This window comes from Massilia sp. Root133 (assembly GCF_001426525.1).
In the GTDB taxonomy this organism is placed as follows: domain Bacteria; phylum Pseudomonadota; class Gammaproteobacteria; order Burkholderiales; family Burkholderiaceae_D; genus Telluria; species Telluria orientalis.
Genome location: NZ_LMEW01000036.1, coordinates 279,314 through 333,352, shown reverse-complemented (window position 1 = coordinate 333,352; position 54,039 = coordinate 279,314). Strand labels below are relative to the sequence as shown.

Here is a 54,039-nt window from a genome sequence, read left to right as displayed (position 1 = left end):
TCCAAGTATTGCTGAACTACAGAGAGCTTGAACCGCTCATCGTACTTCGTCATGAAAAAACCCCAAAAGTTGGTGTCCAACTTTTGGGGTTCAGTTCACGACGGGAGCCTTTTTTCTTGGGCGGCGTGTATGATATTTACAGGCTGTGCTTTCCCACGGGGAGGGACGACGATGGCCTTGAACTCGATCCGCAAGCTGCGGCGCGGCATGGTGCTGTTCGCGCTGATCCTGCCATTGCTCTACATCCTGTCGGCCGGGACCGCGATCGTCATGGACCGCCGCTCCACGCTGGCGCAGGCCGGATCGGACATGCGCAACATCGCCGCCACGCTCGACGAACATGCGCTGCGCACCTTCGGCGAGGCCGACACCCGCCTGCGCTGGGCGCTCGGCGAGATCGAACGGCGCGGCCTCGTGCTCGCCCCGGCGGACGAGCGCGACCTCCACGACATCCTGGCCGCCGCGATGGACGGGGCGCCGCAGGCCGCCAGCCTGAACCTGATCGGTGCGGACGGCTGGCTGCGCGCCAGCAGCACCACGTATCCGCTGCAGCCCATCGACAGCCGCGACCGCGAATACTACATCTACCTATCCTCGCACCCCGCCCGCGGCATGCATGTCGCCCGCTCGATCCGCTCCCGCACGAGCGGCAAATGGACGATCCCCGTCGCGCGCCGGGTCGACCATCCGGACGGCACGCTGAAGATGATCGGCGGCTTCGGCGTCGACATGGCCTATTTCGACCGCTTCTACCGGACCCTGCGGCTGGGCGACAGCAGCCGCCTCATGCTGCTGCGGCGCGACGGCTGGGTGATCATGGAGACACCGCTCGGGGCCGACGTCATGGACCGCAACGTGGCCACGACGGGCCTGTTCCGCAAACTGGCCGAGGCACCGTCCGGCGTGTACGAAACGGAACGCAGCATGATCGACGGCCGGCCGCGCCTGATCGGCTATGCGAGCCTGCCCGAATCGGATATCGTCGCCGTGGCGAGCGTCGCCCGCGCCGAGGTGCTGCGCCCGTGGGTCGTGCGCAGTTGTGAAGTGGCCGCCATCGGCGCCGTGTCCACCCTGTTGCTGCTGGGATTGCTGCGCTTCCTGTGGCTGCGCCTGGCCGACCTCGAGGAAACACAACACAACCTCACCCGCCGCAACGCCCAGCTGGACGCGGCGCATCGCCGGTTCCAGGAACTGGTCGACGGCATCGACGGCGTCGTCTGGGAAGCGGAACTGCCGGCGTTCCACTTCACCTACGTCAGCGGCAACGCCGAAGCCATCTCGGGCTACAAGGCCGGCGAGTGGATCCGCGACCCCGCGTTCTGGCGCGACCGCCTCTGCACGACGCCGGACGGCAAGACCGTCGAGCCCGTGCTGGACATGGACGGGCCGGGCCTGCTCAAGCCGGTCGAGCATCACCTCATGACGCCGGATGGCAGGGAGATCTGGCTGCTCAGCAACGTCATGCTGGCCGGGTCGGGGACGGGACACCTGCAGGTGCGCGGCGTCACGGTCGACGTCACGCGCCAGAAACAGTCGGAGCTGCAACTATTCCAGGCGGTCCACGTCGACCCGCTGACCCGGCTGCCGAACCGGCGTGCCTTCGTCGACCACGTCAACCACGCGCTGGCGCTGGCGGAGCGCAACGGGACGATGGTCGCGCTCGTCCTGATCGACCTCGACAACTTCAAGACGCTCAACGACACGCTCGGCCACGGGCGCGGCGACCAGGTGCTCGTGCGGATCGGCGAGCGGCTGCGCGACTGCATCGGCCCGACCGATGTTCTGGCGCGGATGGGCGGCGACGAATTCGCCATCGCCGTCGAGGGCGGCCACCGGCTGGCGCTGCGGGCGGAGCACCTCGCCGAACGCATCCACGCGGCCTGCGCCGACAAGGTCGCGTTCGACGACCGCGAGCTGTATCTCACCCTCAGCATGGGCATCGCGCTGTATCCCCAGGACGGGCTGGATTGCCAGGCCCTCGTGCGCAGCGCCGATACCGCGCTGTACCGCGCCAAGGCCTCCGGCCGCAACGGCTGGCAATTCTTCGACAGCTCGATGGCGCGCCAGGTCGAGCACCGGATGGACCTGGAAACGGGCCTGCGCCATGCGATCGAAGGCGGCGAGTTCCAGCTGTTCTACCAGCCGCAGCGCTCGCTGGCGGACGGCCGCATCGTCGGTGCCGAAGCCCTCGTGCGCTGGGACCGCCCCGGCCGGGGCATGGTGCCCACGCAGGAGTTCATCAACGTCGCCGAGGAAAGCGGCTTCATCGTCGCGCTCGGCAACTGGGTGCTGCGCGCGGCCTGCTGCCAGGCGGCCGACTGGGGCCGGACCGGCCTGCCGCTGCGCATCGCCGTCAACGTGTCCGTCGTTCAGCTGCGCCAGGCCGATTTCGTCGACCAGGTGCGGTCTGCGCTGGTCCTGTCCGGCCTGCCGCCGCACCGGCTGGAACTGGAGATCACGGAAGGCGCGTTCGTCGCCGACACCCTCGACGCGATCGGTAAGCTGCACCTGATCAAGACCATGGGCGTGGAACTGGCGGTCGACGATTTCGGCACGGGCTACTCGTCGCTGTCCTACTTGAAGCAGCTGCCCGTCGACCGCCTCAAGGTCGACCAGAGCTTCGTGCGCGACCTGCCCCGGAACGCGGGCGACCGCGCGATCGTGCGCGCGATCCTGGCGATGGCCGCCAACCTGAACCTGCAAGTCATCGCCGAAGGCGTCGAGTCGGAAGAGCAGCTCGAGTTCCTGCGCGCCGAGGGCTGCCACGAGATCCAGGGCTTCGTCGTGTCGCCGCCCCTCAGCGCGGCCAGCTTCGCCGAACGGTTCCTCGCCATCGACCATGTCTGAGGTCGGGTCCTGTACCATACGTCCTTCCGCCACTTCCCTCTGCCTTCGCCCTTGGACAGCATCCCTCTTTTCGGCTGGCGCCGCGACCTGCCCCGCTGGCGTCATCTCGTCACGCCCTCATGGTTGACGACGCTCGCAGGCGGTAGAGCCCGGGTGTTCGAAGCGGGATGCGACGCACAGGATACCTACGCGGCCGGCCATATCCCCGGCGCCGGCTACCTCGACACGACGTGGTTCGAACACGGACCGCTATGGAACAAGGTCCCCGACGCGGCACTCCAGCGGGTACTGCTCGCCCACGGCATCCGCCACGATGTCACCGTCATCCTGTACGGCCGCAACGTCCTCGCGGCCGCGCGCGTCGCGCACCTGCTGCTGTACGCGGGCGTCGCCGACGTCCGCCTTCTCGACGGCGGGTTCGCGGCCTGGCAGCGGGCGGGCCTGCCGCTCGAATCCGGGCCGCCGCGTCCCGGTCCCGCGGCGGACGATTTCGGCGCGCCCTTCCCCGCGCGGCCGGACTACCTGTTCGACATGGACCAGGTGCGCGGCCTGCTGCGGCATGGACAGGGCACGCTGGTCAGCATCCGCACGTGGAACGAGTACATCGGCAAGACCTCGGGCTACAGCTACATCGAAGCGCGCGGCGACATCGCCGGCGCGCTGTGGGGCCGGGCCGGCGAGGACGGCGACGTGAACAGCATGGCCGCGTTCCACCACGCCGACGGGCGCATGAAACCCGCGGCGGACATCCTGCGCATGTGGGCGGCGGGCGGCATCCATGCGGGCCCGCCGGCGGTGTTCTATTGCGGCACCGGCTGGCGCGCGTCGCTGGCGTTCTTCTACGCGTGGCTGATGGGGTGGGAGCGCATTGGGGTGTACGACGGCGGCTGGTGCGAATGGAGCCAGGCGCCGGACAACCCGGTGGTATGCCGCGCGGAGCGGCAGGACGTCAAACTCCGGCGCCATTGTCGATAACGCGGAAATCGCATACACTCCGAAAAGTTATCGATAACTAAGATTCGGACAATGACCAACACGATCTCCCGCCGCCTGCTCGCCATCGACGAAGGCCGCCAACAACTGTCGCTCGTCGACACGGCCACCGACACCTTCCACTGGACCCTGGACCTGTCCCCCTACCCGCTCGCGCGCGACCTGCAGCGGATCGACGCGGCCCGCGCGCTGGTCGGCTTCGACCGCGGTTTCTTCGAGCTGGACATCGAATCGGGCCGCGTCCTGCACGCCTGCGCGCGCTGGACCGACGTCACGGCCGTGCACCGCCGGCCCGACGGCCACACGCTCGTGACGGGCTGGAACCTGGACGGCACGGGTGGCGTCAACGTGCTGACGCTGGACCGCGACTGGAACGTCGTCGCCAGCGCGCGCCGCGACGGCGACTACGTCCGCCTGATGCGCCCGACGCCAGACGGCACATACCTGCTGTGCACCAACGACCACATCCTGGAAACGGCGCCGGACCTGACGGAACGCCGCCGCTTTGGCGTGTCCGAATTCGAGCATGCCTGGAAGGCCGAACGGAACGGGGACGGCACCACCCTCGTTTCAGGCGGCTATGGCGCCGTGATGGTGCTGTTCGACGCGGCCGGGAACGTGCAGCAGCGCTGTGGCGCCGCGGCCGACCTGCCCGCGGAGGTGGCGCCGTTCTTCTACGCGAGCTTCCAGCAGCTGGACAACGGCCACCTGCTCGTCGCGAACTGGCAGGGACACGGTCCGGACAACGGGCACAAGGGACGGCAGTTGCTGGAGTTCGACGCGCAGCGCCGGCTGGCCGGCACGTGGTCGGCCCCGCAGCGGATCTCGTCGCTGCAGGGCATCCTGGTGCTGGACTAGTCGGCCACCGTATCGGCCTGCGTGGCGGATGGTGCGCCGCGCGCGCCGATCCGCTTCACGAGCAGCTGGTCGATGCGGTAGTGGTCCACGTCGAGCACTTCGAAGCGCATGCCTTCGTATTCGACGCTGTCGGTCGGCTTGGGCACCTTGCGCAGCATGTACATCATGAAGCCGGCCGCCGTCTCGTAGTGCTCCTCCTCGGGCAGCGCGTCCAGCTCGAGCACGCGCTTCATGTCCGCCACCGGCGTGCTGCCGTCGATCAGCCAGGAACCGTCCTCGCGCTGCAAGGCCTGCTGGTCGGCCTCCAGCGGTGCGCCCCATTTGCCCATGACGGTCACCATGATGTCGCTGAGCGTGACGACGCCGACGACGAGCGCGTACTCGTTGATCACGACGGCGAACGTCTCCTTGGTGGCGCGGAAGCGGTCGAGCAGTTCGGACAGCGTCAGCGAATCGGGAATGATCAGGACCTTGCGGATGCTCGATTCGTTCAGCTGGAAACGGGACTGCCGGTTGAACAGCTGCACGAGGATGTCGCGCGTGTCCACGTAGCCGATCACGCGGTCGATCACGCCGTCGCACACCGGGAATTTCGACAGCGCGTGCGTGGCGATCTTCTGGCGGATGCTGTCCTCGGCTTCGTTCAGCGTGAAGAACACGACGTTCTCCCGCGTCGTCATCGTCGACGTGACGGCGCGCGATTCCAGTTCGAACACGTTCTCGATGAAGTGCTGCTCCTGCTTCTGCAGCACGCCGGCCTGCGCGCCCGCTTCCACGACGGCCGAGATTTCGTCGAAGGTGATGCGGTCCTCGCGCGTCGTGTCGACGCCGAATACGCGGAACAGCATGTTCGCCACCTTGTTCAGCGCCCAGGACAGCGGCTTGAACACGCGGATGACGACCATGACCGGCCGCACGACGGCCATCGCCGTGCTCTCCGGCGCGATCATCGCAAGGCGCTTGGGCATCAGGTCGGCGAACAGCACGAACAGCGTCGTGACAAACACAAACGACAGCGCGAACGCGACATTGTCGCGGCCCGGCCCGTCGTAGAAGAGCGTCAGCCATTCCAGGAAAAACGGCCGCAGCGCGCCCTCCCCGAGGATACCGCCCAGGATGGCGATCGCATTCAGGCCGATCTGCGAGGCGGCGAAGAAGTCGGCCGACTGCGCCTGCAGCGCGATCACCTTGTGTGCGCGCTCGTCGCCCGCCTCGGCCAGCAGTTTCAGCTTGATCTTGCGTGCGCCCGCCAGCGCGATTTCGCTCAGGGACAGGAAGCCGGCGGCCAGCACGAGGACGGCCAGCAAGGCCAGATGTTCGAACAGATTCATGGGACACCCGGAATAATGATGTCACTTTAACATATGCCCCAACCCTGCCGAAATTGATATACCGGATGACACATTTAATAATTGTCGAACGCTCCGGCGCTTTGCATAATCTGCTATTACGTCCACATCTCACACTGGAAATCCCGATGCAAAAGCCTCGCCTTGCCCTGATTCCCCTGTTGTTCGCCGCATCCTTGTCTCATGCCGCCACCGATCCGCTCGCGCCGACCGCGCGCTGGAGCGCCTACACCGCCGGCCATGCGGCCACGCCGCCGATGGGCTGGAGCAGCTGGAACGCGTTCGGCACCGACATCGACGAGGCGAAGGTCCTGGGCGCGGCCCAGCGCCTCGTGGACAGCGGCCTGGCCGCCAAGGGCTACCGCTACGTCAACATCGACGACGGCTGGGCGCTGCGCCGCAACCAGCCGGACGGCCACTTGATCCCGCGCCCGGACCGGTTCCCGTCCACCGTCGACGGCGGGTTCCGTCCGTTCACCGACAAGATCCACGCGATGGGCCTGAAGGCCGGCATCTACTCGGACCTGGGCCGCAATACGTGCTCGCAGGCGTACGGCGGCGACGACCCGAACCTGCCGAAGGGCAGCGTGCTCGAACGCGAAGTGGGCCTGTACGGCCACATCGACCAGGACATCGGCCTGTTCTTCCGCGACTGGGGCTTCGACTTCATCAAGGTCGACGGCTGCGGCCTGCGCGCGTACGGCGCGGACAGCCCGAAAGTCAAGACGGGCAACTACCGCGCGCTGAAGCCCGTGCTGGACCTGGAATCGGTCGCCCGCTCGGACATCCCGGCCGTGCAGGCGGAATTCACGCAGATCAACGAGGCGCTGAAGCGCAGCAATCCGGACGGCGACTACCTGCTGTCGCTGTGCGTGTGGGGCTCGGCCGACGTGCGCGCCTGGGGCAAGAACTTCGGCAACCTCTCGCGCACGAGCGACGACATCCGCCCGAATTGGCCGCGCCTGCTCAGTAACTACGACAGCGCCGCGCGGCGCGAACTGTACGGCCATCCGGGCAGCTGGAACGATCCCGACATGCTGTACATCGGCGCCGGCGATTTCGACGCGAACCACCTGACCGAGGCGAAATCGCACTTCGCGCTGTGGGCCATGCTGAATTCGCCGCTGATGACGGGCGCCGACCTGCGCACGACACCGCAGGCGCTGATGGACATCTTCGGCAACGCCGACATCATCGCGCTGAACCAGGACCCGGCCGGCAACCAGGCAGTGCTCGCGTACGACGCGGACGACGTGCAAATCCTCGTCAAGACGCTCGCGTCGGGCGACAAGGCCGTCGCCATCTTCAACCGCGGCCTCGCGGCCATCGACGCCGACCTGACGGCCGAGCACCTCAAGCTGCGCAAGGACGGCAAGATCACGCTGACCGACCTGTGGTCGAAAGAAACTTCGTCGTTCACGAACGAGACCAAAGTGAAAGTGGCGCCGCGCGAGACGCGCATCTTCCGCGTCCAGGGCGCACGCGCGCTGGCGGACGGCCTGTACCTGTCGGAGCAGCCGGGCAGCGTGAATCCGGCCGTCGACGGCGTGACCAAGCCCACGGCCGATCCGACCGTGTTCCGCTCGTCGTTCGGCTGGAGCGGCACCAAGGGCGGCGGCGAACGCCCGATGTACGCCGGCTTCGGCGGCGCGCGCGCGGACAGCACGCCGTACGGCCAGTGGCTGCAGATCGGGGGCAAGCGCTACGACGCCGGCATCGGCATCCTGGCCAATTCGCGCCTGGAAGTGCGCAACCACGATTACCGCCGCCTGGAGACGAAGGTCGGCGTCGACGATTCCGCGCAGGACCGCAAGAACGGCGTGACGTTCCTGGTCTACGGCGACGGCAAGCTGCTGGCGAAGAGCCGTGCGCTGCGCTGGGGCCAGCCGGCGCAGGCGCTGAGCGTGGACGTCGGCGGCGTCAAGCTGATCGAACTCGTGGCGAAGAGCACGGGCGGCGCCAACGAGCAGCTGCCGGTTACCTGGGGTGACGCGGCGCTGACGTCAGCGCGCTGATGTTCGAGGACTGGCGGCGTGCCGCCAGTTCCTGTTCCAGCTTGACGTCGCGGCCGTAGATGTCCGCGGCGAAGCGCGCACTGCCCTCGCCGTCGGCGATGGCGGTCGCGTAGAACAGCACCACGGGAATCGAACGAGCCAGGTCGACGTGCTTCGTCGGCCCCGGCTGCAGCGCTTCCTGGATCGCATCCGCCGTCCACTGGCGCTGCCCGCCGAGCACGTACTGCGCCAGCGCGGCCGGATGCTCGACGCGGATGCAGCCGTGCGACAGGTCGCGCCGGCTGCGTTCGAACAGTTCGCGCGCCGATGTCGAGTGCAGATAGATGTCCATCGGGTTCGGCATCGCGAACTTGATCGGTCCCAGCGAATTCTTCGCACCCGGGCGCTGGCGCACGCGCGCCCGCCCTGCCTTCAGGTCCGCCACGCTCGCGTCGGGCGGCACCGTCTCCATGTCATGCTGCTTCAGGTACGCCCGATTGCGCGCGAGCTTCGGCAGGATCTCTTTTTCCAGGATGCTGCGCGGGACATTCCAGTACGGGTTGAATTCGAGGTAGCGCATCTGCCCGACGAACAGCGGCGTTTCCGTCTTGACGGCGGAGCCGACGACGACGCGCATCTCCAGCGGCGCCTCCGAGCTGCCGTTCTGCAGCGCCCACAGCCGGTAGGCCGGCAGGTCGACGACGATCAGCGGGCCGGGACCGAAATCCGGCAGCCAGCGCAAACGCTCCAGCGTCAGTTCGAGCTGGCGCACGCGCTGCGCGGGCGGCACGTTGAGCGCATTGACCGTCCCGCGGCCCAGCACACCGTCTTCCTCCAGCCCATGGCGCGCCTGGAAGTGGCGCACGCCCTCTTCCAGCTTGTCGCCGTAGATGCCCTCGGCCGGCCGCACCGCATCCGCCGGCAGGTCGCCCAGCAGCACGAGGCGCTCGAACAGCGCCTGTGTATCCGCGTACGCCCCGCCCGGCTTGACCTTCGCCTGCGGCACCGGCAGCGCCGGATACGGCTGCTGCGCCAGCTCGCGGTAGTGCGCCAGCGCCGCCTTGACCTGCGCGTACAGCGGCAGCTGCGGCTCGGCCGCCTGCACCGCGTCGCGCAGCTTGCCGGCCGCGAGTCCCGTGCGCAGGCGCTCGACCGGATCGTAGCGCTTGAGGCGCGCGTCCGACTTGCCGGTGTGGTACTCGGAACGCACGCGGCCCACGCGCAGGTCGGCCAGGTAATGCAGCATCGCCGTCGTCAGCGCGACGTCGAACCGGGCCGGATCGGCATGGCCGGATCGCAGCTGCTGCTGCAGGTCGTCGGCGCCGTAATCCTGCGGATCGAGGCCCTGTACGGGAGCCTGGCGCAGCACCCACAGCGCGGCGGCGGCGGTCTGCGGATTCCACGCGGGCGCGTACTTGCGCGGCGCGTAGAACCGGTCGAGCCAGCCGCGTTCGTCGTAGGGGCCGGGCAGTGGCGCGGCCTGCGCATGGATGGCCGCGGGGATGGACTGGGCGAAGGAGAAACGGGGAAAGAGGGCCGCGGCACAGAGCACGAGCGCGGTGGCGATTTTCTGGCTGGACTTCATGGATGCTTTCGGACTTCGGCAACGATACGTTACCGATGAGCATCATACCCGCAACGCGTGATATCAGCGTGTACGATTGGTGCGCGTGGCGAGCCAGCACAGGATGGCGCCGCCGCACACCATGGCCGCACCCTGCCAGAACGCGAGCGACAGCGGCGCGCGCAGCAGGAGGGCCGAGAGCGCCGCGGACAGCACGGGGATGAAGTACGACGCGCCGGCCAGGACCGTCACGTTCCCGTGCAGGATGCCGACGTTCCACGCGCCGTAGCCGAAGCCCATGGCGCCCGCGGCCAGCAGCAGGTAGACGACGGCCTCGAGACTGAAATCCATGGGGCCGCCGCCCTCCAGCAGGTACTTGCCCCACAAGGTCGCGGCCACGAGGATGAAGAACAGCGTGACGCCATTCTTTCCTTCCGCGATGCGCGCCGTCACCGTGCAGTACGCGGCCCAGATCACGGCGCCGGCGAACGCCAGCCCATAGCTGAGGGGGTTGGCGCGCACGTTGCGCAGCATGCCGGGCAGGTCGACGCCTTGCGCGCCGCCCAGCACCCAGCAAATGCCGACGATGGACAGCGCGAACCCCGGCACGATCAGGAAGTTTGTCTTCTGCCGGTTGAACAGGATGCTTGCCACGATCGTGAACGTGGGCCACAGGTAGTTGACCATCCCGACCTCGATGGCCTGGCGCGCTGTGTCCGCATAGCCGATCGACAGCGACAGGCACAGCTCATAGGTCACGAACAGCAGGCTGCCCCAGGCCAGGTAGCGGCGCGGCAGCCGCGCATGGCCCACCGACAGCAGCAGGAATACCGACGCCACGCTGTACATCAGCGCGGCCCCGCCCGTGGGGCCGAGGTGGACGCTGACCTGGCGGATCAGGCCCACGATGGCGCTCCACAGCAGCACCGCCGTCAGCCCGATCAGGGTCGCCTTGTTCCTGTCTTTCACAAGGCTTCCCTGACGTGCGGGATGCTTAGATCGTCGTAGACCGAATACACGGCGGCCAGCATGTTTTCCAGCTCGGGCGCGCGGTCCATGTGGCGCACGCTGAAGAAGATCGGCGACACCGCGTGCTTGTCCTCGATGCGCCGGTACACGACGTTCCGGTGATGCATGCCCTGCACGCTCTCCGGCACGACCGCGATGCCCTGCCCGGCCGCCACGAGGCCCATCGCGATCTGCAGTTCGCGCACTTCCGTCACGTGGTCCGGCGTCAGGTTCGCTTCGCGGAAGGCGGCCAGCACCTGGTCGGCGAAGCTGGGCCGCGGCGCCTTCGGATACACGAGCAGCGCTTCATGGATCAGGTCCGTCAGGCGCAGCTTGCCCTCTTTCTCCGCGAGGCGGTGGCCGGGGAACAGCGCCACCACCATCGGCTCCTCGCGCAGCAGGATGCGGCGGATGCTCGTGTCCTCGCTCTTCAGGCGCCCGAAGCCCACGTCGATGCGCCCTTCCTTCAATGCCTTGAGCTGCTCCACCGTCGTCATCTCGTGCAGGGTCACCTCCACCTCCGGGTGGTTCTCGCGGTAGCGGCGGATGATGTCCGGCAGCAGGCCGTACAAGGTCGATGCGACGAAGCCGACAGACAGCGTCCGTTCCAGCTTGCCCACGCGCTGCGTCATCGTGCGCAGGTCGCGCACCTGGTCGAGCAGCGGCTTTGCATGCGCCAGGAAAAAGGCGCCGGCTTCCGTCAGACGCAGCGGCCTCACCCCTTTTTCGATCAGGGTCACGCCCAGGTCTTCCTCCAGTTGCTGGATCTGCCGGCTCAGCGGCGGTTGGGCGATGTGCAGGCGCTCGGCGGCGCGCGTGAAGTTGCGTTCTTCCGCGACCGCGACGAAGTAGCGCAGGTGTCTTAATTCCATACTCGATACCTATAGGGTATTGAAACCATACCAAAACGGTGTTGGACGCCCGTCATTTGCAGGAATATCGTGTCCTCACCTCAGCGAATTATACGCAAATAATATGATTCAATATATCGAAACCTTCCTGCTCGACGTGCCGACGATCCGGCCGCACAAGCTGTCCGTCGCGACGATGAACACGCAGACCCTGGTGCTCGTGCGCGTCCGCTGTGCCGACGGCGTGACCGGCTGGGGCGAGGCCACCACCATCGGCGGCCTGGCCTACGGCGAAGAGAGCCCGGACAGCATCAAGGCCAATATCGACACCCATATCGCCCCACTGCTGATCGGCATGGACGCCGCCCAGCCGGCAAAAGCGATGGCGAAGGTGCGCAAGGCCATCCAGGGCAACCGCTTCGCCAAGTGCGCGCTGGAGACGGCGCTGCTGGATGCGCATGCGCGCCGCCTGGGCGTGCCGCTGTCCGACCTGCTGGGCGGCCGCGTGCGCGACACGCTTCCGGTCGCGTGGACGCTGGCCAGCGGCGACACGGCCAAGGACATCGCGGAAGCGGAACACATGCTGGAGATCCGCCGCCACCGCATCTTCAAGCTGAAGATCGGCCTGCGCAGCGTGGACGCCGACGTCGCCCACGTGCTGGCGATCAAGCGCGCGCTGGGCGACCGCGCCAGCGTGCGCGTCGACGTCAACCAGGCCTGGAGCGAAGCGCAAGCCGTGCGCGGCATCGCGCAGCTGGAAGCCGGCGGCGTCGACCTGGTCGAGCAGCCCGTGAAAGCCCATCACACGGCGATGCTGGGCCGCCTCGCGCGCCGCTTCGACGTCGCGATCATGGCCGACGAGGCCCTGCACGGCCCGGTCGATGCGCTGGCGCTGGCCCGCGCCGACGCCGCCGACGTCTACGCCGTCAAGATCGCGCAATCCGGCGGCCTGTTCGCGGCGCTGGAAGTGGCGGCAGTCGCGCGGCTGGCCGGCATCGGCCTGTACGGCGGGACGATGCTCGAAGGCGGCATCGGCACCGCGGCCACGGCGCACGTCTGCGCCACGTTCGCCGACCTGGAGTGGGACACGGAATTGTTCGGCCCCCTGCTGCTGACCGAGGAAGTGCTGCGCGAACCGCTCGTGTACCGCGACTTCGAACTGCAAGTGCCGACCGGGCCCGGTCTCGGTGTCGACATCGATACCGACAAGCTGCGCAGCCTGCAACGCAAGTAAAGACACTGGAGACCACCATGCTGTTCCACGTCCGAATGAACGTCGACCTGCCCGCGACGATGCCACCCGCCGAAGCCGCGGCGCTCAAGCAGACCGAAAAGGACCTCGCCCAGCGCCTGCAGCGCGAGGGCAAATGGCGCCACCTGTGGCGCATCGCCGGGCAGTACGCCAACGTCAGCATCTTCGACGTCGACAGCGTCGACGAGCTGCACACGCTGCTGACGTCCCTGCCCCTGTTCCCCTACATGCACATCGACGTCATGCCGCTGTGCCGCCATCCCTCGTCCGTCCGCGACGGCGACATTTGACCCAACCTAAAAAAGGAGACCTGAAATGAACCACGCAGACATCGAACGACTGGCCCACAGCTGGGTCGTGGACGCCGCCGACCGCCCCGCCGACCCGCGCGTGCAGCAGGTGGTGCTGCGCCTGCTGGGCGACCTGTGCAAGGCGATCGAGGACCTCGACATCACGCCGACCGAATTCTGGCACGGCGTGGCCTACATGTCGGCCGCGGGCGCCGCCAATGAACTGGGCCTGCTGGCCGCGGGCCTGGGACTGGAACGCTTCCTCGACATCCGCGCCGACGAAGCGGAGCAGAAGGCCGGCCTGGAAGGCGGCACGCCGCGCACCATCGAAGGCCCGCTGTACGTGGCCGGCGCGCCGGAAAGCGTGGGCTTCGCCCGCCTGGACGACGGTACGGAAAGCGAAAAGGGCGAGGTCCTGTTCATGCAGGGCACCGTGTTCGACCAGCAGGGCAAGCCGCTGCCGGGCGCGAAGGTCGAGGTGTGGCACGCGAACCTGACGGGCAACTACTCGTTCTTCGACCAGACGCAGGCGCCGTTCAACCTGCGCCGCACGATCGTCACGGACGATCAGGGCCGCTACCAGTTCCGCAGCATCATCCCGGTCGGCTACGGCTGCCCGCCGGACGGCACGACGCAGCAGCTCCTGAACCTGCTGGGCCGCCACGGCCAGCGCCCCGCGCACATCCACTTCTTCGTCAGCGCCCCGGATCATCGCAAGCTGACCACGCAGATCAACATCGACGGCGACGAATACCTGTGGGACGACTTCGCGTTCGCGAGCCGCCCGGGCCTCGTGCCGCCCGTGAACCGGATCGACGACCCGGCGCAGCTGGACGCCAAACGTGTCGACAAGCCGTTCGCGTCGATCGACTTCGACTTCCACCTGTACCACGACACCGCCGCCGCGCCGACCACGCAGGTCGACCGTCCGCGCGCCGCCGCCTGAGGACACCGCCATGATCCCGATCGTTCCTGTCGACGCGTTCAAGCCCAAACGGCTGGACGACTACATGATCGAAGACGCGCAAACGGGCGACCACCGCCTGCACCGCAGCGCCTTCACCGACGAGGCCCTGTTCGAGCTCGAGATGAAGCACATCTTCGAGGGCAACTGGATCTACCTGGCGCACGAGAGCCAGGTCGCCAACGTCAACGATTACTACACGACGCACATCGGCCGCCAGCCGGTGTTCATCGCCCGCAACAAGAGCGGCGAGCTGAATGCGTTCATCAACGCGTGCAGCCACCGCGGCGCCCAGCTGTGCCGCCACAAGCGGGGCAACAAGGCGACGTACACCTGCCCGTTCCACGGCTGGACCTTCAACAATAGCGGCAAGCTGCTGAAGGTGAAGGATCCGGAATCGGCCGGCTATCCGGAATGCTTCAACAAGGAAGGCTCGCACGACCTCAAGAAACTGGCGCGCTTCGCCAACTACAAGGGCTTCCTGTTCGGCAGCCTGAATCCGGACGTCGAACCGCTGGAAGCCTTCCTCGGCGAGGCCGGCAAGATCATCGACATGATCGTCAACCAGTCGCCGGAAGGGCTGGAAGTGCTGCGCGGCTCGTCGACCTACACGTTCGAGGGCAACTGGAAACTGCAGGCCGAGAACGGCGCCGACGGCTATCACGTGACGGCCGTGCACTGGAACTACGCGGCCACCACGAACCACCGCAAACAGGAACAGGCCGCGGGCGAAGACAAGATCCGCGCCATGGACGCCGGCAACTGGGGCCGCCAGGGCGGCGGCTTCTACGCCTTCGAGCATGGCCACATGCTCCTGTGGTCGCAGTGGGCGAATCCGGAAGACCGCCCGAACTTCGCGCGCCACGCCGAGTACACGGAAAAATACGGCAAGGCGACCGCGGACTGGATGGTCGGACGCTCGCGCAACCTGTGCCTGTACCCGAACGTGTACCTGATGGACCAGTTCAGTTCCCAGATCCGCGTGCTGCGCCCGATCGCCGTCGACAAGACCGAGGTGACGATCTACTGCATCGCGCCGAAGGGCGAATCGGCCGAGGCGCGCGCGCACCGCATCCGCCAGTACGAGGACTTCTTCAACGTCAGCGGCATGGCGACGCCGGACGACCTGGAAGAATTCCGCGCCTGCCAGCAGGGCTACAACGGCGCCGCGATGCAGTGGAACGACATGTGCCGCGGCGCCAGGCACTGGATCCACGGCGCCGACGACGCGGCGCAGGACATCGGCCTCGCGCCCGTCATGAGCGGCGTGCGCACGGAGGACGAAGGCCTTTACACGATCCAGCACCGTTACTGGCTCGACGTGATGAAGAAGGCGTTCGAAGCAAAAGGAGAGGCGAAATGAGCGCATTCACCAAACCCGCGATCGAGGATATCCAATCCTTCCTCTACCGCGAAGCGCGCCTGCTCGACGACGAGCAATGGGACGACTGGCTGCAGTGTTACGACGCGAACGCGCGCTTCTGGATGCCGTCGTGGGACGACGACGGCACGCTGGTCCAGGACCCGGAGCGCGAGATCTCGCTGATCTTCTACCCGAGCCGCCAGGGGCTGGAGGACCGCGTCTTCCGCATCAAGACGGAACGCTCCAGCGCGACGATTCCCGATACGCGCACCAGCCACAACATCGCCAACGTGGAACTGGAACAGGTCGACGGCAGCCGCCACACGGTGCGCTTCAACTGGCACACGCTGAGCCACCGCTACCACACCAACTACAGCTATTTCGGCATGTCGCGCTACGTGATCGACTTTTCCGGTCCGGCGCCGAAGATCCTGGACAAGTACGTCGTGCTGAAGAACGACTACATCAGCCAGGTGATCGACATCTATCACATCTAAGCAGGAGACGGTCATGAGCCACACGATCGCACTGCAGTTCGAAGACGGCGTCACGCGCTTCATCAGCTGCAACCCCAACGAAAAACTGTCCGACGCGGCCTACCGCCAGAAGGTCAACATCCCCCTCGACTGCCGCGACGGCGCCTGCGGCACGTGCCGCGGGCTGTGCGAATCCGGCAGCTACGACATGCCGCCGGACAGCTACATCGAGGATGCCCTCGAAGAGAAGGATGCGGCGGCGGGCTACGTGCTGGCGTGCCAGATGCGTCCGACGTCGGACTGCGTCGTGCGCGTTCCGGCCACGTCGGCCGCGTGCAAGACGGGCGTCGGCGACTTCCCCGGCACCGTCACCGCCGTGGAACAGCTGTCGCCGTCGACGATCCGTTTCTCGATCGCGCCGGACCATCCCGACCAGCTGGACTTCCTGCCCGGCCAATACGTGAACGTGACGGTGCCGGGCACGGACCAGACGCGCTCGTATTCATTCGCTTCCGCGCCGGGCGCGGAACAAGCCAGCTTCGTGGTGCGCAACGTACCGAATGGCCTGATGAGCACCTGGCTGACCGGCCAGGCGCAATCGGGTCAGCCGATCTCGTTCTCCGGTCCGTACGGCAGCTTTTACTTGCGGCCCGTGCACCGTCCCGTGCTGATGCTGGCCGGCGGCACCGGCATCGCGCCGTTCCTGTCCATGCTCGATGTGCTGGCGGCCAAAGGGTTCCCGCATCCGGTACGTCTGGTCTACGCCGTGACCAACGACCACGACCTGGTCGGCCTGGCGCAGCTGGACCGCATCGCGGCCGCGCACCCGCAGTTCCAGTACGTGACCTGCGTCGCGGCGGCGTCCAGCACGCATCCGCGCAAGGGTTATGCCACGGCGCACGTGGAACCGGGCTGGATGCATGGCGGCGACGTCGACGTCTACCTGTGCGGCCCCGTGCCCATGGTCGACGCGGTGCGCGGCTGGCTGGACGGCATCGGCGTGAAACCGAACTCGTTCCACTTCGAGAAGTTCTCGGCCACGAGCACGGCGGGGGTGACGGCATGATGCATCCGGACCGTTTCAGGGACAAGGTCATGATCGTCACCGGCGCCGCCCAGGGCATCGGCCGCGGCGTGGCGCTGGCGGCGGCCGCGGAAGGCGCGCGGCTCGTGCTGGCCGACCGTTCGCCGCTCGTGCACGAGGTAGCCCGGGAGACCGGGACGCAACCCCTCGTCGTCGAGGCCGACCTCGAGACGTGGGCCGGCGCGGCCACGCTGGCGGCACGCGCGCTGGAGGCCTGCGGCCGCATCGACATCCTCGTCAACAACGTGGGCGGCACGATCTGGGCCAAGCCCTACCAGGAATACGATCCGGACCAAATGGAGGCCGAGATCCGCCGCTCGCTGTTCCCGACGCTGTGGTGCTGCCGCGCGGTGCTGCCGGCGATGATGGCCGCGCAGGCCGGCGCGATCGTCAACGTGTCGTCGGTGGCCACGCGCGGCATCTACCGCATCCCCTACTCGGCCGCGAAAGGCGGCATCAACGCGCTGACGGCCAGCCTCGCGATGGAGCACGCGCAGGACGGCATCCGCGTCAACGCCGTCGCCACCGGCGGCACGGAAGCCCCGCCGCGCAAGGTGCCGCGCAATCCGAAGGCGCTGAGCGAGCAGGAGCAAACGTGGTACCAGGGTATCGTCGACCAGACGATCGCGACGAGCCTGATGCACCGCTACGGCACCATCGACGAGCAGGTCGCCGCCATCCTGTTCCTCGCCTCGGGCGAAGCGTCGTACATCACGGGCACCGTCCTGCCCGTGGGCGGCGGCGACCAGGGGTAAGCGATGAGGTACGTTGACATTGACGACGTCCGCCTGCACGTGCGGACCGACGGCGATCCCGCGCGACCGTGCATCGTGCTGTCGAACTCCCTCGGCACGGACCTGGCGATGTGGGATCCGCAGGCCGCCGTCCTGGCCCGCGACTATTTCGTGCTGCGCTACGACACGCGCGGCCACGGCCTGTCCCGGCGCGGCACGATGCCTGTGACGCTCGAACGCCTCGGCCGCGACGTCGTCGGCCTGCTCGACGCGCTGGCGATTCCGCGCGCGCATTTCTGCGGCATCTCGATGGGCGGCATGACGGGCCAGTGGCTCGGCATCCACGCGCCGCGGCGGCTGGACAGGCTCGTGCTGGCCAACACCGCGGCGCGCATCGGCACGCACGAGGGCTGGACCGCGCGCGCCGCCCAGGTGCGGGCCGGCGGCATGGATGGCGTGGCCGACGGCGCCGCGGCGCGCTGGTTCACACCCGCCTTCCTTGCGCGCGAGCCGCACGTGGTCGCGCGCATGATCGCCCGCCTGCGCGAGCAGGATGCCGAAGGCTACGCGGCCTGCTGCGATGCGCTGGCGGACGCCGACCTGCGCAGCGCGATCGGCACCATCGCCGTTCCCACGTTGATCATCGCCGGCGCCGCGGACCCGGTCACCACCGTCGCCGACGCCGGCTGGATGCGCGACCGGATTCCCGGCGCGTGCCTCGTCGCGCTGGCGGCGTCCCACATCTCCAGCATCGAAGCGGCGCCGCAGTTCGCCGGCGCCCTCGTGTCCTTCCTCGCCGGCTGACCGGGGCAAGGCGGCAGCAACCCTGCCGCCTTGCCGCCATCAGAACGCGTGCCGCAACCCCGCCATCACCCCGCTCTGCGCCTTGCCCGGCGCCGTCGTGCCGCCGGCATCGAGCGCGATCGCGGCCGCGCCGTGGTTGTCCATGCGGCCGACGCCCGCATACACGGCGCTGCGCACCGACAGCGCATACGTCAGGCGCGCGACCGCCAGGTTCGTGTCATCGGGCGAGCCCTTGACGTTCTTGCGCGCCACCTGGGCATCCAGCGTCAGGCGCGGCGCGACCGGGATGCTCGCGCCGAGGTAGAACAGGTCGGATTCGGCGATGCCCGACGCGGCATCCGTCTTGCGGTCGATGACGCCGGCGCCGATCTTCGTCTTGCCCGCCATGATCCAGCCGTTGGCCGTGATGCGGCGGTCGTAGTGCGCGCTGTCCGTCAGCCCACCCGCCGCGCCCGTGTTCCCATACAGCTTGTCGTACGTGGCATTGATGCCGTAGGCCGTCGTGTCATAGCCCAGCAGGGCCGTGTATTGGCGGCAGGCGCGCGCATTGCCCGGCACCTCGCCCGCGCAGCCGGTGGCGGACGGGCCGCCGGCCGCCGACGCGTCGCGCCCGAAGCTCCACGTGGCGCCGACCGTCACCCCGTCGAACGTGCCGAGATAGCCGATCGCGTTGTCGCTGCGCGCGTTCGGTAGATATAAATCGATGCTGTTGATCGAGAAGAGGTTCGGTCCCAGCACGTCGCTCTTCATCGTGGCGAGATACGTCATGTTGAGGATGCGGCCCAGCTGCAACATGCCCCAGCGGCCGCGCAGGCCCACCCACGCCTGGCGTCCGAACAGGCGGCTGCCCTGCCCGAGCGCGCCGACGTCCGGATTGAAGCCGCTCTCCAGGTTGAACACGGCGGAGAGACCGCCGCCGAGGTCCTCGCTGCCGCGCAAGCCGATGCGCGACGGCAGGCTGCCCGTCAGCGACGGTTCGCGCGTTACGCCGTGGCCCGCCGCGTCCGCGTTGTTCATGTGCGCCAGCGCCACGTCGACGATGCCGTACACCGTCACCTGGCTTTGCGCCTGCGCGCCGCCCGCTCCCAGACCCGCCGCGAGGGCGATCGCTACTGCCTTTTTCATCATGTCTCCTGTTGGTTGTTGTTCGGGCGGAGGCAAGGCTCCGCCCTGGATGCTGCGCACCCATGAAAAACGTGTGTGAGGGAATCCGGTCAGGCTTCGGCGACGGCGCCGGTGTGCTGCGGCACGGCGGACGCCGAGCGCCCGTGGCGGATCAGTGCGACCGATACGGCGGCGATGACGGCCGGGATGGCGATCGCCTGGAAGTTCTGCTGCAGCGGCAGCGCCATGCCGACGAGCGTGCCGATGACGATCGGTGCGAGGATGGCGCCGCCGCGGCCCACGCCGGAGGCCCAGCCGATGCCGGTCGAACGGATCGCGGTCGGATAGAACTGGCCGGCATAGGCGTAGGTGACGATCTGCGTGCCGATCGTCGACGCCCCGGCGAGGCCGACGAGCACGAACAGCGCCGGCGTGGATACCGGATAACCCAGCAGCGTGATCGAGACGGCGGCCAGCGCATACATCGCCACCAGCACGTACTTGATGTGGAAGCGGTCGGCGAGCCAGCCGCCGCCGACGGCGCCGACGACGGCGCCGAAATTCAGCACGAGCACGAAGGTCAGCGCCGACCCGAGGCTGTAGCCCGCCCCGGCCATCAGCTTGGCGAGCCAGGAGCTCAGCGCGTACACCATGAACAGGCACATGAAGAAGGCGATCCAGAACATCGCGGTGGAGAATCCGCGGCCGTCCTGGAACAGCTGTCCGATCGGGGCGCCCTGGGCGCGGTCCGCGACGGGCAGGTCGAAGCGGTCGCCGGCTTGCGCGCGGTACGACGGCTCCATGCGCGCGAGCGTGCGCTGCAATTCGGCCAGGCGCTTGCGCTGCACGAGGAAAGTCATCGATTCCGGCAGGCTTTTCAGGATGAACGGAATCAGCAGGACCGGCACGCCGGCCGCGAGGAACACGGACTGCCAGCCGTGCTGCTCGATCAATCCCTTGCCCAGCAGCGCGGCCAGCATGCCGCCCACCGCGTAGCCGCTGAACATCAGCGTGACCATGGTCGCGCGGATGCGCCTGGGCGAATATTCCGTCATCTGGGCGACCACGTTCGGCATCACGCCGCCGATGCCGAGGCCCGCGAGGAAGCGCATCGCGCTGAACACGTACGGATCGCTGCTCATGCCCGCGGCGGCCGTGAACACGCTGAACAGCGCGAGGCAGATGACGATGGCGTGGCGCCGGCCGATGCGGTCGGCGATCGTGCCGAGGAAGATCGCGCCGAACATCATGCCGAACAGCGCGGAACTGACCATGAAGCCAGCATTCTGCGCCGTCACGCCCATCTGCTTCATGATCGAGGGCAGCGCGATGCCGGCCACGGCGAGATCGTAGCCGTCGCAGATGATGATGAGGGCGCACCACGCGAGGATGCCGGCGTGGAAGCGGTTGAACCTGGCCCCGTCGGCCAGTGCGTGGATGTCGATGTGCCGCATGCGATTGTCTCCTTATGGATGTGTTGTCGTGGGGTGATGCAGGATGCGGTGCGCCGCCATGCCGATGACGACGCCCCAGAACGCGGCGCCGAGGCCGAGGAAGGTCATGCCGGACGCGGTGGCGAGGAAGGCGATCACCGAGGCTTCGCGGTGGTCCTCGGCCGCCATCACGCCGGCGAGGTTCGAACCGATGGCGCCCAGCAGCGCCAGTCCCGCCAGGCAGACGATCAGTTCCTTCGGCAGCGCGGCGAACAGCATGACGATGGAACCGCCGCACAGGCCCGCGAGCAGGTAGAACACGCCGTTGGCGATGCCGGCCACGTAGCGGCGGCGCGGGTCCTCGTGCGCGTCGCGGCTCGTGCACATCGCGGCCGTGATGGCGGCGAGCGCGATCGTGATGCCGCCTGTGCACGCGATCGCCAGCGACACGAGGCTGCACGTGACGATCACCGGCCGCGCCGGCGTGGCGTAGCCGGACGTCTTCAGCACCGCGATGCCGGGCAGGTACTGGCCGGTGAGCGTCACCAGCACGAGCGGCAGCGCGAGGCTGAACGTGCTGGTCCAGCTCCACGCGGGCGCGATCACCGCAGGCACGACGAACCCGAAGCGGACGGCGGCAAGATGCGTCGCGCCGGACAGCCACGCGATGCCGGTGCCGGCGACGAGCAGCAGCACGACGCCGTAGCGCGGCACCGCGCGGCGGAACACGAGGTACGCGGCGATCATGCCGAACGCCAGCAGCGGCAGCGTGCCTGCCGTCCTGAACGCGTTCATCCCGAACGGCACGAGGATCCCGGCCATCATGCCGCTGGCGATCCCTGTCGGCACGTGGGCCATGATGCGTTCGAGTGAGCCGGACAGGCCGATGGCGAGCAGGATGGCGGCCGCGGCGAGATAGGCCCCGACGGCCTCGCCCAGCGGCAGCTGCGGAAACAGCGTGATGAGGAGCGCGCTGCCCGGTGCCGACCACGCCGTGATGACGGGTGCGCGCAGGCGCCAGCTCAGGACGATGCCGGCGATGCCCGCGCCGACGGAGATGCCCCACACCCACGATGCGAACATGGCGTCCGGCATGCGGCCCGCCTGCGCGGCCTGGTAGAAGATCGCCAGCGGTCCGGAAAACGAGACCAGCACGGCCAGGAAGCCCGCGGCCACGGCCGACAGCGATCCGTCGGACCAGCGCCGGCCGCGCACGGCGGCGCACTCCACCTGTCCTGTGCCCATGGTGTCTCCTTGTCTTATCGTTATCGGGACCAAGGGTAGAGAGATTGCACAGGCGCGTCCAAGACCGATTTGGTATCCATTCGATACCTGATGGGTATGGCGTGTGCGCGGTTTTGTGTCGCGTGTCCCCTACAATCTGATACTGTTTTCCTGGAGACCCCTGGCGAATAATCGACGATTTCTCGCCAAGGAATCTCCATGAAGCTCCTGCTGCTCATCCCCTTCCTGGGCCTGCTGTGGACGCCGTTCTACAACCAGCCCCTGCCCGCCCTGTTCGGCTTTCCGTTCTTTTACTGGTACCAGTTTCTGTGGGTGCCGCTGACGTCCTTCCTGATCTGGCTCGTCTACCGCCACGAGCAAAGGAAGGGAGAGCAGCGATGACATCCACGATCAACTGGACCGCGCTGTGGGTCTTCATCGGCTTCTTCGTCCTCGTCACGGTGATGGGCTTCATGGCCTCGCGCTGGCAGTCGGGCGGCGCGGGCAAGGGCGAGCACCTCGACGAATGGGGCCTGGGCGGCCGCAACTTCGGCACGTGGATCACGTGGTTCCTCGTCGGCGGCGATTTCTATACCGCCTACACCGTGATCGCCGTGCCGGCCCTCGTCTACGCGGTGGGCGCCTACGGCTTCTTCGCCCTGCCCTACACCATCCTCGTGTACCCGATCGTCTTCGTCATCATGCCGAAGCTGTGGGGCGCCGCGCAGGCCGCCGGCCACGTGACCGCGGCCGACGTGGTCTACGGCCGCTACGGCTCGCGTCCGCTGGAACTGGCGATCGCGCTGACGGGCGTCGTCGCCACGATGCCCTACATCGCGCTGCAGCTCGTGGGCATGGAGGTCGTGATCAGGGCGCTGGGCCTGACGGGCGAACTGCCGCTGGCGGCGGCGTTCATCGTGCTCGCCCTGTACACGTATGCCGCGGGCCTGCGCGCGCCGGCGCTGATCGCCTTCGTCAAGGACGTCATGATCTACATCGTCGTGCTGGTCGCGGTGGTGCTGGTGCCGGTGAAGCTGGGCGGCTATGCCGGCATCTTCTCGGCCGCCGGCGACGCGTTCGCGGCCAAGGGCGGCGCCACCGGCCTGGTCTTGCAGCCCGCCCAGATGCTGCCGTATGCGACCCTGGCGCTCGGCTCGGCGCTGGCCGCGTTCATGTACCCGCACACGCTGACCGGCATCTTCGCCGCGAAGAGCGCCGACACGATCCGCAAGAACGCCATCTTCCTGCCGGCCTACACGATCCTGCTGGGCCTCATCGCGCTGCTCGGCTACATGGCGCACGCCGCGCACCTCAAGGTGGCGAGCAACAACGACGTCGTCCCCGCCCTGTTCGGCGCCCTGTTCCCGGACTGGTTCAGCGGCTTCGCCTTCTCCGCCATCGCCATCGGCGCGCTGGTGCCGGCGGCCGTGATGTCGATCGGCGCCGCCAATCTCTTCACGCGCAATTTCTGGAAGCCGTACGTCAACCCGCACGTCAGCCCGGCCGGGGAGGCGAAGGTGGCGAAGATGGTGTCGCTCGTCGTCAAGGTCGGCGCGCTGGTCTGCATCGTGTTCCTGCCGACGAAGTTCGCATTGGACCTGCAGCTGCTGGGCGGCGTGTGGATCCTGCAGACCTTCCCCGCCGTCGTGTTCGGCCTGTTCTCGCGCCGCTTCGGCAGCACCGCCCTGCTGTGCGGCTGGGCCGTCGGCATCGTGGCCGGCACGTGGATCGCGTTCGGCGACGGCATCAAGCCGGTGCATACGCTGCACCTGGGCGACGCCGGCGTGACCCTGTACACCGGCTTGCTGGCGCTGGCCGTCAACGTCGCGGTGGCGCTCGTCGCGCAGGTGGTGGTGGGTGTGGCGCAGCGCGGCGTCGCCGGGAAGACCGCCGCGTAGTCGTCCCGCCGTGCGATCATCATGCCTGGCATCGCTACCGGAGGCATCATGAGCCATATCGTCTTGTTGGGCGACTCGATTTTCGATAACGCGTTGTACGTCGCGGAAGGCATGGAGGTCGTGTGCCATGTGCGGGCGGCGCTGGGCCGGCAAGGCGAGGTGTCCCTGCTGGCCCGCGACGGCAGCGTATTGAGCGACGTCGAGGCGCAGGTCGCACGGCTGGCGGAACTACCGGCACCACCGACCTGGCTCGTCGTGAGCTGCGGCGGCAACGATGTCCTGCCGCTCGTGGGCGCGATGCAGACGCCCGTGCGCTCGGTCCTCGATGCCGCCGAACTGCTGGCGTCCTGGCAGGCGGAGTTCCGCCGCGCCTACCGGCACATGCTCGACGTCGTGCTGTCGCAACGCGTGCCGGTGGCCGTGGCGACGGTCTACGATGCCGTCCCGAACCTCGCGCCGGGACTGCGCACGGCGCTTGCGCCGTTCAACGACGTGATCCTGCGCGAGGCCGCGGCCCGCGCGCTCCCGGTGCTCGACCTCCGGCTGACCTGCGCGGAAGCGGCCGACTATGCGTCCTCGTCGCCGATCGAGCCCTCCGCGCAGGGCGGCCGCAAGATCGCCGCCGCGATCGCCGCGCTGGTCGGCGCCCACGACCCTGCCGCGCGCCGGACGGTCGTTTATGGCGCCGCGGCGCCGGCAGCGTCACCGTAATGCGCCGCGGCCCAGGTGGCGAACTGCCGCAGTTCCTCGCGCAGGTCCGGCGGGGCCACGACTTGCAGCAGATGCGCCTGGGCCTGCAGCATCCACACCAGTTCGCGCGTATAGGTCACGGTGGCACGGAGTTCGTGGCCGCCTTCGGGCCGCGCGGCGATGCGCTGGTCGGCGCCGAGCGGGGTGTCGATGTAGTTGGCGATGAGTTGGTTGCCCGCCTTGCCGGGCCGGGAGCGCAGCACCAGGGCCACGGTCCCTGCCGGGAAGAACTCGAGCGCGCCGCCGGCGAGGACGTCCTGCAACACGGGCAGGCCGCGCGCCACCGGTTGGTTGACGCGGCGCGCGACGTGCCGGACCCGGTCCATCCGGAACGTGCGCGGTCCGTCGACCAGCCGCCCGTCCTCTTCCTTCGCCGCGACCAGCCAGAAGAACCGACCCTTCTTGACCATGCCGATCGGATGCAGGCGGTAGCTCGCCTCGCCCGCGCGACTGGCGGCGGCGTACCGCACATCGACCTGTTCGTCGCGCAACAAGGCTTCGTTGATCTCGCGCAGGTGCGCGCCGTCGAGCGGCGGCGGCGACATCGTCGGGCCTTCCGCGAGGATGCGGATCTTTTGCCGATAGCGCGCGTACTCGTCCCTGCCGGGCCAGTGGCCCACCCGCGCCGCGGATTGTTCATACGCCGCCAGGGTCCGCTGCGCCGAGGCCGGGACCAGCATGTGCAGTTCCTGTGCGAGCAGGTTCACGAGCAACGCATCTTCGCTCGAGGGCAGGCGCAGCATCAGGGGCCTCGCCGGTGTCCGGTGCGACCACAGCTTGCCTGACGCATTCGCCGGGTTCGGGTTGCCCACGATATCGATGCCGGCGTCGCGCCAGGCGTTGCCCTCCGCGGCGATCTCGGCCAGATCCCGCTCGACCGTGCGTACCACGCACTGGTAGCCTTCCTCGTTCAGCCGCCGCGCCAACGCGGACGCACCGATGCCCGGGCGGCCGCTGTCGGGCAACAGCGCGACCAGCGCAAGCCGGCGCCGCAACGTCTGTTCGACGCGCGCTTTCCCGCCGCCGCTCTCATCGGCATCTCGATCCATGTACGCCTCCCCGATCCGACGGAGCATAAGTCGAATGTTGCATTTAGTCAACGTGCGACTTATGCTGTCGCACCCCTGCCGCATCATGCGGTTTCGGTGCGCCGGACGCCTGATGGCAGTGGGCGGCGCGTTACGTGATCGATAAGGAATCAACGGATGCTACAAGTTCAGTTTGCTTCGAAAAAACGTCGCGCGAATCTCGCGCTGGTCCTCGCCTTGTGGCACGAACTCATGGCGGAGTGGCATCCGGAAGAGCCGGAGCCGCTGCGCGCCCGCATGCCGCGCCGGTCCGCGAACGCGACCCTCTCGGCCTACCTGAACAGCGCGGCGTGGCCGGACATCACGCGCGAGCAGGCCGAACGGGCCTGCGGGTTCGACATCATCCTGCGGCTCGCTTCCGGGTTGATCGATACGAGTCACAGCACGGATGACTTCTTCACGCGCGCAGACAACGGCAAGTGGTTCCGGCCGGTCGACATGCCAAGCACGACGCGGAAAAAGCTGATTCGCGGGGTCGAGCTGACGCCGGAAGCCATCGCCACCTGGTCCGGCGCGAGCGACGACGAGCGCCGGCAGGCACTGGGAGAGGCGCGCCGGTTGCTGGAGTCGGACCTGGAGTCGCAAGGCATCCCGGTGCAATTGCTGCCGCACGCCGGCACGCCCGGCGCCGCGCCGTCCGTGCCGGCGTCGACGAACCCGTCCGCGCAGAGCCGGACAGGCTGTCTCGAAGCGCTCGTCAAGGACATCCACGAGCAGCCATTCCAGCGCGTCTACCGCAAGCGCCCGTTCGGCGCGCCCGTCAAAGGGTGGGACGACCGCCTGCGCGCCTACTTCTGGCCGGCGCCCGCGCAGGGTTACCGGGAGACCGCCGCGGGCATGCGGGACATCGCGCAGACGGCGCGTGCGCTGGCCGAAGCGCTGGCCGAACGTGGCGCGTGGGACGCGGACGAGCAGGCGCGCGCGGTCGCGCTGGCGCACGCCGTCTTCACGTGGGGCGGCGTACCGCAGGACCCGAAGACCGTCACCGCGAGCACGGTCCAGGACGTCGTGCGGGCCGCGCTCGACAACGACGCCGATGCGCGCGCACACATGAACAGCGGCTGGACCAAGGTCGCCGCCTTCGTGACGGACCACGTCGACGGCCTCGGGACGGGACGTCCGCAAGCGATCTGGGACAGCCGCGTGGCCACGTCCATCGTCGACCGCCTCGACGGGCTGCTTCCCGCGGGCGTTGAGCCAGCCACGCTGTTCCCCGGCGTCGGCACCGTGCCGGGGCGCGGCGGCACCCGTCCGCGCACGCTGTCCCGGCGCTGGCCGTCGGGCTACAAGACCTGGGCCGGCCAGGTCGCGGGCAGCCAGGTGGTGCGCGACATCCGTGACATCCTGAACAACGGCGCTTATCCGAAGATGCCCCTGCCGGACGGCGGCGCCGGGGCATGGACCACGCGCGGCGTCGAGATGGTGCTGTTCATGGACGGTTATTGACAGCCATGCCCCGATTGATCGAACGCATCGACGCGATCGCACGCAAACAGGGGCGCGACGTCCTCTACCTCGAGTTCCATCCGCAAGCGCCGGGCGAACGCAAAGGCCATGACTACACACGGGATCCGGTCCGTGCCGGCCGGGCTCGACCGGCACGCGGTGCATTGGGACGAATGCCGACCATGACGCGCCCGGCTTCCGGGAACGCTGGTTCGAGGACTTCTGACCGTCCGCGCTGCTATCGGAAATGCACGAGCGGACACCGACTGTACCAGTTGCACCACGTATCGTTGCAACGGCTGCCACGAATCTGCCCGCGCGTTCCAGATTTCATCCTGTCGGTCACCCGACTGCTGTACTCTGGGTGACTTCACCATTCGAGCCCGGATACGTTGATCATGCGAAACCAGATGAACATGCCAGACAGCGCCACGGCGCTCATGAACTATGTCGACGGTGCCGGCTGGACCGAACATGCGGAGGTCGTCGTGCAGATCATGATGTCGAGCGTGCATCCGGACATCGAGTCATCCATCGCGACGGTCGCATGTCTTCCGAATCACCTGCGGACGAACGTCGCCCATTTTCTGACCGAGATCCTCACGGGCGCCGTCGACAACGAACAGCGGCACGCCATTTTTTCGTGGACGCAGTGCTGGGCGCTGGCGAGCCTCGACCAATAACCGCCGCCGCATCGCACGACCGGCTTTGCCGGCGGTTGACAGCCTACCTACTAGAAGGTAATCTCACTGTCATGAACAAATCGCTCTCCACTGCCGACGATATCCTGGCCTGCGCACGTTCCCTGATCGTCGCCGGCGGTTACAACGGATTCAGCTATGCAGACATTGCCGAGGTCGTGGGCATCCGCAAGCCGAGCATCCACCACCACTTCCCGAGCAAACTCGACCTGGTGAAAACCCTCGTCATCCGGTACCGGGAAGCCGCCGAAGAAGGCATCGCCAATCTCGAGCGCGCCGTGCCGGGACCGCTCGATCAACTGCGCGCCTACATCGGCTACTGGAAAACCTGTATCGGCGACGCGAGCGCGCCGTTTTGCGTATGCGCCCTGCTGGCCAACGAATTACCGGTATTGCCGGAAGAGATCGCGCTCGAGATCCGTGCATATTTCCGCTTCCTGTCGGGCTGGCTCACGGCTGTCCTCGAGCGCGGCGCCGCGCTCGGCGTCGTGGCCCTGACCGACACGCCGCGCGTGGAAGCGGAAGCCTTCATGGCGACCGTGCACGGCGCCATGTTGTCGGCGCGCGCCTATGGCGATACCACCATCTTCGGGACCATCATGGACCCGCAACTGGCGCGCCTGTCAGCCGGAGCCTGATCGTACCGTATGTCCGGGTCCGGTGCGCCGGGCCCATTTTTTGCCATCGTCATCTACCAACTAGTAGGTCGGATTTCATTAAAGGAGTTTTAGCATGCCTCATCCCCTCTCGAACGTCGGCGCCATTCACACGGTATTGAGCCTGATCCCCATCGTCGCGGGCCTGCTCGCTTTCGTTCGCCAAGGCCGCATCGATCCAGCCAGCGGCCTGGGCAGGATTTACTGGGTGGGAATGATCCTGTCCGTCGTCACCGCCTTCGGCCTGTCGAGCACGGGCGGGTTCAATCCGGGGCATGCGCTCGGCCTGCTGACCTTGCTGGTAATGGCGTGCGCCACGGCCGCGCCCCGCATCGCCTTCCTGGGCCGTGCAGCCGGGTACCTGCAGGTCGGGCTGATGTCGTTCAGCTTCCTGCTGCTGCTGGTGCCGGGGACGAACGAGACGCTGAGCCGTCTCCCTGTCGGCCATCCGATCGGGCATGGCCCGGACTCGCCGCCCGTCAAGCTGGCGCTGGCCTGCGTGTTCGTGCTGTTCTTGCTCGGCACCGGTTACCAGATGTTGCGCCTGCGCCAGCGGCATGGAAAGCCAGCAACACTTCGGTAATTTTTACAGTCTAGGATGAGTCTGGCGGCGGCGCTATGCCAAGCCATTGAAACCAAAGCATATTTTTTCCTTGGCATGGACATTGCTGGTTACCCGGCAAAACAAAGCGCGACCAGCTGTTGCCCAGGAGACCATCATGAACTCGTCCGCGAACAACCCACCGATTCCCCTTTGGAGAATCAACCGGTCCGTACTGTTGGGCATGTGCCTGATTGCACTGACTGCCGTACTGTTTTACGGACCGGTTCTGTTGCTACTGTGGCGCGAGCTGGGGTGACGTTGAGCCTGCTTACAGCCGTCCACGCAGTTCGAGCGCGATCGCACGCGGCTTGCTCACATAGCTGTAAGGGGAGCCGACGACAGAACCGAGCGTGCTGATCGCAATCGTTTGCCGGTTGGCGAGATTCGTCACGACCGCACCCACGCCCCAGTTGCCGGACGGCGCCGTCCAGCCGAGGCGCACGTCGACTTTCTCGCGCGCCGCCCCGGTATCGACACTGCCGTCGGGGTTGCACGTTCCCTGCGCCCGCGTGTCGGCATTGCAGCGCCGTTCACCAATGTAGCCCAGCATCACGTTGAAGTCAGCCGTCCCGTTCCACAGCGGCCAGCGCGCGGTGGCGCCGGCACTGGCGCTCAGGCGCGGGGCGCCGGGCGGCTGGCCGTCCAGCCGGACACCGGACGGCGACACGTAGTGCGCATAGGTCTGGTCGAGGTAGGCCAGCGCGCCGTTCAGGCGCCAGATCCGGTTGAGCGTCCACTGCGCGCTCAGCTCGGCGCCCGTCGCGCGCTGGTCGCTGTTGACGACCTGGTAGCTGGGCACGCCGGCGCCGGCATTGGCCGGCACCAGGGTCAGGCTTTGCAGGTTGGTGTAGTCGTAATGGAAGATCGACGCTTCGTAGGACAAGCCCAGCGCACGCACCCGCCCCTTGATGCCGATCTCGGTATTCGTCACCAGCTCCTCGTCGTAATAGCCATTCACGCCGAGGGCATCGAAACCGCCGGCCAGATAGCCCTTGCTCCACGAGCCGTACACCATGTGGTCCCGCGTCAGGTGGCGGTCCAGCACGATGCGCGGGCTGAAGTTGTTCCAGCTCCTCGATGCGGGGAACGGGCTGGTGCTCGAAACGGTGTTGTTGAACTCGACGTTGCGTGCCACGACGGCCTGCAGCGATGCAGCCTGTTGCGGAGTCAGCAATCTCAGGGCGACAGCGGTCGGGAACAACTGTGCTTGCTGCATCACGGCGAGCCGAGCGTCGAGCTCGCTGGCGATACGCGGCGGGTTGTACCAGCTGAAGCGCTTGTCGTCGTGCGTCAAGCGGCCGCCGACCGTCAGGTTGGTGACCGGGCTCACATGCCAGAGCAGGTCGCCATACACGGCGTACGCGCGGTAGTCACCCTTGTCGTGGATGCTCTCGCGCCACGGCAAACCGGCGAGGCTCAGCCCTTGCAGCGCCGCGTTGCCGGTGGCACGGCCGATACCCTGGGCCAGGCCGGTCAGCGTGGCATAGGGCGCGCTGCCGGCGGCATGGCGAATCAGGGTGTCCAGCGACAGCGTCGTCAAGTCCACGTGTTGCGTCTGGGTGGCGCGCTCGCGATAGGCACTGACGCCGCCCACCCAGTCGAGCGCGCCGTTCTGTCCGCTCAGTTTGAATTCCTGCTGCCAGGTCGAGTTCGATTCGACGTTGCCGATGCCGATATACGCCGCCGGATTCACCGAGCCGTCGTTGTCCTGCCAGTTCTGCGTGTTGAAATGGCGGTAGGCGGTGATGCTGCTCAGTGTCGCATGGCGCAGCGGCGTCGTCACGCGCAGGGTGAGGCCGTCGAAGGTGCGCGCCTGCGCATTGGGCTCGGCGTCGTTGGCCAGCGGCTGCTTGCGCGGATCGACCCACGTCGCGGGCCCGCCGAAGTCGATCTTTCCGCCCGTGAGGGAAAACACCGGCGGGCCGGACACACGCATCACCCCGTGTTCCCAGCCGAGGATGGCGTCGGTGTCGTCGCGCCGCCAGCGCACGGTGGCGCGCAGGCCGCGCTCGCCATCGTCGCCCATGCGCTGCCCGTTGAAGGTGTTGCGGACCCAGCCGTTGTCACGCTGGTCGAGCGCCGAGATGCGCAGTGCCAGCCCCTCGGCCAGCGGGGTGTTGTAGAGCAGTTCGGTATGGACCGCCCCGCGGGTGCCGACCCGGACCAGTCCACTCGCTTCGATCCGCTCGACGGGATCGTTGGTGACAATGGAGATGACGCCTGCTGCCGCATTGCGTCCGAACAGCGTACCCTGCGGACCTTTCAGCACTTCGATCCGCTTGACGTCATTGAAGTTCAGCAGCGATCCGCCGGTCTTGCCGACATACACGGAGTCGGTGAAGATGCCGACCGGCGAGTCCGTGCCGATGCCGTAGTCCTCGGTGCCGACGCCACGCAGGAAAATGATCGGGCGGGTGGATTGCAACGGCTCGACCGACAGGCCGGGGACGAACGCATCCATGCCGGCCAGGTTGACCACGCCGACATCCCTGAGCGCGCTGCCGGCCAGCGTCTGCACGGCGATCGGCACGTTCTGGATGTCCTGGCTGCGGCTCTGCGCGGTGACCGTGACCACCGGCATGACATCCTGCGCGCGACAGGCGTCCGGCACGCCCGCTGCCGCAACGGCGGTGGTCAGTGCAAGCTTGACGGCATGCCGGTTCATCCCCCGACGCAACTTCCGCTGACTCGATTTCATTATTGCCCCGTGAAACATTCTATCAATGCGATATCGTGATCACATCGGCAGACCTTGGCAAGACCAATCGAGCGCTTTGCTGCATGTTTTTCTCAGGCAGGCCCGCCCTGGCCCGCCTTCTTCGCATATTGGGCGGGGACGCTCGAGCGCCTATACCAGACTGTTCGCAAGCATTCGACCACGCGCAGACATGCAAGAATCGCGGAGCAGGATATGGCAGACCAGCGAAATGAAACGGTCGGACGCCTTACCGCCTACGCCCAGATAACGTCGTTTCTCCAGGCCTCGCTCGCAATGAGCGATTGCAGTTTCTCCTGCAGCATCGTCGACCATGCCTCGACCAGCCTGGATGGCCGGTTCTCGCGCAGCGTCGTAATGGCCACGGTCGACCGGATCGAAGGGCGTTCGATGGCGTGGGCGACGACATCGCCCCGCGCCACCTCGTCCTTGATCGCGACTTGCGTCAGGATCGAATAGCCCACTCCCGCCTTCACCAACTGCTTGGTCAGGGCCACGCTGTCGACTTCGATCTCGACCCGCAGCCGCACGCCATGCTGGATCGCGGCCTGCTCCACAAGGCGGCGATTGCTGTGGGGTAGCCCAGGGAGAATGAGAGGTATGTCCGCGAGATCCCGGATGTGGTAACTGGGCTTTCGTCCCGCGTCGCCAGCCGGACCGATCAATATCATGGGCTCGCTGAACAATGGACGGACATTGAATGCATCGAGAAGCGGCTGGTTGTACACGACCGCCAGGTCGACCCGCTTGTCGAGCACCCACTCCTGCAATGAACTGCTGAGCCCTTCGCGCAGGTGCAACGTCACGCGCGGCCAGCGTGCGCGGAAGTCCTTGATCAGGTCGGCCCCGATCAGTGCCCCGATCGTCGGCGGCAGCCCCACTGCGAGATGCCCACCCTCCTCGTCCGCGCTGGCACGGACCTGCTCGCCGGTCTCGTTCACCATGTGCGTGATCATCTCGGCCCGTTCCAGCAGCCTGGCACCGGCGGCGGTCAGGCGCACGCCGCGGCCATGGCGGATCAGCAACGGTACGCCGATTTCGCCTTCCAGCTTGGCGATCTGCCGGCTCAACGCAGGCTGGGCAATGTAGAGCTCGGACGCCGCACGGCTGAAGCTCCCCGACCGCGCCACGTGAATGAAGCTCCTGAGTTCTCGTATATCCATATCCAACGCCAGCCATGCCGAAGAAGCATAGGATCATATATTCATACGGTCTTTGTCAAAGTTTTTACATGAACCTATGCTTCATACAAATAGCAAACCACTCAAAACAAGCCGCCATCGGCGACCTTAGGAGACGTGATGAAACAACTGAAGAAACTGCATGTGCAGGTATTGATCGGGCTGGCGTGCGCCGTCGTGCTCGGTCTCTTGGCGCCCGCCACCGCCATCGCGATGAAACCGCTGGGACAGGGCTTCATCGCATTGCTGAAGATGATGCTGGCACCGATCATCTTCTGCACCCTGGTCCAGGGCCTCGCCCACGTCAAGGACATGCGCAAGCTGGGACGGCTGGGATTGAAATCCCTGGTCTACTTCGAAGTCGTCAGCACGGTCGCGATGATCATCGGTTTCGTGTTCGTGAACGTCTTCGAACCCGGCGCGGGACTGCATGCGACGAACATGGTCGAAAGCGCCGACGCCCTGAAGGCGACGGCCGGCGCCGGCCAGATCTCCGCGGTCAACTACCTGCTGGGCCTGATTCCGCACACGCTCGTGGACGCATTCGCCAAGGGCGACATCGTGCAGGTCCTCATCATTTCTATCCTCGCCGGACTGGCCCTGAACGTCTCGGTCGGCGCCGACTCTACCCTCTTGCGCGGCATCGACGAAGCGCAGGCCGTCCTGTTCAAGATGCTGGCGTTCATCATGAAGCTGGCGCCGCTGGGGGCGTTCGGCGCCATGGCGGCCGCGATCGGCAGCTACGGCGGCATGACGCTCGTGTACCTGTTGAAAGTCATCGTCGTCTACTACGGTGCATCGCTGGTGTTCGTGTTCGGCGTCCTGAGCTCGATCAGCTGGATGATCGGCCTGCCGTTCTTCGGCGTGCTGAAACTGATCCGCGACGAGATCCTGCTGATCTTCGGCACCGCGTCCAGCGAAGTCGCCTTCCCGCGCCTGCTCGAAAAACTGCAGCGCGCCGGTTGCGACGAGGTCGTCGTCGGCTTTGTCCTGCCGGCCGGCTACAGCTTCAACCTGGACGGCACGTCCATCTACATGGCGATCGCGATCGGCTTCATCGCACAGGCGACGGACACGCCGTTCTCGCTCTGGCAGCAGCTGGGCCTGCTCGCCATCCTGAGCCTGACCTCGAAGGGCGGCACCACGGTGGCCGGCGGCGCGTTCGTGAAACTCGCGGCGACCCTGCAATCGGTACGCACGCTGCCGCTCGGCGGCCTCGGCCTGCTGTTCGGCATCGACCGCGTGATGGCGACCGCCACCGCCCTCGTCAACGTCGTCGGCAACACGATCGCGGTCTTCGCCATCTCGCGCTGGGAGAACGGCTTCGATGCGGATGCGTTTGCCCGCGAGACGGGAACGCGTGCGCGCCGCACCCGCCTGCAGCCGGACAAGGCCGCGGCGCAATCCCAGCCGGCCCAATCGAACATCTGACACCAAGGAACCACCATGCCACGCATTTCGCCTATCGATCCCGAGCGTCTCGACGCCGCGCAGCGCGCCGTCCACGACGCCATCGCCAGCGGCCCGCGCAAGGGCGTCCGCGGCCCGCTCGCGGTGTGGCTGCACCGCCCGCAGCTTGCCGACCGCGCCCAGGCGCTGGGCCGCTACTGCCGCTACGACAGCAGCCTGCCGCCGCGCCTGTCCGAACTCGCCATCATGCTGATGGGCCGCCACTGGCTCGCCGAATACGAGTGGGCCGCGCACAAGCCGTTCGCGCTGGAAGCCGGCGTGTCCCCGGAGGTGCTCGATGCGATCCGCGACGGCCGCGCGCCGGCCTTCACGAAGCGTGACGAAGCCTTGATCCACGCGTTCATGCAGCAGCTCCATGAACGCCGCGCCATCGACGACGCGCTGTATGCCGACCTCGAACGCGAAATCGGCCGCGACGCCCTGGTGGACCTGGTCGGCGTGGCCGGCTACTACACGCTGATCTCGATGACGATCAAGGTCTTCGAGGTGCCGCCGCCCGCCGGCGCCGCACCGGAACTCCCTACCTCCACGAATTAAGGAAAGCAGCATGGAAACTTCAACCGCACACCCGTCCACGGCGCCGGGACGCCTGAACAACAAGGTCGCCATCGTCACCGGCGCCGGCTGCGTCGGCCCGGGCTGGGGCAACGGCCGCGCCGTCGCCGTGCTGTTCGCGCAGGCGGGCGCAAAGATCTTCGCCGTGGACAAGAGCGCGGAAGCGATGGAGGAGACCGTCCGACGCGTCCGTGAAGCCGGCGGCACGATCACGGCGCACACGTGCGACGTCACCGACAGCGCCGCCGTCGAGGCCATGGTCGCCGCGTGCCAGGCCGAATACGGCCGCGTCGACATCCTGGTCAACAACGTGGGCGGCTCGGCGGCCGGCGGTCCGGTCGCGCTGTCGGAAGACAAATGGGATGCGCAGGTCGCCTTCAACCTGAAGAGCGTATTCCTGACCTGCAAGCACGTGCTGCCCGTGATGGAAGCGCAGGGCTGCGGCGCCATCGTCAACACGGCGTCGACCTCCGGCATCCGCTGGACCGGCTCCGCGCAGGTTGCGTATGCCGCGTGCAAGGCCGGCGTGATCCAGCTGGGCAAGGTCGTCGCCGTCGAGTATGCAAAAAAAGGCATCCGCGTGAACACGGTCGTGCCGGGCCAGTTGCATACGCCGATGGTCGAAGTCCGCCTGGCCGGCCAGCGCAGCGGCGGCGACGTCGACAAGCTGCTGGACAGCCGGCTCGCGCGCATCCCCCTCGGCTTCATGGGCGACGGCCGGGATACCGCCAACGCGGCGCTGTTCCTCGCGTCCGACGAAGCGCAATTCATCACCGGCACCGAAATCATCGTCGATGGCGGCATGACCGCAAGGTGCGACTGATGGTCCGGCTCGCGCTCACCGGCGGCCCGTGGGACTGCCACACCCATATCTATGGACCGTGGGACGCGTTTCCCCTGCCCGCCACGGCCGCGTACCGGCCGGCAGCGGCGCCCATGACCGAGCTGCTGGCGATGCACGAACGGCTCGGGATCGGCCACGGCGTGCTGGTGCAGGCGGCCTGCTACCAGTCGGACCACAGCGCGCTGCTGGCGGCGCTCGCGGCGACGGATGGACGCTACCGCGGCGTGGCGCTCATCGACGAGACCATGGATGACGCCGACCTGCGCTCGCTGCACGACGGCGGGGTCCGCGGCGTGCGCTTCAATTTCATGGGACACCTGCCCGGCGAACGCGACCTCGACCGGTTGCGCAGCGTCGCCGAACGGGTGCGCCCCCTGGGCTGGCATGCGCTGCTGCACGGACAGCTGGCGCAAGTCCTGCCGGTCCTCGACGCCTGGCGCGACCTCGACATGCCGCTCGTGATCGACCACATGGCGCGCCAGGATGCGACGCGCGAATGGGACGAGCCCGCCCTGAAGCGGCTGGAACGCCATCTTGCGCATCCGCAGCGGTGGCTCAAGCTGTCCGGCGTCGACCGCGCGATGCAGGGCGCGCCGGCGCCGTGGCCCGCCGCGCTGCCGCTCGCCCGACGCCTGCTCGCCGCCGCGCGGCAGCGCGCGATCTGGGGCACGGACTGGCCGCACCCGAACATCCAGGGCCCCGTGCCCGACGACGGCCAGCTGCTCGACTTCCTGGTAGAGGTCTGCGGCGACGCGGCGACCGCACAGGCCGTACTGGTGGATAACCCGAAGCGGCTGTATTTCTGACCACACGATTGCATCAATCAAATAACGACAAGGAGACGATGGAATGAACAAATCAAGTAACCGTGCTTGTGCGACAGCCCTGCTTGCCCTCGGCTGTTCGGGATTGTTGTCGACCACGGCGCAGGCCGCCGACATCCATGTCCTCGCCACGGGCGCGCTGTCGGCGGCGTTCAGGCAACTCGGCCCCGACTTCGAGAAGAAGTCCGGCCACCATCTGGTGGTGTCGTGGGGCCCGTCCTACGGTAGCTCGCCCGATGCGCTGCCCATGCGCATCCAGGCCGGCGAAGCGATGGACGCGTGCTTCATGATCAAGGCGGCGATGGCCGATCAAATCAAGCAAGGCAAGCTGCTGCCCGCGACCGCCGTCGACCTGGCCGAGTCGCGCGTCGGCGTCGCCGTACGCGCGGGCCTGCCCCGGCCGGACATTGCGTCGGTCGACAGCCTGCGCGCCACGCTGCTCGCGGCGAAGTCGGTCGCGTTTTCCGAGGGCGCGAGCGGCAAGTACATCGTCGGCACCCTGTTCCCCGAGCTCGGCATTGCCGACGCGATGAAGGCGAAAAGCGTACCCATCCACGGACGCGAACTGGTCGGCACGGCCATCGAACGCGGCGACGCCGACCTCGGCCTGCAGCAGATCAGCGAGCTGCGCGCCATTCCCGGCATCCAGTACGTCGGTCCGCTCCCGGAAGCCGTGCAAAAGGTCAGCGTCATCGCCGCGGCGATCGGCAAGGACGCCAGGGAGCGCAAGGCCGCCGAAGCCTTCCTCGCCTACCTGAAGACGCCGGAGGCCGCAGCGACGTTCGTGAAGACGGGACTCGACCCGATCGGCGCGAAATAAAACGAATAACCACGACAGACAGGAGACTCACATGAAACTTCGCAAGCTCAGCTACGCATTCGTCCTCGCCGCAACCTTGTCGGCATGCGCGTTCGCCGGCACCGCCGGCACGGCGGATCATCAACTCGTCAAGTACGGCAACGTGCAGATCGACGTGATGCGCCAGGGACAAGGCCCCGTCATCGTGATGCTGCCGTCGCTCGGTCGCTCGGTGCGGGACTACGACCAGGTCGCCGAGCGACTGGTGGCGGACGGGTTCCGCGTGCTGCGTCCCGAACCGCGCGGGATCGGACTCAGCAAAGGTCCGATGGAGAATCTCAGCGTGCACAATTTCGCGAAGGACGTCGCCGCCGTGATCGAGCACGAGAACAAGGGACCGGTCGTGGTGGTCGGCCATGCCTGGGGCAACTTCGCGGCGCGCCAGCTGGCGGCCGACCGGCCCGACCTCGTGCGCGGCGTCGTCGTCGCGGCCGCGTCGGCCGGCAAGGTGCCGCCCGGGTCCAACGAAAAACCGATCGGCCCGGAGATGCGCAAGGCCATCGACGGCCCCTCCGACATGAAGCTGCCGGAAGCCCAGCGCATCGAATACTTGCGCAAGGCCTTCTTCGCGCCCGGTCACGACCCGCGCGTGTGGCTGACCGGCTGGCACTCGGAAACGCACGAGGCCGAATCGCACGCGCGCAACACGACGCCGGTCGACGATTACTTCGCGGCCGGCACGGCCCCCATCCTCGACCTCCAGGCCGAAAACGACGCCGTGGCGCCGCGGCGCTTTTCCCAGGTCCTGAAGAACATGCTGGGCGACCGGGTCACCGTCGTCGTCATTCCGAATGCCGGCCATGCGCTGGCGCCCGAACAGCCGCAAGCCATGGCCGACGCGATCGCCGCGTTCGCGCACCGGGTCTTCGCAAACAAATAAACGCTACCCGCTCGCATGCGGCATCGGATCGCCCGGCGTGCAAGCCGGGCGAACGCCACTCCTTTACCTGTTCGGTCAATACCAAATGAAAAAGCAGATCATCGCATCGGGACTGCTCGTCCTGGTGGGCGGCACGTCGTCCGCGCAAAGCAATGTCACGCTGTACGGGATCGTCGACGTCGGTCTACGTTACGGAAACGCCACTACGTCGAACGCCAACACGCCTTCAGTTGGATCGGGGCAGCAACGGGCGTCGCGCTTCGGCTTTCGCGGCACCGAGGAGCTGGGCGGCGGACTTTCGGCCAGCTTCCAACTGGAAAGCGGCTTCAACGCCGACGACGGCACACTGGGCTACGGCAACCGTCTCTTCGGCAGGCAATCGTGGGTCGGGCTGAACGGCGGATTCGGTTCGATCCGCTTCGGCAGGCAGACGACCGCGGTCTACGACGTGCTGTTCACGGTCGATCCGTTCGTCATCAACGGCACCGGCAACGCGCAACGGGTGTTCGCCTACGGCCTCGGAAAAGCCGATCCACTGTCCCGGGCAGACAATGCGGTCACGTACAGCATCCGACTGCACAACGGCATCGGGTTCTACGCCGGCCACGCGTTCGGCGAAAAGGCTGGGAGCTTCGCCAGCAACAGCAGCGACTTCGCTTCGGTATCGTACGTGGCGGGCGCGTGGAATGTACGCGCGGCGTACCAGCATGCCGACGGCGTCGACCTCGGCGCGGCATCGACGCCGCTGGGTGCCCTGGTCGGCCCAGCACATCTGGGATCCGCGAACGTCAACGTGAAAAGCGCGGTCGTCGGCGCCGTCTACGATCTCGGGCCGGTCAAGTTCCACGGCATTTATGGCGATACGCGCATCGGCAATGGCGGCGCGCTGGCGATGCGCAGCTACATGACCGGGGTGACCGTCGGCGCCGGGCGCGGCACGATGTGCGCATCGTGGAATCGCAACGACATCCGGGAGTTCCGCAACGGGGTCTCCGACCAGTACGCTCTGGACTACACCTACCCGCTCAGCAAACGGACATTTCTCTATGCGGCGTCCGGCTATACGAAGAACGGTGGCGGTGTGCGCCTGAACTCGGCAAGAAACGGCTTCAGCGGACGTGAGGTAGAGACTGGAGTACGTCACACGTTCTGATATGGGCTATCGGAGCTGAAGTGGCACATCGATGACCGACGTACGCATGCCTGAAGGCTGCGATGCGTAAACGAGCGAAGTTCACTGGTGACGTAGATCAGTGCCAATGCGCTGATCTGAAAGAATGCTGGAGGCGAGGACGGGAGTCGAACCCGTCCAGACGGCTTTGCAGGCCGTTTTGGCTCTTACAAATCAAAGAGTTAGCTCAGCACCACACTTTGCACCACATGAGTTCGTCGCATTCGAGGTGCAGAGCGCCGTCTACCATCGACTTTTACTTGACATCCCCAGGCGTGGCTTCGGCCTGCGCTTCGTTCGCGACTTGCTTGGCAAGCTGCATGGCGGCTTTAACTGCAAGCGTCTACGATCCCTGCTTCGACACCGCCAACGCGATATTCACGCAGCAATTACGGCTCGACTATTACTCTAGACCGGAGCAGGGTCGATCGGATCGCGCCGGTAAACGTAAGGTCCCGGCAAGGCATACATACCTAATCCCTACCTCGATCAGTGTCTGTAGTCTTAGAGAGCCGACCTCTGCCATCTCGTTCAGCACGATTCCAAGCTCCACCGCGACTGGTCCAGTCTGTCACATCATGAGTTCGGCCGGCGAACGGAGTTAGGGGCCAAACGGCTCAGCGATGGGCAAGCTGCCGCCCGGTCGAGCATCTTGATCATCGTTCCGCGTACCCGCAGCACAGCCGTATGTAATTGCGGAGGCATCGGCCTTCCTAATCTAGCGCGCCAGGCCCAGTTCGCCATTGGTCGCCCGCGCCTGGCGCCCCGTTTTGTCGGCCCGCCGCGCCATGCTCTGCAGGTCGAGCGGGCGCGTGAGCCGGTGGCGCGCCAGCGCCGCGCCGCCTACCGCGACCACGTCCGCACCGAAGCGCGAAGTGCGGATTTCCGGCGCGGTCAGCATCGCGGCATCCGCGTACTCGCCCAGCACCCGCCGCGCCGGCTCGATCAGCGTGTCGCCCAGCCGCACTGCCGGTCCGCCGATGACGATCGCCATCGGGTCGAAGCTGGCCCAGAGGTTGTTGAGCAGGACGCCGAGCTGGCGGCCGGCTGCGTCCACTGCGGCGCAGGTGGCGGGGTCGCCGTCGACCACGCGGCGGAACAGCCGGTCCAGCGCGGGATGGCTGGGCAGTTCGGTGCCTAGCAGCGCGCCGAGGCCGATCAGGGCATCGGCGCAGCCGCGCCTGCCACACGAGCACAGCGGCCCGCCGGCCTGCAGGATCGCGTGGCCCGCTTCGCCGGCAAAGCCGTGCAGGCCGGTCAGCAAGCGGTCGTTGACGATCACGCCGGCGCCCACGCCATAGCCGATTGACAGATAAATCAAGGGATCGGTGCTGGCCTGGTCGGCGAATTCGAACTCGCCCAGCGCGGCGACGTTCGCCTCGTTCTGCACGTACAGCGGCAGGCCGTCCAGCGGCGAGCCCTTGGCGTGGGCCTGGACGATCCCGGCCACGTCCACGTTACGCCAGCCGAGGTGGGGCGCGTGGTGCAGCAGGCCCAGCGCCTCGTCGACGGCGCCGTGCAGGCCGATGCCCACGCCGAGAACGGGGCGCCCGAGCCGTTTCGCCAGCTTCGCGAGCGCGAGCGCGGCCAGCCGGATGCACGACGTGGGGTCGCCCGGATCCTCGTACGTGAGGATGCGCGTGTCGAGGACTTCGCCCAGCAGGTTCGTCGCGACGACGCGGGCTTCGTCCACGCCCAGTTCGGCACCGAGCAGGGCCAGGCGCGACGGATCGAGATGCAACGGCGTGGCACGCCGGCCGACTTCGCCCGTCACGAGCAGCTCGCTTTCGATGAGCCAGCCTTCGTCGACCAGTGCGCGCACGAGCAGGCTGATGCCGGCCTTGGTCAGGCCCAGCACGTCGGCCAGCGCCGCGCGCGACAGCCCGGGCTGGGTGCTCACCTGGCGTACGACGGCCATGCGGTTCAGTTGTTTGAGGAGTTGCTGGTCACCGGTAACTTGCATGGGGTAAGAAAATCAAGTGGTTGTGATGATTATGCAACGGGTTGGAAAAATTTGTTGATCATGCAAAATGCATATTTGCAACATCTTTCCTGTCTCGCAACGCGAAGTCTCACGGCCTGGTCATCCTCATCGTATTGGATGAAGTGATTGATTTAATTATGAAATCGATTTCTCGCGTACGTACCGACATCAACGTACGTATGTTACGTAATCCCCGCTTTCACAATCAAACTGAGTCCCGCCGCGGTGCACCGACGCTCATTGTTGGGGCAAACGTTTGGTTTGATCGATTGACCAAAATATTTAGTGTCATTAATCTACGGGAAATGATGTCCGCTATCAATGATAAATGAGGCAACAAAGCGACGGCTGCCGCAGCCGCTGCAGCGGACAACAGACCCGCCGGCAATGACCCGATGCGGGCCGCCAGGTTGTAGCACCACCAGCACGGACGCCGCCGCCCGTCGGGTCCGGCGTTTTTTCGAGAGACGAGAGGAGACATAGTGCAACACACCAAGAGGGTTTTTTCCCATCACCTGAACACCAGGCATCGCCTGATCAGCCTCGCCGTTGCGAGCGCCTGTGCCGGCCTGGTTGCGCCGGCCCATGCGCAGGATATGGGCGCCGCCAACGGCATCGCCGCGCCGACCGACCAGACGGGGTCCACGCCCGCGCAGGGCGTCGCGACGAATACCGTCGTGGTGACCGGTATCCGGGCCAGTATGCAGTCGACGCTGAACCTGAAGAAGAACTCCGATGGTATCGTCGACGGTATCGTCGCTGAAGACATCGGTAAATTCCCGGACACGAACCTGGCCGAGTCGCTGCAGCGCATCACCGGCGTGTCTATCGACCGTCAAAATGGCGAAGGCCAGAAGATCACGGTGCGCGGCATGGGCCCCGACTTCAACCTGGTGCTGTTGAATGGCCGTCAAATGCCGACGGCTGACCTGAACGACGCGAACGGCCGCTCGTTCTCCTTCGACAACCTGGCGTCGGATGCCATTTCGCAGCTGCAGGTCTACAAGACCAGCCGCGCCCAGGATCCGTCCGGCGGCATCGGCGCCACGGTCAACATCATGACCGCGCGTCCTTTCGACCAAAAGGGCACCGTGGCGAGCGTTGGCGTCAAGGGCGTGGTGGACCAGTCGAGCCAGAACCTGCCCGACTTGCTGAAGGGTAAGCGCGTTACGCCTGAAGTTTCCGGCATCTTCAGCACCGTCACCAAAGATGGCATGTGGGGCTTTAGCGGCAACGCCAGCTACTCGAAGCGCGACTCGGGCTTGAATCGTGCCCAGATCGCCAATGGCTGGATCGGCCCCTACAAAGGTTCGGATGTGATTGACGGCTCGACCTTGCCGCAGCCCGGTGCGCCCGTCGGCAGCGTAACGAACCGTCCAGGTCCGAACGATCTGTATGAGCGCCCACAAAACTTTGGTTACCAGGTCAACGGTCTCGAGCGCGAGCGTGTCAATGGCCAGGCCGTGCTGCAATTCCGTCCGGTCAAAGAACTGACCGCAACCCTCGACTACACCTTCGCGCAGAACAAGCTGCACACCCGCCGCGCCGAGATGAGCGTCTGGTTTGCCCAAACCCCGACCTCGACCAGCACCTGGCCGGGCGGCAGCAACCAGGCACCGTTGACTTACTCCGAGGTGTACAACACGCCGCAGGATATGTCGGTCATCTCAGCCGACTATGCCACCAAGAACACCCTCAATTCGGTCGGCTTCAACACGGTCTGGAAACCGCAGTCCGGCCTGAGGTTCACACTCGACGCCCACTCGTCGAGCGCCGAATCGAAAGCCGACAGCCCATGGGGCAGCAGCAATCAGCTGAGCAACGCCAGCTTCAGCCGCGGCAGAACCTCGATCGACTTCACCCACGAGCTGCCGATCCTGGGCATTGACGGCACGAACGTGGCCGCCGAGCCGATCCAGGCAACCGGTTCGCAGTTCTCCAACACCTACGTCAAGTCGACCGTCAAGCAGTTGCAGTTGAGCGGCGAGTGGAAGGTGGCCGACGCGTCGAACCTGAACTTCGGTGTCGGCTATACCGACGTGAAAAACCGCTCGACCTCATCGCTCGTGCAGAACAACGGATGGTCGGGCTTGACGAGCAAGAACGACTATCCCGCCAGCCTGTTCCAGAAGAGCGACACCGCCAGCTACTTCGACCAGTTCGGTGGCGCCGGCGCGGCCGGCATGTTCAGGGACTTCTACACGGCCGATTTCGGCGCACTGCGCGCGGCAACCGCCGCCGCCGCCACCAAGCCTGGCTATGTCAGTAACGACGGTCTGAAAACGCAAGCAAGCTTCCTGCCGAATTTCGCCACGACCGACAGCGACCAGCGTCTGGAGGAAAAAACGACGACGGCCTACGTGGCCTTGAGCCAGGACTGGGAGCTGGCCATTCCGGTCCACACCTCGGTCGGCCTGCACTTCGAAAAAACCAAGGTCACTTCGGTGGCCCAGGTGCTCCCGGCGACGGGCGTGACCTGGATTTCGCAGAATGAGCTGCCGCTGACCTTTGCCGGTACCGCCTACTCGACCACGCATGGCTCCTATAGCAACGTGTTGCCAAACGTGAATGCCGACTTCGACGTGACCTCGAACTTCAAGGTGCGCGCCGGCGCCGGCGTCACCATCAGCCGCGCCCGTTACAACGAGCTGCAGGGCGGCCTGAACATCGGCACCGGTTCCGACTACTATCTGGGTGGCACTGCTGCGACGGGTAATCCGAGCCTCAAACCGGTGAAGTCGAAGAACCTGGACTTGTCTTTCGAATGGTACTTCACCAAGCACAGCGTCGCCTCGCTGGGTCTGTTCAACAAGAAGTTGACTGACTACACTGCCCAGAGCCAGGTCCTGGAAAACCAGTACGGCATCCATACCCCGATCGGCGGCGGGTACTATAAAGCTGCCCTGGCGACTGGTGGTTGCACCGTTGCGGACACCAACTGCATCCGTAACTACATTCTCAACACCTACAACGGCCAGCCTGGCGTCACGAAGACCGGTGTGAACTCCGTTGGCAATGCCACCGGTGTGATCACGGGCATCCCGAGCGACCCGCTGATGCAGTTCAGGACCTCCAGCTTCGTGAACGCGAATCCGGCCAGCTTGCATGGCGCCGAATTGGCCGTTCAGCATATGTTCGGCGAGACCGGCTTTGGCGTTCAGGCGAACTACACCTACGTGACCTCGCCGTTGAAATACAAGAACGACCAAACCACCGATCAGTTCGCAATCCTGGGGCTGAGCAATTCGGCCAACCTGGTGGGTATTTATGAAAACTTTGGTTGGACGGTACGGCTTGCCTACAACTGGCGCGACTCCTTCCTGGCCTCGAAGACCGATGGCGGCGGCCACCTGGATCCGGTGTACACCAAGGCCTATGGTCAGACCGACCTGAGCGTGGGCTATGCCGTGACCAAGAACCTGAACGTGCTGTTCGAAGGGATCAATCTGACCAATTCGACGCAACGCCAGTATGGCCGCACCCAGGCCCACTTCCTGAACGCAACCCAAACCGGCCCGCGTTACATGGTCGGCGCACGTTACACGTTCTGATTGCTGAAGTCGGCACTTGATAAGTGAGCAGGTCCTGAAGCAGGCCGTGGTGACGACCATGGCCTGCTTTTTTCTTGCTACACTGAATCGCTACACTACTTACTGGATGGAACTCGCGTGCGTAGTCAACCCCTGGAAAAGGTCGTGATCGTCGGTGGCGGCTCGGCCGGCTGGCTGACCGCCGCGCTGGTCGCGGCAGCGCATCAGACCCCTGCCGGCCCGGCCTTGAAGGTGACCCTGATCGAATCGCCCGAGGTGGCGCCGGTGGGTGTCGGCGAGGGAACCTGGCCCGGCATGCGTGAGACCTTGCACCGCATTGGCGTTTCCGAGAACGATTTCTTCCGCGCCTGCGACGCCTCGTTCAAACAGGGTTCGCTGTTCGTCGGCTGGGTCGACGGCAGCGATGACGACGCTTATTACCACCCGTTCGAACTCCCCTACGGCTATGGCGAGACCCATCTGGCCGCGAGCTGGCAGCGCCAGCACGGCGCCGTGCCGTTTGCCGATCTGGTCAGCGTCCAGCCGCACCTGTGCCGCGCCGGCAGGGCGCCCAAGCAGGCGACGACGCCGGAGTTCGCCGCCGTGGCCAACTATGGCTACCACCTCGACGCCGCCAGGTTCGGTCTGTTCTTGCGGCGCCACTGCACCGAGAAACTCGGCGTGATCCACGTGCCGGACCATGTGGTGGCGGTCCATGCGCACGATGACGGGGACATCGCCTCGGTGCAGACCAAGCTGGGCGGCGCCATCGAGGGCGATCTGTTCATCGATTGCAGCGGCTCACAAGCGCTATTGCTGGGCAAGCATTATGGCGTACCCCTGCTGCCGCAACAGCATATCCTGTTCAATGACCGCGCTTGCGTGGTCCAGCTGGGCTATCCGGAGCCGGCCAGTCCGATCGCATCGCAGACCAGGTCGACGGCGCAGGAAGCCGGCTGGATCTGGGATATCGGCTTGCCGACCAGGCGCGGCATCGGCCACGTGTATTCGAGCGCCCACACCAGCGACGCGCAGGCCGAGCAGGCCTTGCTGGCCTACGTCGAACGCAGCGGCGGTGGCGCACCGATGCTCACTACGCCGCGCAAGCTCGGCTTCGAGCCCGGCTACCGCGACCATTTCTGGCATCGCAACTGCGTGGCCATCGGCCAGTCGGCCGGATTCATCGAGCCGCTCGAGGCGTCGGCACTGGCGATGGTGGAGTTGTCCGCCACCATGCTCAGCGACGGCATGCCGGCCAACCGCGCCGTGATGGACATCATCGCCAAACGCTTCAACGATGCCTTCACCTACCGCTGGGAACGGGTGATCGATTTTCTCAAGCTGCATTATGTGCTCAGCCGGCGCAACGCCAGCCAGTACTGGCGCGATCACCGGGCGCCGGAATCGATTCCCACGCGCCTGAACGAGTTGCTCGCGCTCTGGCGCACGCAGCCGCCGTCGCGCTACGACCTGCACCGGATCGAAGAGCTGTTTCCCGCCGCCAGTTATCAATACGTGATGTACGGCATGGGGCTGGTGCCGGAGGTGGACCGGCGGATCCGCCACTGCGAGCACGCCGATCTGGCCGACGGCTACTTCCGCCAGGCGGCCGCAATGACCCGCAAGATGCTGGCGGGGCTGCCAGGCAACCGCGAACTGATCGGGCATATCGTGCATCACGGCATGCCGACCAGGTAGTCAATGACATTTGAATGAAGAGGCAAGCAATGACCCACCGTGTTTTGTTGAACAACGTCGAACACAAAGACCTGAAAATCATTCTTGGCCGCGGCACCCGGTTCGGTGACGGCGACACGATCTGCCCGACCTTCCCGGCCGAGTTTCGCAATGTGCTGGCCCACTATCCGATCGTGTTCCGCGAGACCGGTAACGAACAGCGCTACGAACCGGTGGCGCTGTTCGGTTTTGTCGAGGGCGAAAACTTGTTTGCCGGCGCCGATGCCTGGGATGCGCTGTACGTGCCGATGGCCGTGGCGCGCCAGCCCTTCTCGATGGGACTGTCCGGCGACGGCCTGCTGGTGCATGTCGACCTCGATCATCCAAAAGTGAGCACGGCCACCGGCTATCCGCTGTTTCTCGAATACGGCGGCCAGAGCGAGCTGCTGGAACAAGTCAACAGCCTGCTGCTGGCCTTGCACCAGGGCCTGCAGAGTAACGCCGGCTTTGTCGCTGCGCTGCTCGACTATGACCTGATCGAGCCGTTCACGCTCGACATCGAATTGAACAACGGCTCGCACAACCAGCTGCTTGGTTTTTCGACGATCAACGAGGAAAAGCTCGCCGCGCTCGACGGTGCGGCGCTTGCGCACCTGCATCGGCACGGCTACCTGATGGCTGCCCATCAGATGGGTGCATCGCTCGTCCAGCTGCGCGAGCTCATCGAGCGCAAAAACCAGCGCGTTGCGGTCGATGGCTAAACCGATGCGCGAGATCAGCGGCGCGCTACCTTCCGCGCTGACTGACGCCATTCTCACTGCGACCGAGCCGCTGGTGCTGCGCGGCCTGGTCGCAAGCTGGCCGCTGGTCAAGGCCAGCCTGCGCTCGCAGCGCGAGGGTATCGCCTATCTGCGCCGCTTCTACCGGGGCGAGGTGGTCCGTGCACTGATCGGTCCGCCCGAGATCGCGGGGCGCTATTTTTATAACGACGACATCAGCGGGTTCAACTTCGACGCCGTCAACGCCAGGCTCGACGCGATCCTCGATCAAGTGCTCGAACACCTCGATGACCCGTGTGCGCCGACTTTTTATGTCGGCTCGACGACAGTGGACACCTGCCTGCCAGGCTTCCGGGACGAAAACGATCTCGACCTGGGCGATCGCGATCCGCTCGTCAGCGTGTGGACTGGCAACCGTTCGCGCATTCCCGCGCACCAGGATCTACCCGATAACCTGGCCTGCGTGGCCGCCGGGCGTCGCCGCTTCACCTTGTTCCCGCCCGAGCAGTTGAGCAACCTGTACATCGGGCCGCTCGATTTTGCGCCGGCCAATCAGCCCATCAGCCTGGTCGATTTTCATCGGCCGGACCTGGTGAAATTCCCCAGGTTTGCCGAGGCCATGGCGCATGCGCAGGTGGCCGAATTGCTGCCGGGCGACGCCATCTTCATACCCAGCATGTGGTGGCACCATATCGAGGGGCTCGACAGTTTTAACGTCCTGATCAACTACTGGTGGCGCCAGTCGCCAGGCTATATGGATGCCCCGGTCAATACGCTGATGCACGCCATCCTGACGCTGCGCGAACTGCCGCCGCCCCAGCGACTGGCATGGCAAGAGGTGTTCCGCCACTACATATTTGAAGCGGACGGCAGTGAAGCGGCGCATATCCCGGAACCGGCGCGCGGCGTCCTCGGTCCGCTCGATCTCGACAAGGCGCGATCCATGCGCGCCGCAATCATGCAGAAACTAAAACGGTAGCAGGAGACACCCCATGCAACAGAACAATCCGGAAAATATCGGCAGGAAGCCCGTGCGGCGCGTCGTCATCGCCGGCGGCGGCACAGCCGGCTGGATGGCCGCTGCCATCATCTCCAGGATCTTGGGCAAGACACTGGACATCACGCTGGTCGAATCCGACGAGATCGGTACCGTCGGGGTGGGCGAGGCGACCATACCCAGCTTGATTCAGTTTCACCAGTTGCTGGAACTGAACGAAGCCGACGTTATGCGGGCAACCCAGGCGACCTTCAAGCTGGGCATCAGCTTCGAGAACTGGCGCGCGCCCGGCGAGGACTATATCCACTCGTTCGGCTTGACCGGCGTCGACCACTGGTCTGCGGGCTTCCAGCATTTCTGGCACAAGGGCCGCCAGCGCGGCCTGGCCAGTGACTTCGGCGACTATTGCCTGGAATTGAGGTCGGCCCAGCTTGGCCGCTTCGCGCATCTGCCGAACGACGTCATGAATTACGCTTACCATCTCGACGCGACCTTGTACGCCAGGTTCCTGCGCAAGTACAGCGAGGGTTTCGGCGCCAAGCGGGTGGAAGGCAAGATCGACCAGGTGATGCTTGACGCCGCCAGCGGCCACGTGACCGGGCTCAAGCTCGGAAACGGCGCCTTGATCGAAGGCGATTTGTTCATCGACTGCACCGGCTTTCGCTCGCTGTTGCTGGGCCAGACCATGGGGGTGGAATACGACGACTGGTCGCAATGGCTGTTTAACGACACCGCCATCGCGGTACAGACTGAATTGATGGGCGAACCGGTGCCGATGACACGCGCGATTGCGCGCGGCGCCGGCTGGCAGTGGCGGATCCCGCTGCAGCACCGGGTTGGCAATGGCCACGTATTCTCCAGCAAGTATATGGACGGCGAGGAAGCCATGCAGATCTTGCTCGACAATCTGCATGGCGAGCCGCTGACGCAGCCGCGCATGATCAAGTTCAAGCCAGGCCAGCGCAAGCAATCGTGGAAAGGCAACGTCGTCGCCATCGGCCTGTCGAGCGGCTTTCTGGAACCGATCGAGTCGACCAGCATCCACCTGATCCAGCGTAATCTGATCCGTTTGATGCAGATGTTCCCGGCCGACGGCATCTGCCGCTCCGACATCGACGAGTTCAACACCCAAGTGCAAAGGGAGATCGCCCACATCCGCGATTTCATCATCCTGCATTACAAGGTGACCAGTCGCGCCGATACCCCATACTGGGAAGCTGCCAGGAACATGGAAGTGCCGGCATCGCTGCAACACCGCATCGACCTGTTCCGCGAAACCGGACGGGTGTTCCGCACCGAGGGTGAGTTGTTTACCGAGTCGTCGTGGCTGCAAGTCATGCTGGGCCAGGGCATCATGCCCGAGCAGCATCACCAGTCGGCCGACCTGATGGGCGATGCCGAGCTGTCGCAGTTCCTGGGCTCGATTCGCCAGAAGATCGAAAGGACGGTCCAGCAGTTGCCATCGCATCAGGCTTACGTCCAGCGGTTCTGCCGCGCAGAGCGGCCGAGCTGATCCTTTTAATTCAGAGCCGCCCATGTTCAACCCAAATCCCTCGATGAGTAAAGTCGCGCTGAGCGATGGCCGTTCTTATGTAGTCGTTGACAATATCCTGCGCGATCCCATGCAATTCATCGCCCATGCCGTCGCGCGGCGCGCGGATTTTTCGCCGGAAGATTCTCACTACTATCCCGGGCCGGAACTGCGGTTGCCCCCAGCCGCGCACCAGGCATTCGAAGCGTTTTTTTCACAATATATCCGGGGCCAGCTTGGCGCCCGGCGCACCCGCAGCGCCTTGTGCAGGATGTCGATGGTCACGCGCAAGCCGGAAAATCTCGAGCCATTCCAGAGAATCCCGCATGTCGATGGCGGTCCCTTCCAGCCGGGCGAAGGCAATTTCGCCATGGTCCTGTATTTGTTCAAGGATGAACGGCTGGGTGGCACGAGTTTTTTTCGACCGCGGGTCGACACCGCGACATTGTCGGCCATGATGGCCCGCGGGCAGCACATGGACCGTGACGCGTTTTCGGCCTTGATCGACAGCGCCCCCGCGTATCCGACCAAGACCAACGCATATTTTGAAAAGATGGCGACCGTCCCGGCGGCGTTCAACCGCGCGTTGTTCTATGATGGCACGATCTACCACAGCGGCGACATCCGCCATCCGGAGCTGCTCAGCGCCGATCCGGAACAAGGACGGCTGACCGTCAACGCGTTCTTCGGGGTGCGCCTGAACGCCTGCTGAAGCGCGGCTTCGAAAAGCTAGCGCGCTTTCGCGTGGTCGATGTTAAACGCGATGGCGATGCGATCCTCATCGGTCAGGTTGGGGCCGACGTGGTGTTCGACCCAGCTTGGGAACATGATCAGCTTGCCCACTTCGGGCACCACGGATGCCGCCTCGGCCGGCACATTGCGGTAAAAGCTGCGGGTAAAGGTGCGCGCCAGGATCGGATCACGGAAGCAGAGCGAACCCGCACGTTCTTTCGCGGCTGGCACCTGCGGGTAATACACGCCGCTGATCCAACTGCCCGGGTGATTGTGGGGGCTGTTGGCGTGCCCTTTGCCATTGATAACCCCCCACATCGCGCCGAACTGCGCTTCCGTGACCTCCGGTTCCGCAAACCATGCGCCTTTGACCATGCATTCGTTGAGCACCCGCAGCACGAGTTGCTTGAGCTGTGCAAACCCCGGGAGCGGCAACAGGTCATAGCTACGGAAGCCGCCATAGTTCGACAGGCCGGTCTTGTCGGCGATGCCGGCTGCGACTTCCTCGTCGCGAATGGCATAGATCTGGCGCGCCAGTTCCTCGTTGTCTACCCCTTGGGTCTGCACAACGAAAACCGGCGTCGGAAATAACTCCAACACCTGCATGGACGCTTTCATGTTACTCATGGACCTGCCCAGGTTACGCCCTCGCCAGCGAATCCGAGGACTGGAATTGTCGAGATCCAAATTATGGCATTAATGTTGAAGGTCCGCCAATGCACCGGTGTGATCGAGCCGTATGTAGTGTCGCAAACGTAATGCGTCGATTTGAAAGGACAAGCTACATCGCTGACGTAGATCAGCGCAGAAGCGCTGATCTACAGATATGCTGGAGGCGAGGACGGGAGTCGAACCCGTCTAGACGGCTTTGCAGGCCGCTGCATAACCGCTTTGCTACCTCGCCGGAGGAGACTTGACTATGCCACAGCGACCGGTTATCTGTCGCAGCGACACGAGAAGGCTGGCTTCTCTGTAACTGGAGCGGGAGAAGAGTCTCGAACTCTCGACCTCAACCTTGGCAAGGTTGCGCTCTACCAACTGAGCTACTCCCGCATCGGGTACTACCATCGCGAATCACTTGGAGCGGGAGAAGAGTCTCGAACTCTCGACCTCAACCTTGGCAAGGTTGCGCTCTACCAACTGAGCTACTCCCGCTTAGGAGTTCATCACGTACTACGCTCGTAAAACACTGGAGCGGGAGAAGAGTCTCGAACTCTCGACCTCAACCTTGGCAAGGTTGCGCTCTACCAACTGAGCTACTCCCGCATGGAGTCTTACTTGTTTGCCCCAGCATCATCTTGCGATGACTGGAGCGGGAGAAGAGTCTCGAACTCTCGACCTCAACCTTGGCAAGGTTGCGCTCTACCAACTGAGCTACTCCCGCGTCGCTGGAACTTGCGATTATCTCAGATTTTCGACTGCTTTCCAAGACAACCTTTTTATTACGTCGACAGGCAAACTGTGGAGCGGGAGAAGAGTCTCGAACTCTCGACCTCAACCTTGGCAAGGTTGCGCTCTACCAACTGAGCTACTCCCGCTTCGTTTCGTTTGCTGCGTTGTCGTTGCAACAGGCAGGCATTATAGAGATGCTGAGCTATGTGTCAAGGATGACCCAGCAGAAACTTATACAGTGCCCGACTTTTCCTTGATCAGCGGCCACGCGCGGCGCAGGTAGTAGAACATCGACCAGACCGTCAGCACGCCCGCGATCCACAGCAGGATCTCGCCGCACTTGTGGATGTCGAGCACGCCGTCGAACATGGGATCGTGGAACAGCAGCATCGGGATGGCGACCATCTGCGCGGCCGTCTTGATCTTGCCCAGCGAGCTGACGGCAACGGACTTGCGTGCGCCGATCTCGGCCATCCATTCGCGCAGCGCGGAAATCGTGATCTCGCGGCCGATGATAATGAAGGCGATGATGGCGTTCACGCGGTCCAGCTGCACGAGCACGAGCAGTGCGCCCGCCACCATCAGCTTGTCCGCGACGGGGTCGAGGAAGGCGCCGAAGGCCGACGTCTGGTTCCAGCGCCGGGCGAGGTAGCCATCGAACCAGTCCGTGATCGCGGCGACGATGAACACGAGCGTGGAGGCCAGGTTGCGGTCGGCCACGTGCAGCCAGTGTTCGGGGAGATAGTAGACCCCAACGACCAGCGGAATGAGGGCGACGCGTAGCCAGGTCAGGAGAATCGGGATATTGAAAGGCATGGGGTGAGGCTGATCGTGCTCTGCTTGTTGAGTTGCGTGCGCGCTAGTCTACATGGCTCTTGCCGTTTAAACCAGTTGAGCCATCGACATGCGCGCGCGCCCCTCTCAGTGAAGCTGCCGATAAATCTCTTCCGCCAGGGTGCTGGAAATACCCTCCACCGACATCAGGTCCTCCACGCTCGCATCGATCACGCCCTTCAGGCCGCCAAAGCGCGCCAGCAGCTTCTGGCGGCGTTTGGCGCCGATGCCCTCGATCTCTTCCAGGCGCGACGCCTGGCGCGTCTTGGCGCGCTTGGCGCGCATGCCCGTGATGGCGAAGCGGTGCGCCTCGTCGCGGATCATCGCCACGAGCATCAGCGCGGCCGATTCCTTGCCCAGTTCCTGAGGCGGGCGGCCGTCGGCGAAGATCAGCGTCTCGAGGCCGACCCTGCGGCCCTCCCCTTTCGCCACGCCGACGATGTTGCCGATGTCGAGCCCCAGCTCCGTGAAGACCTGGCGCGCCATCTCGACCTGGCCCTTGCCGCCGTCGATCAGTGCGATGTCCGGCATCACGCCTTCGCCGTTCGCCACCTTTTCGTAGCGCCGCGTCAGCACCTGGCGCATCGCCGCGTAATCGTCGCCGGGCGTGATGCCGGTGATGTTATAGCGACGATATTCGCCGTTCTGCATCTGGTGGTGATGGAACACGACGCACGACGCCTGCGTCGCCTCGCCCGCGGTATGGCTGATGTCGAAGCATTCGACGCGCAGGGATTCGAGATCCTCG

General features: G+C 65.8%; 46 protein-coding genes and 6 tRNA genes (1 of these 52 running past the window's edge). 32 read left to right on the top strand and 20 right to left on the bottom strand.

Annotated elements, in window-relative coordinates; genetic code table 11:
* Positions 1-171: 171 nt before the first annotated feature.
* The 3 genes from ASD28_RS30785 to ASD28_RS30775 all read left to right on the top strand — a co-directional run bounded on the left by ASD28_RS30785 (position 172) and on the right by ASD28_RS30775 (position 4,698).
* Complete coding sequence (locus ASD28_RS30785; RefSeq protein WP_056137409.1) at positions 172-2,847, top strand: EAL domain-containing protein; 2,676 nt, start codon at positions 172-174, stop codon at positions 2,845-2,847.
* A 123-nt stretch (positions 2,848-2,970) separates the two neighbouring features.
* Entirely contained in the window at positions 2,971-3,822 is an 852-nt protein-coding gene (locus ASD28_RS30780; protein WP_229412441.1) for a sulfurtransferase, read from the top strand.
* Positions 3,823-3,873: 51 nt separating this feature from the next.
* Positions 3,874-4,698 carry a hypothetical protein gene (locus tag ASD28_RS30775; RefSeq protein WP_056137406.1) on the top strand — a complete coding sequence of 275 codons (825 nt, stop codon included), beginning with the start codon at positions 3,874-3,876 and terminating at the stop codon, positions 4,696-4,698.
* Here the strand turns inward: ASD28_RS30775 and ASD28_RS30770 are convergent.
* Positions 4,695-6,029, bottom strand: a complete 1,335-nt coding sequence (locus tag ASD28_RS30770) for a hemolysin family protein (protein ID WP_056137404.1) — start codon at positions 6,027-6,029, stop codon at positions 4,695-4,697. The genes ASD28_RS30775 and ASD28_RS30770 overlap by 4 nt on opposite strands.
* Positions 6,030-6,175: 146 nt before the next feature.
* On the opposite strand from ASD28_RS30770, the gene ASD28_RS30765 reads away from it, so the two are divergent.
* Positions 6,176-8,062, top strand: a complete 1,887-nt coding sequence (locus tag ASD28_RS30765) for an NPCBM/NEW2 domain-containing protein (protein ID WP_056137401.1) — start codon at positions 6,176-6,178, stop codon at positions 8,060-8,062.
* On the opposite strand, the gene ASD28_RS30760 is transcribed toward ASD28_RS30765, so the two are convergent.
* From ASD28_RS30760 to ASD28_RS30750, 3 genes are all read right to left on the bottom strand, one after another.
* Positions 8,025-9,626 (bottom strand): murein L,D-transpeptidase, encoded by a 1,602-nt coding sequence (locus ASD28_RS30760; protein ID WP_056137399.1) that lies wholly within the window; start codon positions 9,624-9,626, stop codon positions 8,025-8,027. The genes ASD28_RS30765 and ASD28_RS30760 overlap by 38 nt on opposite strands.
* Positions 9,627-9,689: 63 nt before the next feature.
* Positions 9,690-10,574 (bottom strand): aromatic amino acid DMT transporter YddG, encoded by an 885-nt coding sequence (gene yddG / locus ASD28_RS30755; RefSeq protein WP_056137397.1) that lies wholly within the window; start codon positions 10,572-10,574, stop codon positions 9,690-9,692.
* Positions 10,571-11,485, bottom strand: a complete 915-nt coding sequence (locus ASD28_RS30750) for a LysR family transcriptional regulator (protein WP_056137395.1) — start codon at positions 11,483-11,485, stop codon at positions 10,571-10,573. The genes yddG and ASD28_RS30750 overlap by 4 nt, the downstream gene beginning before the upstream one ends.
* 103 nt (positions 11,486-11,588) lie before the next feature.
* Between ASD28_RS30750 and ASD28_RS30745 the strand changes: the two genes are divergently transcribed.
* Genes ASD28_RS30745 through pcaD form a run of 8 tightly spaced genes read left to right on the top strand, consistent with a single transcriptional unit; the run spans position 11,589 to position 18,431 of the window.
* Complete coding sequence (locus ASD28_RS30745; RefSeq protein ID WP_056137393.1) at positions 11,589-12,698, top strand: muconate/chloromuconate family cycloisomerase; 1,110 nt, start codon at positions 11,589-11,591, stop codon at positions 12,696-12,698.
* A 17-nt stretch (positions 12,699-12,715) separates the two neighbouring features.
* Positions 12,716-13,006 carry a muconolactone Delta-isomerase gene (catC, locus tag ASD28_RS30740; RefSeq protein WP_056137391.1) on the top strand — a complete coding sequence of 97 codons (291 nt, stop codon included), beginning with the start codon at positions 12,716-12,718 and terminating at the stop codon, positions 13,004-13,006.
* Between the two features lie 25 nt (positions 13,007-13,031).
* A complete protein-coding gene (gene catA, locus ASD28_RS30735) occupies positions 13,032-13,952 on the top strand; it encodes a catechol 1,2-dioxygenase (RefSeq protein WP_056137389.1) in 921 nt (306 codons plus the stop codon).
* A gap of 10 nt (positions 13,953-13,962) precedes the next feature.
* The gene (gene benA / locus ASD28_RS30730; RefSeq protein WP_056137387.1) at positions 13,963-15,333 is read left to right on the top strand and encodes a benzoate 1,2-dioxygenase large subunit; all 1,371 of its coding nucleotides are present in this window, start codon (positions 13,963-13,965) and stop codon (positions 15,331-15,333) included.
* Positions 15,330-15,830 (top strand): benzoate 1,2-dioxygenase small subunit, encoded by a 501-nt coding sequence (gene benB, locus ASD28_RS30725; protein WP_056137385.1) that lies wholly within the window; start codon positions 15,330-15,332, stop codon positions 15,828-15,830. The genes benA and benB overlap by 4 nt, the downstream gene beginning before the upstream one ends.
* Before the next feature lie 13 nt (positions 15,831-15,843).
* Positions 15,844-16,875, top strand: a complete 1,032-nt coding sequence (gene benC / locus ASD28_RS30720) for a benzoate 1,2-dioxygenase electron transfer component BenC (RefSeq protein ID WP_056137383.1) — start codon at positions 15,844-15,846, stop codon at positions 16,873-16,875.
* The gene (locus ASD28_RS30715) at positions 16,872-17,648 is read left to right on the top strand and encodes a 1,6-dihydroxycyclohexa-2,4-diene-1-carboxylate dehydrogenase (RefSeq protein ID WP_056137381.1); all 777 of its coding nucleotides are present in this window, start codon (positions 16,872-16,874) and stop codon (positions 17,646-17,648) included. The genes benC and ASD28_RS30715 overlap by 4 nt, the downstream gene beginning before the upstream one ends.
* Before the next feature lie 3 nt (positions 17,649-17,651).
* A complete protein-coding gene (gene pcaD / locus ASD28_RS30710) occupies positions 17,652-18,431 on the top strand; it encodes a 3-oxoadipate enol-lactonase (RefSeq protein WP_056137380.1) in 780 nt (259 codons plus the stop codon).
* Positions 18,432-18,470: 39 nt separating this feature from the next.
* Here the strand turns inward: pcaD and ASD28_RS30705 are convergent, their stop codons facing one another.
* From ASD28_RS30705 to ASD28_RS30695, 3 genes are all read right to left on the bottom strand, one after another.
* Positions 18,471-19,556, bottom strand: a complete 1,086-nt coding sequence (locus ASD28_RS30705; protein ID WP_056137378.1) for a porin — start codon at positions 19,554-19,556, stop codon at positions 18,471-18,473.
* 89 nt (positions 19,557-19,645) lie between these two features.
* The gene (locus ASD28_RS30700; protein ID WP_056137376.1) at positions 19,646-20,989 is read right to left on the bottom strand and encodes an MFS transporter; all 1,344 of its coding nucleotides are present in this window, start codon (positions 20,987-20,989) and stop codon (positions 19,646-19,648) included.
* Between the two features lie 12 nt (positions 20,990-21,001).
* The gene (locus ASD28_RS30695) at positions 21,002-22,213 is read right to left on the bottom strand and encodes a benzoate/H(+) symporter BenE family transporter (RefSeq protein WP_056137374.1); all 1,212 of its coding nucleotides are present in this window, start codon (positions 22,211-22,213) and stop codon (positions 21,002-21,004) included.
* Positions 22,214-22,411: 198 nt separating this feature from the next.
* Here ASD28_RS30695 and ASD28_RS30690 point away from each other — a divergent pair, with 198 nt between their 5' ends.
* The 3 genes from ASD28_RS30690 to ASD28_RS30680 are packed head-to-tail and all read left to right on the top strand — an operon-like array spanning position 22,412 to position 24,801.
* Positions 22,412-22,594, top strand: coding sequence for a DUF3311 domain-containing protein (locus tag ASD28_RS30690; protein WP_056137372.1), 183 nt, complete (start codon positions 22,412-22,414; stop codon positions 22,592-22,594).
* Complete coding sequence (gene mctP / locus ASD28_RS30685; protein ID WP_056137370.1) at positions 22,591-24,090, top strand: monocarboxylate uptake permease MctP; 1,500 nt, start codon at positions 22,591-22,593, stop codon at positions 24,088-24,090. The genes ASD28_RS30690 and mctP overlap by 4 nt, the downstream gene beginning before the upstream one ends.
* 48 nt (positions 24,091-24,138) lie before the next feature.
* Positions 24,139-24,801, top strand: a complete 663-nt coding sequence (locus ASD28_RS30680; protein ID WP_056137368.1) for an SGNH/GDSL hydrolase family protein — start codon at positions 24,139-24,141, stop codon at positions 24,799-24,801.
* Here ASD28_RS30680 and ASD28_RS30675 read toward each other — a convergent pair.
* Positions 24,768-25,889: a WYL domain-containing protein gene (locus tag ASD28_RS30675; protein ID WP_162252973.1), complete on the bottom strand. Its 1,122-nt coding sequence runs from the start codon at positions 25,887-25,889 to the stop codon at positions 24,768-24,770. The genes ASD28_RS30680 and ASD28_RS30675 overlap by 34 nt on opposite strands.
* Before the next feature lie 156 nt (positions 25,890-26,045).
* Between ASD28_RS30675 and ASD28_RS30670 the strand changes: the two genes are divergently transcribed.
* The 4 genes from ASD28_RS30670 (at position 26,046) to ASD28_RS30655 (ending at position 29,314) form a co-directional block, all read left to right on the top strand.
* Positions 26,046-27,374 (top strand): hypothetical protein, encoded by a 1,329-nt coding sequence (locus ASD28_RS30670; RefSeq protein ID WP_156404025.1) that lies wholly within the window; start codon positions 26,046-26,048, stop codon positions 27,372-27,374.
* A gap of 416 nt (positions 27,375-27,790) precedes the next feature.
* On the top strand, positions 27,791-28,057 hold the full coding sequence (locus tag ASD28_RS30665; protein ID WP_156404024.1) for a hypothetical protein: 267 nt from the start codon (positions 27,791-27,793) through the stop codon (positions 28,055-28,057).
* Positions 28,058-28,128: 71 nt separating this feature from the next.
* The gene (locus ASD28_RS30660; RefSeq protein WP_056137359.1) at positions 28,129-28,713 is read left to right on the top strand and encodes a TetR/AcrR family transcriptional regulator; all 585 of its coding nucleotides are present in this window, start codon (positions 28,129-28,131) and stop codon (positions 28,711-28,713) included.
* Positions 28,714-28,807: 94 nt separating this feature from the next.
* The gene (locus ASD28_RS30655; protein ID WP_056137357.1) at positions 28,808-29,314 is read left to right on the top strand and encodes a hypothetical protein; all 507 of its coding nucleotides are present in this window, start codon (positions 28,808-28,810) and stop codon (positions 29,312-29,314) included.
* A 289-nt stretch (positions 29,315-29,603) separates the two neighbouring features.
* Here the strand turns inward: ASD28_RS30655 and ASD28_RS30650 are convergent, their stop codons facing one another.
* Positions 29,604-32,000 (bottom strand): TonB-dependent receptor, encoded by a 2,397-nt coding sequence (locus ASD28_RS30650; protein WP_056137356.1) that lies wholly within the window; start codon positions 31,998-32,000, stop codon positions 29,604-29,606.
* A gap of 287 nt (positions 32,001-32,287) precedes the next feature.
* Positions 32,288-33,214, bottom strand: coding sequence for a LysR family transcriptional regulator (locus tag ASD28_RS30645; RefSeq protein ID WP_056137354.1), 927 nt, complete (start codon positions 33,212-33,214; stop codon positions 32,288-32,290).
* 138 nt (positions 33,215-33,352) lie between these two features.
* Between ASD28_RS30645 and ASD28_RS30640 the strand changes: the two genes are divergently transcribed.
* From ASD28_RS30640 to ASD28_RS30610, 7 genes are all read left to right on the top strand, one after another.
* The gene (locus tag ASD28_RS30640) at positions 33,353-34,663 is read left to right on the top strand and encodes a cation:dicarboxylate symporter family transporter (protein ID WP_056137352.1); all 1,311 of its coding nucleotides are present in this window, start codon (positions 33,353-33,355) and stop codon (positions 34,661-34,663) included.
* A 15-nt stretch (positions 34,664-34,678) separates the two neighbouring features.
* Positions 34,679-35,239 (top strand): carboxymuconolactone decarboxylase family protein, encoded by a 561-nt coding sequence (locus ASD28_RS30635; RefSeq protein ID WP_056137350.1) that lies wholly within the window; start codon positions 34,679-34,681, stop codon positions 35,237-35,239.
* A gap of 10 nt (positions 35,240-35,249) precedes the next feature.
* Positions 35,250-36,080, top strand: a complete 831-nt coding sequence (locus ASD28_RS30630) for an SDR family NAD(P)-dependent oxidoreductase (RefSeq protein WP_056137348.1) — start codon at positions 35,250-35,252, stop codon at positions 36,078-36,080.
* The gene (locus ASD28_RS30625; protein ID WP_056137345.1) at positions 36,080-36,907 is read left to right on the top strand and encodes an amidohydrolase; all 828 of its coding nucleotides are present in this window, start codon (positions 36,080-36,082) and stop codon (positions 36,905-36,907) included. Before ASD28_RS30630 ends, ASD28_RS30625 begins: the two co-directional genes overlap by 1 nt.
* 43 nt (positions 36,908-36,950) lie before the next feature.
* Positions 36,951-37,745, top strand: a complete 795-nt coding sequence (locus ASD28_RS30620) for a substrate-binding domain-containing protein (protein ID WP_056137344.1) — start codon at positions 36,951-36,953, stop codon at positions 37,743-37,745.
* A gap of 31 nt (positions 37,746-37,776) precedes the next feature.
* On the top strand, positions 37,777-38,664 hold the full coding sequence (locus ASD28_RS30615; RefSeq protein ID WP_056137342.1) for an alpha/beta fold hydrolase: 888 nt from the start codon (positions 37,777-37,779) through the stop codon (positions 38,662-38,664).
* A gap of 85 nt (positions 38,665-38,749) precedes the next feature.
* A complete protein-coding gene (locus tag ASD28_RS30610) occupies positions 38,750-39,817 on the top strand; it encodes a porin (protein WP_056137340.1) in 1,068 nt (355 codons plus the stop codon).
* Between the two features lie 736 nt (positions 39,818-40,553).
* On the opposite strand, the gene ASD28_RS30605 is transcribed toward ASD28_RS30610, so the two are convergent.
* Positions 40,554-41,798, bottom strand: coding sequence for an ROK family protein (locus ASD28_RS30605; protein ID WP_082577682.1), 1,245 nt, complete (start codon positions 41,796-41,798; stop codon positions 40,554-40,556).
* A 503-nt stretch (positions 41,799-42,301) separates the two neighbouring features.
* On the opposite strand from ASD28_RS30605, the gene ASD28_RS30600 reads away from it, so the two are divergent.
* The 6 genes from ASD28_RS30600 (at position 42,302) to ASD28_RS32240 (ending at position 51,045) form a co-directional block, all read left to right on the top strand.
* Entirely contained in the window at positions 42,302-45,370 is a 3,069-nt protein-coding gene (locus tag ASD28_RS30600) for a TonB-dependent receptor (RefSeq protein WP_056137336.1), read from the top strand.
* A gap of 117 nt (positions 45,371-45,487) precedes the next feature.
* Positions 45,488-47,047, top strand: a complete 1,560-nt coding sequence (locus ASD28_RS30595) for a tryptophan halogenase family protein (RefSeq protein WP_056137334.1) — start codon at positions 45,488-45,490, stop codon at positions 47,045-47,047.
* Between the two features lie 29 nt (positions 47,048-47,076).
* The gene (locus ASD28_RS30590) at positions 47,077-47,787 is read left to right on the top strand and encodes a SapC family protein (protein WP_056137332.1); all 711 of its coding nucleotides are present in this window, start codon (positions 47,077-47,079) and stop codon (positions 47,785-47,787) included.
* Positions 47,788-47,791: 4 nt separating this feature from the next.
* Positions 47,792-48,784 (top strand): cupin-like domain-containing protein, encoded by a 993-nt coding sequence (locus tag ASD28_RS30585; RefSeq protein WP_229412333.1) that lies wholly within the window; start codon positions 47,792-47,794, stop codon positions 48,782-48,784.
* A 13-nt stretch (positions 48,785-48,797) separates the two neighbouring features.
* Positions 48,798-50,315: a tryptophan halogenase family protein gene (locus ASD28_RS30580; RefSeq protein ID WP_056137328.1), complete on the top strand. Its 1,518-nt coding sequence runs from the start codon at positions 48,798-48,800 to the stop codon at positions 50,313-50,315.
* A 22-nt stretch (positions 50,316-50,337) separates the two neighbouring features.
* Positions 50,338-51,045, top strand: a complete 708-nt coding sequence (locus tag ASD28_RS32240; protein WP_156404021.1) for a DUF6445 family protein — start codon at positions 50,338-50,340, stop codon at positions 51,043-51,045.
* 17 nt (positions 51,046-51,062) lie between these two features.
* On the opposite strand, the gene ASD28_RS30570 is transcribed toward ASD28_RS32240, so the two are convergent.
* From ASD28_RS30570 to uvrC, 9 genes are all read right to left on the bottom strand, one after another.
* Positions 51,063-51,683, bottom strand: coding sequence for a TIGR02466 family protein (locus ASD28_RS30570; RefSeq protein ID WP_056137325.1), 621 nt, complete (start codon positions 51,681-51,683; stop codon positions 51,063-51,065).
* 212 nt (positions 51,684-51,895) lie between these two features.
* Positions 51,896-51,969 (bottom strand) — tRNA-Cys (locus tag ASD28_RS30565).
* 73 nt (positions 51,970-52,042) lie between these two features.
* A tRNA-Gly gene (locus ASD28_RS30560) sits at positions 52,043-52,118 on the bottom strand.
* A gap of 26 nt (positions 52,119-52,144) precedes the next feature.
* Positions 52,145-52,220 (bottom strand) — tRNA-Gly (locus ASD28_RS30555).
* A gap of 35 nt (positions 52,221-52,255) precedes the next feature.
* Positions 52,256-52,331, bottom strand: a tRNA-Gly gene (locus ASD28_RS30550).
* 42 nt (positions 52,332-52,373) lie between these two features.
* Positions 52,374-52,449, bottom strand: a tRNA-Gly gene (locus ASD28_RS30545).
* Between the two features lie 78 nt (positions 52,450-52,527).
* A tRNA-Gly gene (locus ASD28_RS30540) sits at positions 52,528-52,603 on the bottom strand.
* An 85-nt stretch (positions 52,604-52,688) separates the two neighbouring features.
* Positions 52,689-53,273, bottom strand: a complete 585-nt coding sequence (gene pgsA / locus ASD28_RS30535; protein WP_056137323.1) for a CDP-diacylglycerol--glycerol-3-phosphate 3-phosphatidyltransferase — start codon at positions 53,271-53,273, stop codon at positions 52,689-52,691.
* Between the two features lie 105 nt (positions 53,274-53,378).
* Positions 53,379-54,039, bottom strand: partial view of an excinuclease ABC subunit UvrC gene (uvrC, locus tag ASD28_RS30530; protein ID WP_056137460.1) — the 3' portion only. Its footprint extends 1,208 nt past the window's final position; only the last 661 of its 1,869 coding nucleotides appear in the window; its start codon lies off the right edge, out of view; the stop codon is at positions 53,379-53,381.

Bases quoted from the DNA above. Each gene is read 5' to 3' on its own strand.
- ASD28_RS30785 (WP_056137409.1), top strand. From the start codon at position 172: ATGGCCTTGAACTCGATCCGCAAGCTGCGGCGCGGCATGGTGCTGTTC.
- ASD28_RS30775 (WP_056137406.1), top strand. From the start codon at position 3,874: ATGACCAACACGATCTCCCGCCGCCTGCTCGCCATCGACGAAGGCCGC.
- ASD28_RS30770 (WP_056137404.1), bottom strand. From the start codon at position 6,029: ATGAATCTGTTCGAACATCTGGCCTTGCTGGCCGTCCTCGTGCTGGCC.
- ASD28_RS30765 (WP_056137401.1), top strand. From the start codon at position 6,176: ATGCAAAAGCCTCGCCTTGCCCTGATTCCCCTGTTGTTCGCCGCATCC.
- ASD28_RS30760 (WP_056137399.1), bottom strand. From the start codon at position 9,626: ATGAAGTCCAGCCAGAAAATCGCCACCGCGCTCGTGCTCTGTGCCGCG.
- ASD28_RS30750 (WP_056137395.1), bottom strand. From the start codon at position 11,485: ATGGAATTAAGACACCTGCGCTACTTCGTCGCGGTCGCGGAAGAACGC.
- ASD28_RS30745 (WP_056137393.1), top strand. From the start codon at position 11,589: ATGATTCAATATATCGAAACCTTCCTGCTCGACGTGCCGACGATCCGG.
- catC (WP_056137391.1), top strand. From the start codon at position 12,716: ATGCTGTTCCACGTCCGAATGAACGTCGACCTGCCCGCGACGATGCCA.
- catA (WP_056137389.1), top strand. From the start codon at position 13,032: ATGAACCACGCAGACATCGAACGACTGGCCCACAGCTGGGTCGTGGAC.
- benA (WP_056137387.1), top strand. From the start codon at position 13,963: ATGATCCCGATCGTTCCTGTCGACGCGTTCAAGCCCAAACGGCTGGAC.
- benB (WP_056137385.1), top strand. From the start codon at position 15,330: ATGAGCGCATTCACCAAACCCGCGATCGAGGATATCCAATCCTTCCTC.
- benC (WP_056137383.1), top strand. From the start codon at position 15,844: ATGAGCCACACGATCGCACTGCAGTTCGAAGACGGCGTCACGCGCTTC.
- ASD28_RS30715 (WP_056137381.1), top strand. From the start codon at position 16,872: ATGATGCATCCGGACCGTTTCAGGGACAAGGTCATGATCGTCACCGGC.
- pcaD (WP_056137380.1), top strand. From the start codon at position 17,652: ATGAGGTACGTTGACATTGACGACGTCCGCCTGCACGTGCGGACCGAC.
- ASD28_RS30705 (WP_056137378.1), bottom strand. From the start codon at position 19,556: ATGAAAAAGGCAGTAGCGATCGCCCTCGCGGCGGGTCTGGGAGCGGGC.
- ASD28_RS30700 (WP_056137376.1), bottom strand. From the start codon at position 20,989: ATGCGGCACATCGACATCCACGCACTGGCCGACGGGGCCAGGTTCAAC.
- ASD28_RS30695 (WP_056137374.1), bottom strand. From the start codon at position 22,213: ATGGGCACAGGACAGGTGGAGTGCGCCGCCGTGCGCGGCCGGCGCTGG.
- ASD28_RS30690 (WP_056137372.1), top strand. From the start codon at position 22,412: ATGAAGCTCCTGCTGCTCATCCCCTTCCTGGGCCTGCTGTGGACGCCG.
- mctP (WP_056137370.1), top strand. From the start codon at position 22,591: ATGACATCCACGATCAACTGGACCGCGCTGTGGGTCTTCATCGGCTTC.
- ASD28_RS30680 (WP_056137368.1), top strand. From the start codon at position 24,139: ATGAGCCATATCGTCTTGTTGGGCGACTCGATTTTCGATAACGCGTTG.
- ASD28_RS30675 (WP_162252973.1), bottom strand. From the start codon at position 25,889: ATGGATCGAGATGCCGATGAGAGCGGCGGCGGGAAAGCGCGCGTCGAA.
- ASD28_RS30670 (WP_156404025.1), top strand. From the start codon at position 26,046: ATGCTACAAGTTCAGTTTGCTTCGAAAAAACGTCGCGCGAATCTCGCG.
- ASD28_RS30665 (WP_156404024.1), top strand. From the start codon at position 27,791: ATGCCAGACAGCGCCACGGCGCTCATGAACTATGTCGACGGTGCCGGC.
- ASD28_RS30660 (WP_056137359.1), top strand. From the start codon at position 28,129: ATGAACAAATCGCTCTCCACTGCCGACGATATCCTGGCCTGCGCACGT.
- ASD28_RS30655 (WP_056137357.1), top strand. From the start codon at position 28,808: ATGCCTCATCCCCTCTCGAACGTCGGCGCCATTCACACGGTATTGAGC.
- ASD28_RS30650 (WP_056137356.1), bottom strand. From the start codon at position 32,000: ATGAACCGGCATGCCGTCAAGCTTGCACTGACCACCGCCGTTGCGGCA.
- ASD28_RS30645 (WP_056137354.1), bottom strand. From the start codon at position 33,214: ATGGATATACGAGAACTCAGGAGCTTCATTCACGTGGCGCGGTCGGGG.
- ASD28_RS30640 (WP_056137352.1), top strand. From the start codon at position 33,353: ATGAAACAACTGAAGAAACTGCATGTGCAGGTATTGATCGGGCTGGCG.
- ASD28_RS30635 (WP_056137350.1), top strand. From the start codon at position 34,679: ATGCCACGCATTTCGCCTATCGATCCCGAGCGTCTCGACGCCGCGCAG.
- ASD28_RS30630 (WP_056137348.1), top strand. From the start codon at position 35,250: ATGGAAACTTCAACCGCACACCCGTCCACGGCGCCGGGACGCCTGAAC.
- ASD28_RS30625 (WP_056137345.1), top strand. From the start codon at position 36,080: ATGGTCCGGCTCGCGCTCACCGGCGGCCCGTGGGACTGCCACACCCAT.
- ASD28_RS30620 (WP_056137344.1), top strand. From the start codon at position 36,951: ATGAACAAATCAAGTAACCGTGCTTGTGCGACAGCCCTGCTTGCCCTC.
- ASD28_RS30615 (WP_056137342.1), top strand. From the start codon at position 37,777: ATGAAACTTCGCAAGCTCAGCTACGCATTCGTCCTCGCCGCAACCTTG.
- ASD28_RS30610 (WP_056137340.1), top strand. From the start codon at position 38,750: ATGAAAAAGCAGATCATCGCATCGGGACTGCTCGTCCTGGTGGGCGGC.
- ASD28_RS30605 (WP_082577682.1), bottom strand. From the start codon at position 41,798: ATGCAAGTTACCGGTGACCAGCAACTCCTCAAACAACTGAACCGCATG.
- ASD28_RS30590 (WP_056137332.1), top strand. From the start codon at position 47,077: ATGACCCACCGTGTTTTGTTGAACAACGTCGAACACAAAGACCTGAAA.
- ASD28_RS30585 (WP_229412333.1), top strand. From the start codon at position 47,792: ATGCGCGAGATCAGCGGCGCGCTACCTTCCGCGCTGACTGACGCCATT.
- ASD28_RS30580 (WP_056137328.1), top strand. From the start codon at position 48,798: ATGCAACAGAACAATCCGGAAAATATCGGCAGGAAGCCCGTGCGGCGC.
- ASD28_RS32240 (WP_156404021.1), top strand. From the start codon at position 50,338: ATGTTCAACCCAAATCCCTCGATGAGTAAAGTCGCGCTGAGCGATGGC.
- ASD28_RS30570 (WP_056137325.1), bottom strand. From the start codon at position 51,683: ATGAAAGCGTCCATGCAGGTGTTGGAGTTATTTCCGACGCCGGTTTTC.
- pgsA (WP_056137323.1), bottom strand. From the start codon at position 53,273: ATGCCTTTCAATATCCCGATTCTCCTGACCTGGCTACGCGTCGCCCTC.